The sequence below is a fragment of the Bombilactobacillus thymidiniphilus genome (assembly GCF_023380245.1).
GTDB classification, from domain to species: Bacteria; Bacillota; Bacilli; order Lactobacillales; family Lactobacillaceae; genus Bombilactobacillus; species Bombilactobacillus thymidiniphilus.
The window spans coordinates 114,302-171,972 of the sequence record NZ_CP093365.1; the positions used below are offsets into that span (position 1 = coordinate 114,302).

Consider the following 57,671-nt stretch of genomic DNA (forward strand, 5'->3'; position numbering starts at 1 on the left):
ATATAATTGATCTGATCGCGTAATTCTGCAGCTCGTTCAAATTTCAAATCGGTCGCTGCTTGCTGCATTTGCAGCGTCAATTTTCGTTTGACAGTTGCGACATTACCGTTCAAAAAACTTTTTATTTTCCTAACTTGCAAATCATATTCAGCAATAGGCACTTCTTTAAAACAAGCACCTAGACATTGTCCCATATGATAATACAAACAAGGTCGTCCCATATGTCCGCTGCAACGCCTCAAAGGGTAAACTTTTTGTAAAAAATGTAATGTTTCTTCAGCAGCATAAACATTAGGATAAGGACCATAATAATAACCATCATCTTTTTTAACTTGTCCCGTAATTAGCATCCGCGGATTGCGTTCATTAGTTATTTTAATATAGGGATAACCTGTACCCTTTTTTAATTTAATATTGAAATACGGTTGATGCTTTTGGATCAAAGTAATTTCCAGTAAAAACGCTTCTTTATCTGTAGTCGTTACAATTGTTTCAAAATCGCGAATTTGACTAACTAATTTTGCTGTTTTACCTTCATGAGTACTTTTAAAATAAGAACGGACCCGATTCTTTAAATTTTTAGCTTTACCAACATAAATAATTTTCGCGTTGATATCTTTCATCAAATAGCAACCCGGGCGGTCCGGTAATAAAGTTAGTTTGTGCTCTAGATATTCAGTAGCCATAAATTCATTCTCCTCTGATAGCTAGACCATTTTACTATTAATTGGTACAAATACCAATAATTATGCTACACCATCTTTCAACAATATTATGCTATAATAAATGAAGATTAAGTATAGAAGGTGAAACAATGGGGTTGACAGTAAAACGCGAAAATGATCTTAGTAGTCTCTTTGACAAATTTGCTTCCTTGCCTGATGATGTTAAAGACAATGTCGATAAGGTAGAAAAAGCACAACAACAAAATAAAAAGCAAGATAAAAAAACTAGTTAACACCAAGCGAATTTATGAAAATAATAAATTCGTTTTTTATTTCACTTAGTTGGCATCACCGACTACTTTAACTTTGGTCGTTTCCTGGATCATTTTTTTATTCGTTAAAGTTGCACAATCTTCTAGTGCTCGCTGTGGATTAGACCATTCACGTACTGCATTATTTTTAATCATAAATTATTGAAGTTGCATCTTATCCACAAAATAAGCAAAATTATTTTTAAATTGCTGCAACCAAATGAAAGTTGTTTCTTTTTGACAGGCTTTCATCATTGGTGTTTCCAAACCTTCAAAATAACATTTAAGATCAAATAATAAATAATCAATTCGATCATTATAATTACTATAGCGATAATTATTCATCGGCGATAATCTGTGTTTTGGCCATACAAAGTGTAAATTCAGATTACCTTTTATTAAAGCATAGTCTTGAATAAATTGATCAAAATGAGGTTGGTAGTTACATAACTGCTTCCAGCCAGAAATAATTTTCAACTAAAATTTTATGGATCATTATAAAATGATCATATTAAAAAAAGTTTAATAAATAAAAAAGCTATAAAATTTATTATTAATTTTATAGCTTCAAAATATTTTATTATTTAGTGCCTAATATTCGCCCCACCACTTTTTCATGGAAGTTTGACCAATTCCAGGGTTAAAGCTATTAGTTGGATCATTTTTCTTATAGTGTTCCACTAATGACGGTGCAGCTTTATACATATGTCCAACATTATGTTCAGCAGGATAAATTGCACCACGTTGATCCAAAATCTCTAACATTTGTTTCTTTAATTCATGACCGTCAACACCTGGTTTCAAAATATAATCTTGATGCATAACATGATCTAAGAAATGACCATAATAAATCTTATACTCAATCTTATCATCAATTTCCTTAGGTAACGTTTCGAACCAGTTATCATCATTTCGCCGTAAAGCTACATCAATTGGCAAAATATCAATTTTATCTTGCTTTAACTCTTGATAACGAATTGCCACTGATGCAGTAACATAACGGTGTAAAGCCGCTTTATTAGTTTCATCAGCATTTGCTTCAAAGTACTCACCATCTTCTTTCTTAAAGAAGTCTTGCAAATAAGCACGTGCTTCAGCAATTCCTGCACCCGCCATTTTTAATTGCAAATAATGATCAAAGCGATTTGCATAGTCTTCTAAACGTTGTGGCAATTGATTAGGGAAAACCTGACCAGCATGTTGTAAAAAGCGATCTGGAAAATAAGGCTTAAATGTCGGGATATGGCCTAAAATTCTTTCAGCAGTAGCTTTTAAGCCAAACATTGTTGGTAACAGACTGGTTCCTAATTTATCAATCACTATCAAAGAATCTTTGCCATATAATTTAGCTAATTCATACGCTTCTTTATGCATATATTCGCCAGATACTGGCAAATTTTTAAATTCAGATAAAATATGACGCCGTAATTTTTCTAAAACAGCTGGTGAATTAGTGCCAATATAAAATACTTGTGATTCACCTTCTGAAGGAAAAGTATCCAAACGAACCGCAAATGTGGCTACTGTACCTGCAGCACCTGATGCTTCATAAAGTTCTTCTGGATCAGCATTATACCGTGTTGGTTCATCAGAATCAATATTACGTACGCGTTCTTCATAATTGCGATTATGTCCAACACGTTCATCTGAATTAGGTAGATTATTGATATCAAAACGACGATTAGCTAAATTATCTAAAATTTCTTCTGGTGTATCACCTAGATCAATACCTAAATGATTAACTAATTGTAATTGATCATTTTCATCAATTCGGGCGTACAATGCTAATTCTGTATAAGCGGGGCCACGCTGAATTAAAGCACCACCAGAATTATTGTTCACACCACCAATAACTGAAGCTCCTAAAGTTGATGAACCGATTACCGAATGAGGTTCACGATTAACAGTCTTTAAAGCCTTTTCTAAATTAAATAGTGTCGTACCAGGGAAAGCTAACACTTGCTTACCTTGGTTGATTAATTGCAGATCCTTAATTCTACTACCCTTTACGATGACAGCGGGACGATCATAACCTTCTGTAGGTGTCGAACCTTCCGTCAAACTAGTGTTGGAAGCTTGCATAATGATAATCAAATTATCTCGATGCAAAACTTCAATTACTCGCCACATTTCTAATAATGTACCCGGCATCACTACAGCTACCGCTTCACCGTAGCCAGAACGATAGCCCTTACGAAAACGTAACGACTTAGCCGCATTAGTCACAATATGTTTTTTACCTACAATAGCTGTTAAATCTTCGACAGTAGACATATAATACCTCCATAAACTCGCACAATCTAATGATAAATATAACACTTTTTAGATATTTTAGACAATTTTCACAAGATAAATAATCATTATACAACGAAAAAAACCTACGAATCAATTATCTTAATTCGCAGGTAAAATATTTAATTATAAGTGCTCATTAATCCACTGCCAGACTTTCTCACGTCCGAATTTAGTTTCCGAACTAAACAATTGCAACTGATCGCGTTGATTAATTTGTAACGTTTTAGTAACCACTGCAACTGTTTTATTCCACTGATTTTTTTTAACCTTATCCATCTTAGTAGCAACTATTAGCGTTGGAATTTTATAATAACTGACAAATTGATACATCGAAACATCATCTTCACTAGGAGCATGACGACCGTCCACTAAGATAATAATGCCCTTTAATACTTTGCGCGTTGTGAGATACTCTTCAATCATTGTTCCAAACTCAGCACGTCTTTTCTTAGAAACTTTAGCATAGCCATAACCAGGTACATCAACTAGATAAAGTTTTTGATTAACTTCATAAAAATTCAAAGTCTGTGTTTTACCCGGCGTACTGGAAGTACGTGCAAAACTTTTGCGTTGAATCAAGGTATTGATTAAAGAAGATTTCCCCACATTAGACCGACCCGCTAAAGCAATTTCAGGTAATCCTTCTTTAGGATACTGTGTTGCGCTGACAGCACTGAGATCCATTTTAACATCATTTATTTGCAATTTTAACCTCTAAGCTACTTCTGCCCCATTATCATCATATAAAGCTGGATTTTGTTGTCCTGATACTGACTGGGGTGTGACCACCACTTTTTTAATATCTTCACGACTAGGAACTTCAAACATGGTATCCATTAAAGTTTCTTCCATGATGGAACGTAAGCCCCGCGCGCCAGTATTGCGTTCAATAGCCAAATCAGCCATCGCTGTTAAAGCTTCTGATGAAAAATCTAATTGAACATCGTTTAAAGCAAATAACTGTTGATATTGCTTAACTAAGGCATTCTTAGGCTGTGTCAAAATTGCCACTAAATCCTTAGAAGTTAATTTATTTAAAGTAGTCACTACAGGAATACGTCCGATAAATTCGGGGATGATTCCAAATTTCATCAAATCTTCTGGAATAACTTTTTGCATTACATTATCATGATCTTCGTAATTGATTGTTTTACTAGTACCAAAACCAATTGTTTTTTCACCCATACGATTTTTCACAATGTCTTCAATACCATCAAAAGCTCCACCAACAATAAATAAAATGTTACTAGTATCAATTTGAATTAATTCTTGCTGTGGATGTTTGCGCCCACCTTTTGGTGGAACACTAGCAACTGTGCCTTCTAAAATCTTCAAAAGCGCTTGTTGGACACCTTCACCTGAAACATCTCTTGTAATTGAGACATTCTCACTTTTCTTAGCAATTTTATCAATTTCATCAATGTAAATAATACCGTGTTGCGCCCGCTCCACATCAAAATCAGCATTTTGTAAGAGCTTCAATAAGATATTTTCAACATCTTCACCTACATAGCCTGCTTCAGTTAAAGTAGTAGCATCAGCAATCGCAAAAGGTACCTGCAAAATTTTAGCTAAAGTTTGCGCTAAATAAGTTTTACCTGAACCTGTTGGTCCAATCAAAGCAATATTACTTTTTTTCATTTCAACACTATCATCATCGCCAGTTTGCTCTTGATGATTAATCCGCAAATAATGATTATAAACAGCCACTGCCAAATTTTTCTTAGCTGCTTTTTGACCAATAACATATTGATCCAAAATTTGCATAATCTCCAAAGGTGATGGTAAATCAGCAATATTTAAATTATCTTCTTCACTGTCAGTAGCTTCATCAATAATTTGTTTACATAAATCTACACATTCATTACAAATATAAACTCCAGGTCCTGCAACAATACGCTTGACCTGATCTTGTGTTTTGCCACAAAAAGAACAAGCAATCATTTCATTATCTTGGGTACTATCGAACATATAATTTCCTCCCAATAGGGTACTACGCTGTTAATTTAGCATTAAAAAGACTAGCATATAATATATAGAAAGTAAAAAGTTATGAAACTTCTACACTTTTTAATTATACATGAAAGGAAGCAAAATGATGAATAAAGTTGGAATTATTGGCTTAGGACATGTAGGAGCAACAACAGCCTTATTGATGGCACAACGCGGAAAAGTTGGCAAAATGGTCTTAGTTGATCAAAATACCGCCAAAGTCAAATCAGAGCAATTAGATCTACAAGATCAAATTGCCCAATTAGCAACTGATACTAGTGTTGTGGTACAAGACTATGATAGTGAGCAATGGGATAAAATTACCGATTTGGACGTATTGATCTTTTGTCCAGGAAAAATTGCTGCCCTTATTGATCACGGCGGAAATCGTGATTATGAATTAAATATTACTAGTCAAATCGTCAAAGAAGTAGCGCCAAAAATTAAGGCTTCCAAATTTGCTGGCATAATTGTTACTATAACTAATCCTTGTGATGTTATTGCACGACTTTTGCAAGAACAAACTGGCTTTGATCAACAACGGATTGTTGGTACGGGAACTAGTTTAGAGACAGCTAGAATGCGACATGCAGTTGGTGCAGCCACCGGACACAATTATCACGACGTTCAAGGCTATGTTTTTGGGGAGCACGGCGATTCTATGTTTCCTGTTTGGTCTAGTGTACAAATCGCTGGCAAGCCAATTACTGATTTTGATGTAAATTTGTCTCAACTAAAACAACAAATAGTAACCGGTGGCTATACTATTATGGATGGTAAACACTATACTAATAATGGCATTGCTACACGTGCTAATCTAACTACTGAGGCCATCTTAAGTGATGCCAAAAGAGCTTTGCCTGTCAGTGCTTATGATCCTGATTTTAAACTTTATATTGGGCAATTAGCTATTGTAGGAAAAAATGGCATTGAAAAATTGGTCAAGCTATCATTAAATAAATCAGAGCAACATGAATACCAAATCGCCTCCAAAGCTATTCAGGCAAATTATGAAAAAGTAAAATAAAAAATCCTGCAACCAATGAGGAGTTTTGATAACACTTAGATATTCATCTAATTATTATCAGTCTTCTTCATGGTTAAAGGATTTTTTTATTTATTCTTGCACCGCAGAATCACTGATTAAATCAACAACTTTTTTGATGGCAATATCGTGGTCAAGCATATCAGCAGTTAAAGCATCACGTACTGCTTGTTCTTCCATACCATAATCAGCTGCTAATTCTTTTACTTCTTCAGCCCGTTCATCATCTTCAACCTTGATATCTTCTGCTTTAACAATAGCTTCCAATAATAGGTTAGTCTTAATTCGATTTTCAGCATCAGCACTAAATTGCTTCTTCAAATCATCTTCGGTTGTCCCAGTAATTTGGTAATACATTTGCGGATTAATACCTTGACGTTGCATATTACCTAAATATTGATCAACTTGACTTTGAATGTCTTGTTCAATCATAGCTTGCGGAATTTTTTCATATTCAGCATTTTCCACTGCTTGTTGCACAGCTTGCGTTTCCACAGCATCTTCAGCAGCTTGTTGCTTTTGATCACGCAATTTATTTTCTAATTTAGTTTTCAATTCAGCTAAAGTTTCAACATCCTCATCCACATCTTTAGCAAAATCATCATCTAAAGTAGGCAATTCTTTAGTTTTGATTTCATGAATAGTTGTTTGAAAATGTGCTTCTCTACCAGCTAAATCTTCGGCTTGATAATCTTCTGGGAAAGTAACCTTAACATCAACTTCGTCACCAGTTTCATGATCAACTAATTGATCTTCAAAACCAGGAATAAAGCTACCGGAACCCAATTCCAAAGAATAATTATCTGCACTGCCACCGTCAAAAGCTTCGCCATCAACAGTGCCTTTATAATCAATCACTACTGTATCACCGTTTTCAGATTTACCAGTTTCTTTCAAAACCAACTCAGCTTGTTGCTTTTGTAAGCGGTCAATTTCAGCATCTACATCATCAGAGTTAACTTCAGTATCTTGCTTGTTAACTTTTAACCCCTTGTAATCACCTAAAGTTACTTCAGGTGCCACTGCTACAGTAGCTTTAATTGACCAAGGCTTATTTTCTTCCATGCTCTCCACAGAAATCTCTGGTTGAGCCACTGGCTTGACATCAGCTTCTTCTAAGGCATTCGTATAAGCTTGTGGCAAAACTTCATTTAAAGCATCTTGATATAAAGCTGTTTCACCGTACATTTGATTAAACATTGCACGTGGAACTTTACCTTTACGAAATCCTGGTACATTCAAAGTTTTGCGTACTTTTTTAAAAGCAGCATCTAAACCTTTACTAATTGTATCTTGATCAATTTCAAAAATTAATTCTCCATCTTGATCTTTTTTCTTAGTCCATTTAGCTTTAGAAGCCATAATATCCCTCCGGTACTAATTATCTCTACATACTAAGATATCTTACCTTAAATAAAATAAGTTGTAAATGTTCTGGATTGTCATTATAACAAATTTTATGTATGGAAAAAGCCTGGCAATGCCAGACTTCTCAATTAAATTAAAAATTAATCTAAAATATCAGTAACCACACCTGCACCAACAGTACGTCCACCTTCACGGACAGTAAACTTAGTACCTTTTTCAATAGCAACTGGGGCAATCAAGTCAACTTCAAAAGTAACATTGTCACCAGGCATAACCATTTCTACACCATCTGGTAATTCAATAACACCAGTAACATCTGTTGTATGGAAGTAGAATTGTGGACGGTAATTGGAGAAGAATGGAGTATGACGTCCACCTTCCTCTTTACTTAAGATATAAACTTCACCCTTGAATTTGTTATGAGTTTGGATTGAACCTGGCTTAGCCAAAACTTGACCACGTTCGATTTGATCACGGTTAACACCACGTAAAAGCACACCAACGTTATCGCCAGCTTCACCCATATCAAGTGTCTTACGGAACATTTCCAAACCTGTAACAGTTGTATGACCAGCTTCTTCGTGCAAACCAACGATATCAACTTCGTCACCGACTTTAACTTCACCACGGTCAATACGACCAGAAGCAACAGTACCACGACCAGTGATTGTGAAGACATCTTCAACAGGCATCAAGAAAGGCTTGTCATTACTACGTTCTGGAGTTGGAACATAATCGTCAATAGTATCCATTAATTCTTCGATAACTTTAACGTTGTCAGGATCGCCTTCAAGAGCTTTCAAAGCGGAGCCTCGAACAACAGGAATATCATCCCCTGGATAATCGTATTCAGATAATAAGTCGCGAACTTCCATTTCAACCAAGTCGACTAATTCATCATCATCAACAAGGTCAGTCTTGTTCAAGAACACAACAATATAGTCAACACCAACTTGGTGAGCTAACAAAATATGTTCACGCGTTTGTGGCATAGGACCATCAGTAGCAGCAACTACTAAGATAGCACCATCCATTTGTGCAGCACCAGTGATCATGTTCTTGACGTAGTCAGCATGTCCTGGAGCATCAATATGAGCATAGTGACGCTTTTCTGTTTCGTATTCAACGTGAGCAGTATTGATTGTAATCCCACGTTCTTTTTCTTCTGGTGCTTTGTCAATATCGGAGTAATCTTCAGCTTTAGCTAAACCTTTGTCAGACAAAACTTTAGTGATTGCTGCTGTTAAAGTTGTTTTACCATGATCAACGTGACCAATTGTACCGATATTTACATGGGGCTTAGTTCTTTCATAATGTTCTTTTTCTGCCATGAAAAGAAACCTCCTGTTTGTCATACGAGTTATTAATGCAAAAAAATATAAAGAGCATTGCAAAAACAACTCTTTATGCAGAAATTATACTACTTTTGGTCAATAAAACCAAGTTCTAACTACCAAAAATATACTCTTAGTAGTATACAAATCTACTCAAAAAATGTAAACCAAATTTTGTAAACTAATTGAATAAATTTAACAAGTCCACAAATTTATCCAACCACTTATTTACTTTAACAGCTTTAGGATCTTTTTCAAGCGATTGTGCTTTATTTTCTAAATTTAATCGAGCTAAGATCAATTCTAACCATAAATTAGGATCAAGTACAATTTGATCTGTAAAAGGATATATTAATGCAGCATACAAATTAACCTCAGACAAAATCGGCTCTACTTGATCTAAAGCTAGTAATTGATCATTATTTAATAGACTTTTTTCCCATGACTGCAAGCACTTTAATTCACTGATTAAGGGACAATCAAGCGAGATAAAGGTACGTGTTTGACCATAAAAATCTATTCGAAACTCGTTTTCTAAGTGTAATTTAACTAAATCATCTACTATACCTGCTTTAATCAAGGGATGAATTTTTTTATCAAGCAACAAAAACTGTGCACAATCGACAAACTCAGCAACAGGAAATGAATGTAATTTTAAAACGATAGCTGATTGTTGTGTCGATGGTACGGTACTTAATGTGGTCAAACGCATTTTCAATTGCTGTTGTTCTAACATATGCTGTTGTTGAAATGATGCCTGATTATAATCTAAAATAGTCTGCAATTGTTGAAACGCAGTATCGTGTTCTAATTCAGAATTCATTAATAATTGTTGTGCACCAATATAATCATGTAATCCCACCAAAACATCAATTACCAAAGCCAAATTAGTAATGTTGGTCAAATAAGCAGCAATATTGGATTGCAGTAAATTAAATGCTTGTTCATCTTGTTGATTATAATGTAAGGCTTGCACCATTTTTCTTTCAAAATTAAACTGTGGACGTTCTTTATAAATCTCTTCATACAACTCGATAGCAGACTGATAATCTTGCTGCGCCATAGATTCTTGCGCTTGCCAGCTTAATTGCGCAATTTTTGCGTCATCCAATAATTTATCACCTCAGCTTAAAATAAAAAGCCCCCATTAGGACTTTACTGTATTATTATGCGCTTTACGATGTCGATTTTGGTTTACTTCCATCACCACTGGTAAAATCACGGGATGCCGCTTAGTTTTTTCCCATAAAAAGTGATTTAAATCTTCACGAATATCTTGCTTCAATTCAGACCAGTCAAAATCTTTATGATCTAAATTATTTTGCACAGCTTGCGTTATAACGTTGATACTTTCACTTAATAATTCTCGATTATCTCGTAAATAAATGAACCCGCGTGCAGTAACCTTAGGTTGTGCAACTACTTTTTTCTTTTTGCGATCAATGGTAACCACAGCAATAAAAACACCATCTTGCGATAGTAATTTACGATCACGCAAAACGATCGTTCCAATATCGCCAACGCCCATTCCATCAATCATCGTGTCACCGGCTTGAATAGCTTGTGCCAAATGGAAAGAACCTTGATCATAGCTTAAAACATCACCATTTTTTAATAAGAAAACATTATCAGCTGGCACTCCAGTTTCCACAGCAATAGTTGCATGCATATTCAAATTACGATATTCGCCTTGAACTGGCAATAAATTTTGTGGATGTAAAATATTAATCATCAATTGTAAATCACTTTTAGCGGCGTGCCCTGAAGTATATAACCCAGAATCTGTAACACTTTTAACTTCGCCACCTGCTCGAAATATTAAATCACGAGTCTTAGCCACAGTAGTTTCCATTGCATGAGAAGGTGTCGTCGTTATAAACACCAAGTCACCCTCTTCAATATGATAAAAGTGATGCTTACTAGTAGCCATTTTTTGTAAAATTTTGATAGGTTCACCCATGCGACCAGTTTCAATAATGACAACGTGATCCTTAGGCAATTTTTCAGCTTGACTAGCACTCACTAGCAAATCGTCAGCTAACTGCAAATAACCCAATTTAATAGCAGTCCGCACGATCTTAGCCGCACTTTGTCCCGTTAAAACCACTTTGCGTCCTGTCCTTTGCGCAGCATCAAAAATTTGTTGCATGCGCTGAATATTAGACGCTACCGAAGCCACAATAATCCGCCCCGTTTGATACTCAAAAGTCTCCCAAATATAATTATAAATATCTCGTTCATCTGCAGCCGGGTAAGGTGACTCCGCATTAGCTGAATCACTCAACAATGCCAACACTTTCTTACTGCCAATAGTTGCTAAACGCTGATAATCTGTTTGATACGTAGAAGGTGCTGATTGATCAAATTTAAAATCCCCAGTATAAACTATTTGCCCTTCCGGCGTGTCTACAACAATGCCCAATGAATCAGGAATTGAATGTGTCGTCTTGAAAAACGAAACACTTAACTTATCAAAGTCAATTGCCGTCTTTGCATCAACTACTTGAAAATTATTAAATTTGCGACTTCTTTTATCTTGGTTAACAATAATCTTTGCTAATTCGATGGTTAATTTAGAACCAAAAACCGGAATATCGTAATCACTTATCAAATAAGGTAAGGAACCGATTGCATCAGCATGACCATGTGTCAAAAAAATACCCACAACTTTTTCAATATTATCCTTGATATAAGTCAAGTCAGGAATGACAATATCAATTCCTAAAAGTTCATTTTCTGGATACTGTAAACCACAGTCCATAACGACAATCTCATCACCATATTCCACTGCATACATGTTTTTGCCATTCTCACGTAGCCCACTCAATGGAATAATTTTTAAATCTGTCAAATTATTCACCTTTTCTATATTAAATTACTATCAATTCAAGATTAAATTTAATGTTACTAAAGTAACGACTTGAAAGCATTTGTTATATTGTAGCATATTAGTACTGTTTTTTATAGAAAGCTGTCTACCCAATATGTAAAAAAAGCAACTCTAAAAAAGAGTTGCCCATAATTATTAACGACGTAAACCTAAACTCTTAATTAAGTCACGGTAACGATTAACATCTTTATTACGTAAATATGCCAATAAATTACGACGATGACCAATTTTCTTTAACAAACCAACGTATGAATGATGATCTTTTTTGTTAATTTTTAAATGATCATTCAAGTTGTTGATTTCAGTAGTCAAAATTGCGATTTGGACTTCTGGAGAACCAGTATCGCCCTGTGCACGACCATATTTTTGAATCAATTCTTGTTTTTGTGCTTTAGTAATTGCCATGAATATCACCTTTTCTTCTAAATTATCTATTCACCTTAACCGAGTTTGCGCCGGTGCAGCAACAAACTGAGCCAAGCTATCAACGCTTACTAATATACAACAGCCAAAACTATAAATCAACAATAAAAGATGATTGCAAAAATTTTTATTCTTTAGTATACTTTCAAGGTATTGGAATGGTTACGGAGGTGAATAATATGCCACAAATTAAATCAGCCATTAAACGGGTTAAGACATCTGCAAAAGCAAATGAACGTAATAGTGCTCAACGTAGTGCTATGCGTTCGGCGGTCAAGAAATTTGACGCTGCAGTTGCTAATGATGATGCTAACAAGCAAGAATTATATCAACAAGCAACTAGAGCTATTGATATGGCTAAATCTAAAGGCTTAATCAAGCAAAACAAAGCTGCTCGTGATAAATCTCGCTTAGCTGCTAAAATAAACAACTAATTATAAATAAAAGATATCTTTAAAATAACTCCCAAAGTTTCATGGCTTTGGGAGTTATTTTATTTGCTTTAGGCTGTTTTTTTATTTGTAATGAAGTTAATAAAGAATAATTCAAACAATCTTTCTTTATCGCCCTGCCCTGTTTTCATTTGATAATCCATTTCAATTAAATCAGAGTGCGCTTTTTTTAATTGCAACAAAGAATAATTATCAATTCTTTGTAAAGCTAACTTAATTCTATAAGGATGCACTTGCAAAAATTGTGCCAACTTTCCCTGCGTCATGCCTTCATTAGCTAAAATTTTAACTTGCAACAATAAACGAATTTGTGTCTGAGCCAAAGCAGTCAAGGCAATTGGGTCATTTTTAAGTAATAACAATTGCCGATAACAAGATTCTGCACGATGTAAATTATTTTGTAAAATGGCATCCAGCAAATCAAAAACATTATCATCTAAAGATTGTGCTACCAGTTGTTGTACTGCAACTGACGTGATTGTCTTATTTTGTACAGCAAAAATAAATAATTTATTCAATTCAGCACTAGCTGTAGAAAAATCATTATTAGTTCTAGCAATCAAATTCTCCAATGCTTGGGGCTCAATTTGATAACCTTTTTGCATAACTTGTTGCTTAATTAATTGTGTCGTCTGAGCAGCACTTAATTTATTAACTTCAATAATTTGTGATTTCTGCTGCAATAATTTGGTTATTTTTTTACGTTTATCTAATTTAGCATAAGGCGCAAAAATAACCATTGTAGTGGTACTTTGCGGATTATTTAAATATTCTGATAAAACTGTTAAATCTTGTTCGGTGCTGGTTGATTTATTACCAGTTAAAAATACAGGGTTAGTTATAAAAATCAATCGCCGATCGCCAAAAAAAGGTAGTGAATTAGCCTCTCCAACAGCCTCTATTACATTTACTTGTTCTAAATCAAATTCCGAAAAATTTATTTCTTGCTCAGGAGTAGCTAAAATATTCAAAAATAATTGCCGAACTTTATGAATTAAACGATCTTCCGTTCCCACAACTAAATAAAGTGGTTCCACTTTTTTTGCTAAAGCTATTTTTAAATCATTAATTTTCATTTAAACTTTTCCTCGAAAATACCTGCCACCAACTATTATGCCAAATATTATATTTCCACGTAATCATACCATGTTTAGCGGTACTGACAGAATCAATTTTTAATTTATTTAAGGTGCGCATTGTTTCAGGATGTGGATGCCCATAGCGGTTATGGCGTCCAGCAGATATGATTACTAATTTAGGCTTAATCTGCTTTAAAAACTTTGGATCACTAGCTGTTTTACTACCATGATGTCCCGCTTTCAAAAAATCAATATGTTGTGATTTTTTAAATAATTTCAATTCATTAGCACGATTTAGATCACCTGTAAAAAGCCATTTAAAACCATTAATTGTGATCAACAAACTCATAGAATCTTCATTGCTACCATTGGAAAGATGATCCGGCCAAACCACTTTAATATTATCTGTTTTATTAAGAATTAATTGATCATTGATCGTTAGACGATGAAAAGTAATTTTATGAGCAAACGGGCTTAATTGTCGTCTAACAGCACGGTTATTTTGCATACCATCAGCAAAATAAATATTTTTTACGGGAAAATTAGCCAATAAAACTGCTAGATCACCAATATGATCGGCATCTTGATGTGATAGGAAAACACCATCTATTTTATTGATGCCTTGATATCGCAAATAAGGAATAGTAATTTGTTCTACTCGATTACTGGGATTTTTGACCTTTTTACCAAAACGTAACTTACCCCCGGTATCAATTAAATAAGTATGCTGGTGAAAGGGTGTCGTCCACAAAATGCTATCACCTTGACCAATATCAATAAATGTAACATTACCCACTAATGGAAAATAATTAAAGCACATTATTAACATATAGTTAATTATTATAAAAAATAGATGTTTATAATTTACTTTATTCAGCAAAATTAATGTGCTGATAACTAATACAATGGTAATCATAGTATTAATATGCCCAATCGTCAGTTGTGTCCATGAAGCATTAGCTAATTTCTCAATTGGTACATAAATCAAATCAAAAACGATCTCTAAAAATTGAATTGCAAAATGTACTTTACTAAGTATTACACTAAAAATAGTTAAAGGAATAATTGCACTTTCAAATAACGGCGTTAAACAAATATTAGCAATAAACGTCAACCAACTAAAACTAAAATTATGATACACCAAGATAGGAACACTCAATAAATTGATTAACCCGGACTGCACCAGTAAAGAATTGGTATTGACCATAATTAAACCAAATGACAATAAATAGCTCAATTGACCAGCTAAAGTAAATAACAATAAAGGATCAAACAAAGTATGAATAATTAGCGTTAAAGCAAAATAATCCAATGACGTCAAAGACCAATGTAATTTCTTACCTACAATGATTAACATTTGTAAAATACATGCCCGCCAAATTCCTACACCAGAACCTGCAATAACTGCCAAAAAAGGTAACGTTATTAGTAAAAACCATTCTACTTTTTCTACCGGTATGCGTAAAAAAGAAGTAAATTTCATTAACCAAGCAATTAGTAAATAAACATGTAATCCTGATATGCTGAAAATATGGATAATTCCTAAATTAGTAAGACCTTGACGTAATGACTTCTCTGAACTATCAAATTCCCCAAGCAATAAGCTATCAGCATTGACACGAAGCCAGTGCGGTAAAGTGCGCATCTGTAACAACATTTTTTGCCGGAAAATGTGCAAATAATCTAGCACACTAGCTGCTCTATTGGTATGGATAATTCTTAAATTAGAAGCTTGACATTGATAATAAATACCCTGATAACCATAATATTTTTGTAAATTAAATTCACCTTTGTTAGTTGCCGGCGCTATTTTCTTCCACTGCAGATCACCACTCAAGCAAAATGTTTCTGTCTGCTCAGTTAAATGCTGCTGACTGATGCCACTAAAATTAATTTTAGTACCGGAAGGTAATCGTCCAGTCCCCCAGTACCAGCTACCCCTTTGCTGTACTTGATCAGGATTAACAATAATTAAATGCTCTTTTGGTTGCGACATTTGTGTGTGAGGTATTAATAACACAGCAACAAATATCATGATTATTACACTAATTATTAAATAATAACGATGATTATGCATCAAAACGCTAAATAAATATATTAAAAGAAGCAGCCACAACCATTTAGCCGGAGCTTTCAACCAAGCAATCATTAATTGGAGCGCCAATGCTAGAAAGATCAGCCACCCCGCCTCAAACAGTAAGCTGATCTTTGATAGCTGCAATTGTCTTATCGCCAATTCCTTTTACCTTACTTAAATCTTCTACTTTATTAAAACTGCCATTATCTTCGCGAAATTGAACGATTGCTTCTGCTTTTTTGGGTCCAATACCATTAATATTCTGCAATTCCTCAGCAGTTGCAGAATTAAGATTAACTGTGTGTGAAGCTTGACCAGTTTGAGTAGTACTGTCATCACTTGAATCACTTGTCGTAGTAGCCGTATTATCTGCCACATTTGGAACTATGACCTGGCTTTGATCATGTAGTTTTTGTGCTTGATTAATTCCTTTTAAATTAGCTTGTGGAGTAGCGCCCCCAGCAGCTTGGACTGCATCATAAATACGCGCATTTTTACTAAGATGGTATACTCCTGGGTGATTAATTTCTCCTTGCACATCGACCGTTATCTTAGTTTGACTAGCATCATCGGTAGTCTTAGCAACTTTATTAGTTGTTTGAGTCGTATTAGTAAAATTATCATTAACTGTAGATGGCTTTATTTTAGACCAAAATCCCACTCCAAGTATTAATAAACATAATACTATTAAAATAATTGCTATTTTTTTATTGTTCTTCAACCAATTCAATACATCTTCCATTAGTTCACCTCCCTTTATAAATACAAAAAAACACACTAATTTTTTTAGTGTGCTTCTAAATAATTAATTGCAGCTGGCAAATTTTTCACCGGAATAATTTTCATTTTAGTTTTTATTTTTTTAGCAGTTTGCTTAGCAACCGCGTAGTTACTAGGTTCAGAAGTAATATGCCTTTTACTTTTCACTTTAATATCATCTTGTGGCGCAAAGAAAATATTTGCTCCTTGCTTATCAGCAGCTACTACTTTCTTATCAATACCACCAATCGGTCCTACTTTCCCCTGATCATCAATTGTTCCTGTTCCAGCGACTATTCGACCTTTAGTCAAATCTTTTTGTGCAATTTGTTCATAAATTTGCAGACTAAACATTAATCCAGCTGAAGGACCACCTACTTCACCAGCATCAATTTTAACTGTAGGTTTACTATGAACTGTAAAGTGATCCACTAAAGTAATTCCTATTCCTGGCTTGTGTCGTTTATTTAAGCTAATCAATTTTTGCTTAGCAGTCAAAGTTTTACCATGATGCTGATAAGTTATTTGCACTTTGTCATTGACTTTTTTAGTTTTAATATAGTTAATAAAACTTTGCGAATTGTGAAAACAGTGTCGATCAATTTTGGATATTGTATCACCAACAGCTATTTTAGATTTAAAAGCTGATTTAGGTAAAATTGACATGACATAGATGCCCCGGTACTCTTTAATAGCCGATTTGTGAGCCTGTGCAAAAGCTGCCATCACCGCATCATTACCAGAATTTTCCATGAGATACTTTTGCAAACGCATATATTCCGCATCATTTTCGTTTGCTAAAATTTCTTTACGCGATACAACATCGTTAAAAGGCTGCAATTGACTTAGCAATGCTGTAAAAGAAGTCGCTGGCATTAAAGATACCGTCGTAAATAACAACTTACCTGGTCTCAAATTATCATGTTGCTTTATAGTAATAGCATCTTGAGTTGGTTGGGCAGTTCCCGGTCTCTCAATAAAATAAGGTATCGGAAAGATAAAAAAGGCTATTGCAACAATGATACTCAAAGAAATTAATAACCGTTTTTTCTTCATTGACGCTCTCCTAACTTAGCTAGTAACGCTTGCGCAACATTATTTGGTACTAACTGGTCTATTTTACCGTTCAGTTGGGCAACTTCTTTAACCATGCTAGAAGACAAATACATATACTGTGGGCTAGAAACTAAATAAATCGTTTCCAAGTCTGGTTTTTGTAACTTGTTTATTTGTTGCATTGAGATTTCATAATTAAAATCAGCTGCTGTACGTATACCTCTAACTAGCCAGTGAGCTTGTAATTCTTGGGCAACTTGAGCGACTAACTTTTCTTGTGCTGATTCTACCAAAACATTATCTACTGGCAAACTTGCTACCGCAGTCTTTAATAATTGTACTTTTTCAGTAAAATTAAATGTATAGTTTTTACTAGTATTTAACATAACGACAACATATAACTGATCAAATAAATGACTAGCTCGTTCGATGATATCTAAATGTCCATTCGTAACCGGATCAAAACTGCCCGCATAAATCCCCACTTTTTTCATTGTTAAATCCCTTCATATTGCCAAATTTCTACAAATGTTAAACCATACTGTTTACTAGCAATTGTGCTAAATCCTGGCAAGATCTGTTCGTGCAAATCATAATCAGTCTCAATTAATACTAATGCCTGCGATGTTAGTATTGGCAAGCATTCTTGTATTAATTGTAAAGTGACATGTTGAGCATATGGCGGATCTAATAATAAAAGATCCATTTTAGTTTGTGACTGCAACAAACGTTGAACAGCTTTTTGTGCAGAAATAGACCAAACGGTAAATTCATTAGTGGCATGTGTTTTAGCAATATTATCTTTAATCACATTAATAGCTTGGCGATTTTGATCCACTAAATACATTGTTTCAACACCACGAGATACTGCTTCAATTCCTAAAGCACCTGTTCCAGCAAATAAATCAACACCTTTAGTCACGTTATGTAAATAAGGTGACAACATATTAAACATGGATTCTTTGACTTTGGCACTAGTTGGTCGTGTATTACGTCCCTTGACAGTACTCAGATTTAAACCGCCAAACTTACCAGCAATTACTTTCATATTGTTCTCCTAATGATCATCACTTAAATTTTGCTGCTTACTAATTGCCAGTGATCCCATCTTTCCTTCAAAATTAGTTTCTAATTCTAAACGCGGTGATATTTCTACACTAGTAACAAAAGATAATTCTTCCAAATGCTTCATTTTTGTTGTTAATTGTGCTTTATCCAAATACATGATGACATAATTCATTTGAAAAGAAACATAAATAATTGTGCCAAATTTGCGCAATCTTTTGCTTAACCGACTATGAGATAGCCAGACAATAACTTCTTGACGCTCAGTAAATTCCAATATACAGCCTCCTAATGTAACATCCCATGCTTTTTCAAATTAATGGAAATATTTAAGATAATTCCAATACATATTGATAGAACAATCTGACTAGAACCACCATAACTAATAAATGGCAGTGTAACACCAGTAATCGGTAATATTCCTAAAACACCACCGATATTAAAAGCTGATTGTACAAATAAAATAATCGCAATACCATAGCTCAATAAAGCAATATAAGAGCTTTTAGACTTTAATCCTAAATAAACAATCCGCATAATTAATAAGCCTAGCAAAGCTAAAACTACAATCACACCGATAACTCCTAATTCTTCACTAATAATTGACAAAATAAAATCTGTATAAGGTTCTGGCAAATAGCCTAGTTTTTGAATACTGTTACCTAATCCTCGCCCCGCTAATCCGCCATTACTAATAGCATAATAAGAATTAACTAATTGCGCTCCGCCCGATTTTTCTAATTCAAACGGGTGATAAAAAGACATCAAGCGCTTCATCTTATAAGAAGATCCGCTATTTACAACCAATTGATGTTTGAACCAAAAATAGCCACAAATAAAAATAATCACTAAGACAATTATTATTCCGGCAACATATTTTAAATCAATCCCAGAACTAAAGGCTAACAAAAAAATAATAGAAGCTAAAATTGCCGCCCCACCTAAATCAGGCTGAAATAAAGTAAGTGCCGTGACTAAACCAGCCACGGCGATGGGAGGTAATAGCTCCTGCAACATAGGAACAAGCTGTTTTTGTCTAATTCTCAAAGAACGAGCACTTAAAATTTTAGCTAAATATAAAACTAAAGATAATTTAGCTAATTCTAATGGCTGAATATTAAAGGGGCCCACCTTAATCCAAGCAGAAGCACCATTAACTAACGAATTGGGATCTAAATGTTTACGAACTAATAAATAAAGCAACATAATCATTACTAAGAATAAAAAATATTCAAAAAAAACTTTACTTTTTAGTAGATCTATTTTTATCAAGTAAAATAGCAAACAGCCTAACAATCCAACTATGACGTAGATTAACTGTCGTTTGAAATAAAATAAACTATTATAGCCTTGAGTGATAGCAACGTTTGAACTGGCCGAATAAACCATAACTATTCCAATGGCTGATAGTAACAAAAATGGAATTAAAATCCAGTAATCAATATTTTTAAGCTTAGCTTTCACTTATTTTCTCCTAGTTACTTGTAAACTTCTTACATTATATCATTTTTCGAAATTTACTTAGCTAAAATAAAAAAGCCTCGCGGCTTTTTAATTTTTAACTACTTTACGCTTTTTATCAGCTTTTTTACGTTCACTAGTATTTAAAATCTTCTTTCGTAAACGAATACTTTCTGGCGTTACTTCACAATATTCATCTTCGTTAAGAAATTCAATTGATTGCTCCAAAGATAATTTCTTTGGCGTCTTAATAGCTGCTGCATGATCTTTACCAGAAGCTCGTGTGTTTGTTAAATTTTTTCCTTTAGTGACATTAACAGCAATATCTTGATCACGGCTGCTTTCACCAACAATCATACCTTCATAAACATCAACACCAGCACCCAAGAACAACTGACCACGCTCTTCTACCGATTGCAAACTATAAGTTGTAGAAGGTCCTTGATTAATAGAAACTAAAGCACCAGAACGTCGACCTGGTTCCCAGTTCTTAATAACTGGTAAATATTGTTCAAAAGTATGATTCATAATACCATAACCACCAGTTTGGGACATGAACTCAGAAGAATAACCAATCAACCCACGCGATGGTGCTAAGAAACTCAAGCGCGTCTGACCAGTGCCGGTACTTTCCATATTCTTCATTTCACCTTTGCGCTGGGCCATGGAGTCAATAATGGTTCCCACATATTCATCAGGTGTATCAATTTGCACTGCTTCGAATGGCTCACAAACTTGTCCATCAATTTCTTCGTATATAACTTCTGGACGTGACAATTGTAATTCAAATCCTTCACGCCGCATCTCTTCTACTAAGATAGATAAATGCAATTCACCACGACCAGATACAATCCAAGCACCGGCTAAACCAGCATCTTCGACTTTCAAAGATACATCAGTTTGTAATTGTTGTTCTAGACGATCTTGAATTTTACGAGCTGTAACTAAATCACCTTCACGACCAGCAAACGGTGAATCATTAGCTAAGAAAGTCATCCGCAAAGTAGGTGGATCGATCCGTAAAATAGGTAAAGCTTCTGGATGATCAACAGGAGCAACAGTTTCTCCAATAAAAATGTCATCCATACCGGACAAACCAATTAAATCGCCCGCCTTGGCTTCTTGTACTTCTTCACGCTTCAAACCAAAGAAACCAAACATCTTTGTAACGCGGAAATTTTGTTTAGAGCCATCTAGTTTTAAAACAGAAACTTGGTCACCTATTTTAATTTTACCGCGGAACACTCGACCAATACCAACCCGACCAACGTAATCGTTATAGTCTAGCATTGCAACTTGAAATTGTAATGGTTCATCACTATTATCAACGGGAGCAGGAATAGTTTTGACAATAGTGTTAAAAATAGGATCCATCGTATGCTCTTGTGCATCAGGGTCATCATCATAACTAGATGTACCATTGATAGCAGAAGCATAAAGTACTGGAAATTCTAATTGATCTTCATCGGCACCCAAATCAATAAATAATGAAAGAACTTCATCCACAACTTCAGATGGACGGGCACCAGGACGATCAATCTTATTAACAACTACAATCGGTGTTAAATGCTGTTCCAAAGCTTTTTTCAACACAAAGCGAGTTTGTGGCATGGTACCTTCATAAGCATCAACGACCAAGAGCACGCCGTCAACCATCTTCATGATCCGCTCCACTTCACCACCAAAGTCGGCATGTCCAGGAGTATCTAAAATATTAATCTTTGTTCCTTGGTATTCCACCGCAGTATTTTTGGATAGAATAGTAATTCCCCGTTCTTTTTCAATGGCATTAGAATCCATCGCACGATCGCCTAATTCCATGTGTTCAGGAAGTGTATCTGATTGTTTCAATAATTCATTAACCAAAGTTGTTTTACCATGGTCAACGTGGGCAATAATCGCAATATTTCGAATATCTTCTCTAGTTTTCAAATTTTTGCTTCCTTCCGTGCAACTTAAAAATAATATAAACGTATAAAAAAGCTGTGATTAGTTGGAATCACAGCCAGTTACTAAGATAGTAAATCCTTAGTTTCTATTGTTGCGCACTTCGTTCCTATAATTACAGTTTGTGATTTTAACATATTAATAGGTGCACCGTCAATGTTTATAGCTTGTAACCCCATCGCTTTGCCAATCGCTAAGCCCGCTGCTAAATCCCAAGGTTTAAGATTCGAAATATAGACAACTTCTTTATTTTGGAATAACCGAGTAAAAATAATCCCCGCACTGCCAAAAATCCGCAATCCGCTACTGTGATTAATAATTGACCGATAATTATTTAACTGCTCCATCAAAAGACGACTGCTAACCGTAATTAAGCCAGCGGATAATTCTTGATTTATTAAAGGAGCTAGCGGTTGTTGATTAACATAGGCTCCTAGCTCAGGTCCGCCGTAAAAAATTTGATCTTGCATAATATCGGCAATTGCACCAAAAATAGGCTGACCATCATGATAAACACCAATCATAGAAGCAAACTGATCATGGGATTTCACAAAATTAAGTGTGCCGTCAATGGGATCTACAAAAAATACTAAACCACTTAAGTCCGTCAGACAATCACCATAACCTTCTTCGCTCACAAAATAGGCTTTTGGAAAACGGTCACTTAAAAAAGCAATAATTTGTTTTTCGATTTGTTTATCACGCTCTGTCACTAAATCTGTTCTACTAGACTTTTTTTCCACGTGATTAAAATTTAAATTAGTACGCAATTGATCTTTAACAATTACCATAATTTGAAGCACTGCTTGCTGAATTTGTTCAATGTCTGTCATTGTTATCAAGCTCCAATTTTATTTGCGACATGGGATTATTTTGCGCACATTTAAAAACTTGATAGGCATCATAGCCCGAAACTGCAGCAAAATCAGCTAATAATTGACGTTGTTGCATCTTCATTGGCACTAATTGCTGAAATTGCCGATATAATTGCAGAAAAGCTTGACTTTTAATGCCTACCTCATAGGCCTCTTCCACAGCTGTATATAAATTAATCACATTCACAATGGTGTCTGCACTCCAAGTTAAATCTAATGGGTATTCGTAATTTTCTTTTTTCATATATTAATCGTAATGCAATTTCAAAAAAAAATCGACGTTTTCACGCCGATTTTTCGTTATTGACAATTTTAGATATTAGTTGGATAGCCCATCAGCATATCCGCAGCTTCTTGAATTGGCTCACCTAAAGTAGGGTGCGGATGAATTGTCAAAGCAACATCTTCTTCGTTAAGTTGACAATTAACAATAACACTTAATTCTGAAATCAAATCACTTGCATTAGGACCCACTACTTGTCCGCCCAAAACCGTACCAGTTTTTTTATCGGAAATCAATTTAACAAAACCATCAACGCTATCTAAAGAAACCGCCCGTGCATTACCTGCAAATGGGAATTTAGCCACTTTAACATCCAAGCCTTGTTCCTTAGCTTGTGTTTGCGTTAACCCCACACTAGCCATTTCCGGATCATTAAAACAAACTGATGGCACTGAAAGGTAATCATTAGCAGTTTTTTCGCCAGAAATTGCACCTGCAGCTGTTTTTCCTTGGAAGAAAGCCTTATGTGCTAAAGCTGGTCCATCAGTAATATCACCGATTGCATAAATATTGGATACATTAGTTCTGCCTTGTTCGTCAGTTTTAACTAATCCACGGTCAGTCAACTCAACATCAGTCAATTCTAAGCCAAAATTATCAGTATTAGGCTTACGTCCTACAGATACCATTACATAATCAGCACTAAGCGTTGTTGGCTTACCATCAACTTCATAAGTTACATCAACACTGTCGCCCTTATCAATAGCCTCTTTAGCCATTGCATTAGTTACAATATCAATCTTTTTGCCCTTCAAATGTTTCTCTACAATATTGACCATATCGCGCTCAAAATTAGGAATAATATTAGGTGATCCTTCCAAAATAGTTACATGTGCACCTAAATCAGCAAAAGCGCCAGCCAACTCGGTACCGATATAACCACCACCAACAACAACTAATTCCTTTGGGATCTCTGTCAAATTCAATAAACCAGTGGAACTCAACACACGATCACCAAATTTAAAGCCCTTAATTTCAATCGGACGACTTCCCGTCGCAATAATCAAATTGTCGAAATGAATTGTGTGACCACCACCATTATCCATAAATTGTCGTGGACCGACAGGCATAACTCGCAATTGATTATTATTATCTAAGAACGCCTCACCTTCAATGACTTCAACCTTATGCTTTTTCATTAGCATTTGTACGCCACTAGTCATCCGTTTGACAATCTTTTGATCTTTCCAAGCTTGGGTTTTCGTAAAATCAATAGAAACATTGTTTGTCGTGATACCGTAAACTTGCGAATCATTAGCTTCACGCAAACGATGTCCCGCTTGAATCAAGGCTTTTGAAGGCACACAACCTACATTAAGACAAACTCCACCAAAATATTCTTTTTCAATGATAGTTACTTGTTGACCTAATTCAGCAGCTCGTATGGCAGCAACATAGCCACCAGGTCCAGCCCCAATAATTACAGTTTGTTTTTGTTCTACTTCAGCCATCTTTTAATCTAACCTTCCATCAATAACATTTCCGGATCGTGTAACAAAGCTTTTAGTTTATTTAGTGCTTCTTGTGCTAAGGCACCGTCAATCAAACGATGATCGTAACTTAAAGATAATTTCAACATATTACCCACTTTAATGGAACCATCTTCTGCTACATAAGGTTCTTTAGCAATTTTGCCCATACCCAAAATAGCAACTTCTGGTTGATTAATGACCGGTGTAAACCAACCACCACCAATGGAACCTACATTACTAATAGTAATGGAACCACCACGCATTGCTTTAGCACTTAATTTATTATCATAAGCAGCTTGGGTATTTTCAGTAATTTCTTGGGCAATTTCAAACATGCCTTTCGAATCAGCATTTTTAACATTAGGAACATATAGACCATGGTCCGTATTCGTTGCAATACCAATATTGTAATAATGCTTGTAAACAATCTCATCTGTGGTGCTATCAATTGAGGCATTAAATTCTGGAAATTCCTTTAAGACAGAGACTAGAGCCTTTACCAAATATGGCAAGAAAGTTAATTTAATACCCTTGTCAGCAGCAATTTGCTTATATTTCTTGCGATTAGCCATCAAAGCAGAAACTTCAACCTCATCAAAACTAGTAACATGCGGTGTAACATGCTTACTATTAGACATAGCCTTGGCAATAGCTTTACGGGTCATGCTCATCTTTTCGCGAGTTTCCAAATCTGGTTCGTCAGATTTATAAGGTGCTACTGGTGTTGCTGATGCAGCAGGTTCCGATGCAGAAGAAGAAGTTGCAGTAGTAGCTTCTTTTGCAACACTTTGACCAGTCGAATTATCAACATCTTGTTTTGTAATTTGACCATGTTTACCGCTTGGTGTAACTGTACTCAAATCAATACCCTTATCACGCGCATATTGCCGCACAGAAGGCATTGCTAAATAATCAGCTTGAGCTTGCCCAGTAGCCGGTGCTGGGGCGGCTTTTTCTGATGTACTATCTTCTGTAGAACTATTCTCAACAGCTTCTTTAGGTGCACTATCATCAGTTTCGTCATCAGCAGAACCGTCATCAATAATCACCAACGTGTCACCGATTTCAACCGTATCGCCTTCTTTAGCTACCACTTCTTTGATAGTACCAGAAACAGGTGATGGTAACTCAGAAACTGACTTGTCATTTTGAATTTCTACGACAGTGTCATCTTCCTTAACGGTATCGCCTTCCTTGACTAACCAGTTAGCAACTTCACCTTCGGCCATTCCTTCACCTAGTTCAGGTAATTTGAATTTAAAAGCCATTTTTGCTCTCCTTTACAATATTATTAATAATTAATAATCTCGTTCACTTTAGCAACAATTTCATCTTTACGTGGAATCCAAACTTCTTCAGCTAAAGCAAACGGATAAACTGAATTAGGTGCTGCTACTCTTCCAATTGGAGCATCTAGCGATAAAATTGCCTCTTCGGAAATAGCGGAAGCTACTTGTGCACCCACACCAGCCATCTTTTGTGCTTCTTGAACAATTACCACTTTGTGCGTTTTAGCAATCGATTTAAAAATAGTTGCTGTGTCGATTGGTGAAACTGTCCGCAAGTCAATTACTTCACAAGAGATATTAGACTTAGCCAACTCTTCGGCTGCTTTTTGCGCTTCTTGCACTTGTGCACCATAAGCAACAATCGTAATATCATTTCCTTCTTGCACAATATTAGCTTGATCTAAAGGAACTGTATATTTTTCATCTGGAATATCGTCTTTCATGGAACGATACAATTTTAAGTTTTCTAAATATAGAACTGGATCATTATTTTCAATAGAGGAAATTAACAAACCTTTGGCATCATAAGGATTACTTGGCATTACAACTCGCAAACCAGGTACACCTGTAAAAATATTTTCAAGATTATCAGAATGCATTTCAGCAGTATGTGTACCACCACCATAAGGTGAACGTACTGTAATAGGACTATTTTTTTTGCCATTAAAACGAAAACGCATCCGTGACATCTGTCCCACAATTGAATCAACTGCTTCTAAAGTAAAACCGGAAAACTGAATTTCGGGTATTGGGCGCCAACCAGTCAACCCAAGGCCAATCGCCAAACCCAAAATGCCAGACTCTGCTAAAGGAGTATCAAAAACGCGATCTGCACCGTATTTTTCCTGCAAACCTTGAGTTGTCCGGAATACACCACCATTCTTACCAACATCCTCACCAAAAATTAAGGTTTTAGGATCTTCTTGCAACATAATGTCCAGGGCTTCAGTAATAGCTTGAATATAGGATTTTTTACTCATTTTAGTTTGACTCCTTTTCTTCAAATTTTGCAATTTGTGCTTGCAACTCTGGAGTTGGTACTTCAAAAGTCCGTTTTAACATATCGGATACTTTCTCTGGTTCAACAGCATCAGCTTGTTTCAAAGCATCTTTGAAGGAATCTTTATACTCTTTAATTAAAGCTTCTTCTTGTTCTTCAGTCCATAGTTTCTTATCTGTTAGAACTTTCCGTAAACGAATTAGCGGATCTTTTTCTAACCAAGGTTTTTGTTGTTCATCAGTCCGATAACGTTTTGGATCATCACCAGCAGAAGAATGAGCTCCGTAGCGATTAGTTAGCGTTTCAATCATTACTGGTCCGTTACCAGCTAACATATAATCCCGTGCAGCCTTAGCAACCGAGTAGCAAGCTAAAATATCCATGCCGTCGACTTGCACACTCGGAATACCAGCAGCGATCGCCTTTTGTGTTAATGCTGGAGCTGCTGTTTGACTTTCCCGTGGAACTGAAATGGCATAACCATTATTTTGCACAATGAACAAAGCAGGAACTTTATAGGCACCAGCAAAATTCATACCTTCATAAGAATCACCTTGTGAAGTACCACCATCACCGGTATAACTAAAAGCAATAGCATCTTCGCCATTTTTCTTCAAACCTAAAGCTACACCAGCAGTTTCTACATAAGCTGCTCCAATAATGATTTGTGGCATAAGTGCCCGTGCTTCAAATTCATTGCCTTTAACATGACCACGTGACCATAAGAAAGCTTCTGTTACAGTTGCTCCATGCTGAATCAACTGTGGGATATCACGGTATGCAGGTACTAAATAATCTTGCTTTTGCATCGCCATAACGGTTCCCATTTCACTAGCTTCCTCCCCAGCAGTTGGTGCGTAAAATCCCATACGTCCCTGTCGAGAAAAATTCATAGTTTGCTCGTGCAAAGCACGCTCCCAAACCATTTTCTTCATAAATTCAACTAATTGATCGTCGCTAAAACTGTCAAAAACAGCCTGATTAACGACTTTAGCATTTTGATCCAATACTTGAATCGGTTTAGCTAAATCCGCCAATTCATCTTTGATTTTCGAAAAATCAACAATGGAATTCTTTGACATGATTACCATCCTTTCAAAAGCTAGTATAATTGTAAGGGTTTCCAACAACAGTTTAACATTTAAAAAAATTTAAACAAGGTTTTCTGTGAAAGCCGCTTATTTAAAATCGAATCCAATATTAATACTATGAATCATCAGTTTATTAAGATATTATTAGTGTTGTCAATATATTTGTGAAAGGGATTTTTGTTTTATGTACATGATGAAAAATATAACGCGTGATGGAAACCCAGTATTACGCAAACAAGCTGCGCCGGTTAAATTTCCATTAAGCGATACAGACAAGCAGTTAGCACACGATATGATGGAATATTTAATTAATAGTCAAAATCCAGAATTTGCACAAAAGCATCACTTACGAGCTGGTGTTGGACTAGCTGCCCCCCAAGTTGGTATCTCCAAACAAATGGCAAGTGTTTTAGTGCCTAACGATCAAGATGACGACCAAGACTACCTACTTAAGATTACTTTGATTAATCCGGTAATTATCTCAAATTCTGTTCAAAATGCGCAATTGGCTGAAGGCGAAGGCTGTTTATCAGTAGACAAAGATGTGCCAGGCTATGTTCCACGTAGTGCGCGAATTACAATTCGCTATCAAGATTTTGATGGTAAGGAACAAACTTTACGTGTCAAAAACTATCCAGCAATTGTTTGTCAGCATGAGATTGATCACCTTAGAGGACATCTTTTTTATGATCGTATTAACAAAAATGAACCTTTTAAAGCTGAAAGTGGTTCTACTATTATCTCCTAATCTTTTATAAATCAATGAATAGTTGTTTATATACAACAATCTGTAGATGTGATAATATTTGTTTAACTGTTGATTATTATCAACCTTTTTGCGCGTTTAGAAATATGTAACACTAAAGGAGTAATTCACTTGATTTATAAAGTTTTGTATCAAGCTAACAATATTCAAAATCCCCGTAGAGAAACAACCGAGACGCTCTATGCTGAATCGGACTCTGCCATCAAAGTGCGAGCAGCACTAGAAGCGAAAACTGACTACAATATTGAGTCAATTGAAGAATTAACTGGCAATTATTTAAATTATGAGCAACAAAATCCTGATTTTAAGCTCACTGATCTGACGGAGCTATAGTCAATGACTTTAAAAATAAATAAAGATGAAGTGGCAGTTTTTGCTATCGGCGGTCTCGGTGAAATTGGCAAAAATATGTACGTCATCCAATATCAAAATGAAATCGTCATTATTGATGCAGGAATAAAGTTTCCTGAGGATGAGTTATTAGGTATTGACTATGTAATTTCTGATTATCAGTACTTAGCACAAAATCGTGACAAAATTAAGGGCTTATTTATCACCCACGGTCATGAAGATCATATTGGCGGTATTCCCTACTTTTTACAAAAAGTGCCTGATGTACCTATCTATGCTGGTCCTTTGGCAACTGCTTTAATCAAGGGCAAGCTGGAAGAACACGGATTATTGGAATCCACTCAAATGCATGTTTTGCAAGAAGAAGATATTGTTAATTTTGAGCATTTAGGTGTGGAATTTTTCCGCACAACACATTCTATCCCCGACACTTTAGGTATTGCTGTCCATACGCCACAAGGCATTATTATTCAGACTGGTGATTACAAGTTTGATTTAACACCTGTTGGTAACCAGCCAGCGCCTAACCTGCAAAAAATGGCTAAGCTAGGTTCTGAAGGAGTTTTGCTATTACTGTCAGACAGTACTAATGCAGAAATTCCAACTTTTTCTAAGTCGGAGCGTTTTGTCGGAAATACGATTCACCAAATTGTAGAGCGGATTGAAGGACGGATTATTTTTGCCACTTTCGCATCTAACCTTTATCGCGTTTCCCAAGCTGTTGACGCCGCCATGCAAAATGGACGTAAAGTAGCTGTTTTTGGTCGTAGTATGGAGCAAGCCATTGTTAATGGGCGAGAATTAGGGTATTTAGATATTCCTGATAGTGAGATTCTAGATGCTGCCGACATTAACAAACTACCTGCTAATAAAGTAATGTTACTTTGTACTGGATCTCAAGGAGAGCCAATGGCTGCCTTGAGTCGCATTGCGAATGGTACACATCGCCAGATCACAGTTCAACCGGGTGATACTGTAATCTTTTCTTCTAATCCAATTCCCGGTAATACCACTAGTGTCAATCACCTGATTAATGAATTAGAAGAAGCTGGCGCTGATGTTATTCATGGTAAAGTTAATAATATCCACGCTTCAGGTCATGGTGGTCAAGAAGAACAAAAACTAATGTTGCGCTTAATTGAGCCTAAATTTTTCATGCCAATTCACGGTGAATATCGTATGTTGAAAATTCACACTGAACTAGCACAATTATGTGGTGTCCCAGAAGATCATACTTTTATTTTTGAAAATGGCGATGTTTTGGCACTTACTAAGAATTCAGCTCGTAAAGCTGATCACGTGCCAGCTGGCGATGTTTACGTTGACGGCAATGGAATTGGTGATATTAGCAATGTTGTGATTCATGACCGACAAATATTGTCTGAAGAAGGATTGGTAATTGTCGTTGCTACAATTGATTATCACAAGGGATTAGTATTATCTGGACCAGATATTTTATCACGTGGCTTTGTTTACATGCGCGAATCTGGTGATTTAATCAATCAAGCTCAAAAGAGGGTTTTCCATACAATTAAAACTCATCTAGATGCATCAGATAAAGTTAATGAAGCTGTCTTAAAGCGTGATATTATTGATAATTTACAAGAGTTTCTCTTTCGAAGAACAGAAAGACACCCAGTCATTTTACCAATGATCATTTCTACACAAGTATAAAATAAAAAAATACATCTGATTTTAAATAATCAGATGTATTTTTATTCATGAGGTTGAAAGTGAGTAATAAAAACAAACAATTTATTGTTGTCGTTAACTTATTTGCAGGTGGCGGACAAGCTCGACAAACACTCAATAAAACAATTGCTTTTTTCAAAAGACAAGATATTAACTATAAAATTAACTTTACACCTAAAATGGGTGCTACCAAGTTAGTTTGTTCCTTAGTGACTAAATTAGATCCACAAAAAAGTATCCTGCTAATCATCGGTGGCGACGGAACTTTAAACCAAGCTATTAATGGCGTTCAGCAGTCTCAAAATTCTGCAATGCCTCTAGCTTATTTGCCTGCTGGTTCTGGTAATGATTTTGCCCGTGCACTACACATTAAAGCGCATCAAGAACAACAATTACTTACGAATTTACTAAAATCGTCCAAACCACAAGCCTTAAACCTAGGTAAAATAACTTCCCCTGTTCAAGCCGATCGTTTCTTTATTAATTATTTTGGTATCGGTTTAGATGCTGCAATAGTACATTATGCTAATCGCTCTAAAATAAAAAAGTACTTAAACAAATTGCATTTAAACAAACTAATTTATATAATGCATCTTTTCAAAGCTTTAAAAGAACCTGCTTTTGATGTTGAAATTACGGCAAACCAACAAGTTAAAACTTTTCAAGATGTTTTCGTGTGTATTATTGGCAATGAACCATACTGTGGAGGAGGCATCAAATTATTGCCTAACGCAAATCCAAAACAAACCGCCTTACAGATTGCCTTGGCTGATAAAGTCAATTTACCTCAATTACTCAAATTAGTTGTTCAGGTATTTTTTACTGGTAATCATCTAAATAATCCTCTAGTGCATCATACAATAACTAAAGATCTTACATTGTCTTTAGCATATGCTAATTATGGACAAGTTGATGGAGAAGAATTAGCTCACCAAGCCTATCATATAAACATTTCTTGTGCAGTACAAAATTTTTGGCTTTAATTCATAAAACTTTGCGGGGTCACATTGGCCATCCCAATCATTGGATCAATTGCCAGATGACGAATTTGCTCTAACGTTAAAATATAGCCTGCTGGGTCATCATCTTCTGTAGCCAAATTATTAATAGAGTCTGGCTTGAATAAACTCTGAATTTGATATTTCAACTTTGTCTGTCGTTGCCCTGAATTGTCAGCCACTGCATGCTCATAGGCATTTTTATCACCTAACATAATAAGTTTAGATTTGGCACGAGTGACTGCGGTATACAACAAATTACGACGCAACATTCGTGTGTTTTGGCGTACCAAAACTACAATCACCAGTTCAAATTCACTACCTTGCGCCTTATGAATCGATGTGCAATAAGCTAAAGCAATATTTTTAAAGTCAGAATGACTATAAACAATTTGCTGTCCATCAAAATCCAAATACAACAAATCTCCCTGCTTCTTATCCGGATTGTCTTTAGCTAAAGTTATTCCAGTTACTGTCCCAATTTCACCATTGAAGACATTTTTTTCAACATTATTGACTAAATGAACTACTTTATCGCCAATCCTATACTGCATATTTCCAACAATTACTTGTTTAGTAGTGGATTCTAACGGATTTAATGTGACCTGCATTGTCTGATTTAAATTGTCAATTCCCGCTATGCCACGATACATAGGCGCTAAAATCTGCACTTGATCTAAATCAAATCCTCGTTTCTGGCTTTTTAAAATAATTTGCTGCAAGACATGCGGGACTTGTGGAGCAGTACATTCAATAAAGCTTCGGTCAGGATAGTTAGTAAAGAAATCATTTCCTACTTGCCCCGTATTAATATCATGGGCTAGATCAATAATGGTTGAATCTTGATCTTGGCGATGAATTTTGGTTAGATTGACAGTTGGCAAAACTTTACTAGCAATCAAATCAGAAAATACCTGTCCTGGTCCTACTGAAGGCAATTGATCTTTATCCCCAACTAAAATGACTTGCATTCCTAATGGTATCGCCGTTATTAATAATTTAAACAATAACGTATCCACCATAGAAGTCTCGTCAATGATCAATAATTTGCCATAGATTTCACTAACATCTAATGGTTGCATATCTTCTTGCCCAGTCAATCCTAATAAACGATGAATAGTTCCCGCAGGCAATTGCGTACTAGCTGCTAAATGCTTTGCCGCCCTCCCTGTGGGTGCTGCCAAAACCACAGGAAAAGGTGTGGTTTGATAATCATCAATATCTAATGAATAATCATTCAAATATGCAAAAGCCGTTACTAAACCATTAATAATAGTCGTTTTACCGGTACCTGGCCCACCTGTTAACAGAAAAAGGGCATTCTTTAAACCTGCTTGAATTGCTGCCACTTGTTGATCGTCATAAGTAATAGCGAGCTGTTTTTCTGTATATTGAATTGCTTTTTTAATTTGCTGATCAGAATATTTATTTGCCTTAAAATGCTTTTGCAACAATTGCAATTGTTGCGCAATATCACATTCGGCTGCGTACAAATCCTTAGGAAAATAACAATCTTGATCCAAAATAATTAATTCTTGGTCAATCAAATCTGCTAAAGCATTCTGTACATCTTCATCACTAACAGTCCCTTTTTTAGTCGTATTTAACAATTTTAAAGTTGGTGCTATTAGTTCTGTCTTAGATGCATAAGTATTACCTGCAGCATTAATAACTACTTTTAAAGTTTGTAATAATCCTGCCTGAATCCGTTTGGTATTATCAATTGCTAAGCCAAAATTCAAAGCTAACTGATCAGCACGCTTAAAACCAATTCCCGGGATATCTTCAATCAATTGATAAGGATCAGTTTGCAAAGTATTTAAAGTTTGATTACCATATTTATGGTAAATTTTAAAAGCAATTTTATTACCAAAACCTAAACTATTTAATTGCAAAATAATTTCTTGTGTTTGGTATGATTCATTAACTTGATCAATAATTAATTGTCGCTTAGCTTTGCTTAATGGCAATTTTTCAACCACCGTCGCATCACTAACTAATGAACTAATCGCATTATTGCCCAAAATATCAACAATTTTATTAGCAGTTTTTCGCCCAATGCCGGGAAATTGTGCACTAGCAAAATAATCCACCAGACCTTTACGATCTGTTGGACTATCTTTTTGATAATGTAAACATTTAAATTGTTGTCCATACTTTGGATGTTGAACCACTTCGCCTTCAAAACGGTAATTTTGATTTTCTTCCAACTCATCAAAAACACCAGTAACAACAATTTCGCTATCAGCCCACGCAAAAGAAGTTTCTTGTACTTTAATTAACAAGATTTTGAAATAGTCTTCAGGCTTTTCAAAAAAAATAGCTTCTAGTGAACCAATGATATATTCTTCTGCCACTATTATTCCTCTTTTTTGTGTATCTGTAGATAACGTTCAATATCTGCTAACTGTTTTTGATGCTCACCAAAATATTTTGCATCCAACTGCTTACTTTTGGCAAAACTAGTTTTATAACGATCATCTGCCAAAACTAACTGAGTTAAAGCTAGTTTGAACCAACTAGCCGCACTTTCGTCTAATTGTAGCGCTAAATGATAATAATGTTGTGCCTGTTTAAAATCCTGTAATTGAACTAATAAATCTCCTGCCAACAAATAATTATCTACCAATTGAGGATTGTGATCAACTGCTGTCAAAACATAGGCTAGAGCTTGTGGCAACTTATTTTGTTGCTGGGCAATTTTGGCTTGTAAATAATAAATATCAGTTAATAAATCCGGATCTGTTATTTGTTGTAAATAAGTTTGTGCTTGATCAATTTTGCCTACTTGGAAATAAATTACCGCCAAATTATAATCTATCGCCGCTAAATCTGGAAACATAGTTTTAGCCTGCAATAACAATGCTTCCGCATCTGGCAATTGATCCGTATCTACCAAATAACTAGCCAGCTGCAAAATCCAATCAGGATGATCTAAATCTTGTTGCAACTTTTTGGCTAAATAAGCAATAGCCTCTTCTTTATCATTATTTTGATACAAATTGGCTGCGTGTTGTTCCACAATTATCCTCCATTTTTAGACTGTATCCGTTGAATTCAAGTCTCGCTTTAAATAACTGGTATCATTCCATTTAACTAATTCAAAATTTTCTCCTTGATCTTTAGTTATTAAAGTCGTTAGACCGGTATTTGCCATGCCTCCATCTTTTCTTAAGTCACCCAAAGAAATACCTAAGAGCGACTTAATCATCGCCACTAACGCTGCGCCGTGGCTAACAATAACAAAATTTTGTTGGTGTGTAAGATCATTTTGAGCTAGATCTTTAATAAAATTAGTAGTACGTTCAATGACTTGAGCAAAACTTTCACCCTTTATAGGAGTTGGATCATATTTACTAGGATCATGACGAAATGACCAAATTAGCTGTGGATACTGTCTTTCCGCATCCACAAATTTTTGACCTTCTAAAATACCCAAATTAAATTCCTTGAGCATGACAGTCCTAGTGATCGGGATCGTGCCACCCAAATAATTATCCAAAGTTTTTGCCGTTATGTAGGCACGCTGAAGTGGACTAGTATAAATGTGATCAATATGGATAGGTTTTAAATGTTGAGCCAACAATTCAATATCATGGTAGCTAGCAGGCAATAAAGGAGAATCTCCTTGTGCACCCTGATAGCGGCCTTCTGAATTCCATTGCGTTTTACCATGTCTTACAAAATAAAATGTTGTCATCCTTTATACTCTCCTACCGCAGATATTAACATTATCGTTGATAATGTCCAATTATTCAACACAGCACTGCAAATAAGTACAAAAAAACTAGAACAAAAATTTCGTTCTAGTTAATTATTTAGACATATTGTAATTGCTTAGTTTTGCTATACGCACGATCAATAGTGGCTCCACCTAGACATTCTTCACCCTGATAAAAAACAACTTCTTGTCCTGGAGTAATAGCGCGCACTGGTTCATCAAATTCTACATGAACATCATCATTATCACCTAAAATTACTGTTACACCAGTATCTTGCTGCCGATAACGGAACTTAGCAGTGCAATGAAATTTTGTTGTTATAATTGTTGCTGGTGCTATCAAAGACAAATCTGTTGCATCTAAACTATCAGCATATAACAAAGGATTATCATAACCTTGATCGACATAAAGAATATTGTGTTCTAAATCTTTGCCGACCACAAACCAAGGAGCATTGGACTTACCATTACCACCAATACCCAATCCTGAACGCTGACCAATAGTATAGTACATAAGACCAGCATGCATCCCCATTTTTTCACCTGTCGGCGTTAACATTTCGCCGGCTTGAGCTGGCAAAAATTCACTCAAGAATTTCTTGAAATTACGCTCACCAATAAAACAAACACCAGTGGAATCTTTCTTTTTAGCCGTAGCCAAACCAGCCTCTTGGGCAATTTGGCGTACTTGTGATTTTTGCAAATTACCAATGGGAAAAAGCGCATTCTGCAATTGATCTTGTGCCACAGCACTTAAAAAATACGTTTGATCTTTATTAGCATCAGCTCCCCGCAACATATGCACTATTCCAGAATCATCACGGATCAACTGTGCATAATGCCCCATAGCAATATAATCAGCATCTAATTTTAAAGCATAATCTAAAAAAGACTTAAATTTAATCTCTTTATTACACATGACATCTGGATTGGGTGTTCGGCCCTTTTTGTATTCAGCTAAAAAATACTCAAAAACACGCTCCCAATATTCTTTTTCAAAATTTACAGAATAATAAGGAATCCCAATTTGATTAGCAACTTTTGCCACATCTTCATAATCTTCGGTAGCTGTACAAACACCACTATCATCAGCATCATCCCAATTCTTCATAAAAACGCCGATAACATCATAACCTTGTTGCTTTAATAAAAGAGCAGATACAGAGGAATCCACACCGCCGCTCATGCCCACAACAACTCTTTTTTTGGACAAAATTACTTCACCTTTTCTTAAAATTGTTATTCTACAATTTTTAAAATATCACGTTGCAGCAAAGTATCAAGCGCATAATGCAATTGTTCAATTACAGTTTCATTATGTGGCAATTTAAAAATATTTATTTGATGCAAACCACTTTGATCGGTGACCGCCATTTTTAAATTTTTTAAATCTTGCATGACCTTAACTTTCAACAAATAACTAGCATCATAGGGAGAATAATCACTTAATGGTTGTTCCCAATTGAAATTTCCCTGTTTCGATTTAGTAAAACCAACATCAATCAATGAATAAACCTTGATCTCAGGATTAATTTGATATCTTGTTAAATCCCCGTTAATTTGAACAGTTGTTGGCATTTGATCACCCCTTTTTAGCTCTGACAATTTTTATCAGAGCATCAGCAAGCTTGATTATATCATTTTCTACGGTCATTTTGTTGAAACTTACTCGGATTGATTGTTCTACTCGTGGATTTTGTGCACCAAACATCGCCCTCAAAACATGCGACGGTTCTAAACTACCAGCTGTACAGGCAGATCCACCTGAAACAACTATACCCGCCAAATCTAATTTTATTTGTAAAATCGAAGTCGCAAATCCTTTAATCCACAAATTCAAAATATTTGGTGTAGTTTGAGCAATATCTGGTCCGTTGACGACATACTCAACATCAGCTTGATCCAATAAAGTTAATAAGAGCTGTTTATAAGATTGCAGACGTTGGCGTATTTCAGAACGCTCCTTTGATGAATTAAGCTGTACCGCAGTGGCAAAACCAGCTATCGCTGGAACATTTTCAGTACCCGCACGGCGTTTTAATTCTTGTTGTCCACCTTTAATCAGCGGTGGCAGTGTTAAATCTGCTCGCTCATACATAAAGCCTAACATCTTAGGGCCGTTAATTTTATGCGCGGATGTGGTTAATAAATCCACGTTAAGTGCTCGTACATCAATATCTTGTAACCCATAAGATTGCACAGCATCAGTATGAAAAATGGCCGGATGATCTTGTAATAATTGACCGATTTCTTTAATAGGATTTAACACACCGATTTCATTATTAACCATCATAATAGAAACCAAAATAGTATCTGGGCGTAAAGCATTCTGTACTTGATCTACATTAATTTGACCAGCTTGATTAACTGGTAAATATGTGACTTCAAAACCTAGTGTTTCTAAATATTTCATAGATTGCAAAACTGCTTCATGTTCGATACTAGTGGTAATGATATGTTTGCCTTGTTCTTGGTGCGTCAAAGCTGTCATAATGATTGCAGTATTATCGCCTTCACTACCACCACTATTAAAAACGATTTCTCCCGGTTGAGCATTGATACTCTTGGCAATAACTGCTCTTGCTTCATCTAAAATAGCACGAGCTTTTCGACCATAATAATTGGGTGTTGAAGCATTGCCAAATGTTTGCTGCATTACTTCATTCATACGAGCTATCACTTGGGGAGCTAAAGGTGTAGTAGCAGCATTATCTAAATAAACAGGTTCCACAAAAACATACTCCTCTAATTATTATCCATAAAATTCAATAACATTTGCACCGAACGAATACCAGCATCTTGGACAAATTCATCAAAAGAAACATTGGCTTCTTCATCACCTACGTCACTCATTGCTCGAATCACAACAAACGGAACTTTAAATTGTGTAGCTACTTGTCCTACAGCTGCACCTTCCATCTCACAAGTAATTGCTGCAGGAAAATCATGTAAAATTTGTGCAATTTGTGCTTTACTGTTAATAAATTGGTCGCCCGAAACAATAAGGCCGACATGACTATTTTGTCCCATATCTTTTCCAGCAGTAACTATTTTTTTGACTAAATTAGCACTACTCTCAAAATAAAGCGGTTGATCAGGAACTTGTCCTTTCTGGTAGCCTGACGGTGTGACATCAACATCATGGTAGGCAACTTGGGAAGAAACCACCACATCGCCCACTTTTAAATCAGCACCAATCCCCGCTGCCGATCCTGTATTAATAATAATATCTGGTTGGTAATTATTACATAAAATTGTTGTTACCATCGCTGCTTGCACTTTACCAATGCCACTTTGTGCAACTACTAATTGATGATTGCCATAGCAGCCAACACTAATTTGCACACCTGCAATATTTTCTTCAGATAAGTTATTCAAAGAATTCTTTAGCAAGCCAATTTCTTCTTGCATTGGTACAATAACTGCAATTTTCATAAATAATTTCTCCTATATAAAAAATAAAATCAAATAAACTATAACAATCAAAACAACAACTATTAAAATAGCGCTATCTAGGCGTCGACGCAAGCGCTGTGAGTGAAATTGTGTTTGAGCTTGCTTTACCTCAGGATCAGAACGCCTGTAATGAGGAGTTTGATCTTGTTCAAGTTGTTCAGGTTCTGTTCTAGTCGCTGTCAATTGTTTTCTCCTCGAATTTGTTGCCAAATAAAAATTGCTAATAAAGTTTTGGCGTCACAAATAATACCTTGTTGAATTTGCTCTTGTACCTGCGCAAAAGTTAATAATTCTATCTCCACAAACTCATCACTATCTAGTGCCAGTCGCTTTTGAGCTGGTTTAATCCCCGTTGCTTGAAAAATAGTTAAATATTCATCACTAAAACCCGGTGTGGAATAAAATCCGGCTACTTTAGTTAACTTTTGAACTTGATAGCCAGTTTCTTCGTTTAATTCTCTTAGAGCTTCCATTTGTAGATCTTGCTTACCAGGATCAATTTTACCAGCTGGAATCTCCAGAGTAATCTGTTGCATTGGTTCACGCCATTGCCTAACTAATAACAGCTTGTCAGCAATAACAGCCAAAACTGCCACCGCACCATGATGATGTACTACTTCACGTTCAGCAGTTGCACCATTAGGTAAGCGAACAGTTTCCAAATCCAAATTTAAAATCTGACCTGTAAAAATTCGTTTAGTAGTCAATTTTTGTTCTTTTAAACTCACAAAACCACCCTTTTCTGAATTAATAGGCACATTAGCCATTAAGGCACCAATAATAATGTTATAATTTCCTCAATTTTAGTAGACTTGGGGAGATTTCTATGACTAATTTTTACACTTACCAATATTTAACACATCAACCAAATCGTATAAATTCAGTGATTTTTGTCATCAATATTTTATTAGTAATTGCTTTAATTATCTTTTTGTTCCTATTTTTAAGACATCGGGACAACGGTAAATACCACGGACTAACGATTATTGCCATTTTAGGTTTGCTACTAACGTTGACCATTCAATACGATAATTGGACTAAAGATCAAAGTAATCTTACTGGTAATGGTCAAGTTGCCGGTATAATTAAGCAAGTTGCCACAAACAAAAAAACTTCACCAAATAATGTTTATTCTAATTCTACCAGTTTAACCGATGGAATGATCTTGAAAATCAGAAATAGTTTTTTTGAGGTTAAATTTAACACGGATAATTCTAGCTATCACTTAGAAAAAACGCAGTTAGTTGATCCTAAAATAAATATTATCAAAAATTAGGAGGACACCATGACATTTTACTGGCAGACTTTTTTAAAATTATTAATGGGCTTTTTGGCAATGATTATTCAGATTAATTTATTAGGCAAATCCAATTTAGCACCTAGTAACGTTATAGACCAAATGCAAAATTTTGTATTAGGCGGAATCATTGGCGGTGTTTTATACAATTCAGAGATTACCTTACTACAATTTTTTATCGTCTTAATTATTTGGACATTAGTTGTTTTTACAACTAAATTTTTGACAAATCATAGTCACTGGATCAAAAAATTTATTGATGGTGAACCGACAGTAATCATTTCTAAAGGTAACATTTTACCGGAAAGAACTACCAAAGCAGGCATTTCTGCACATGATCTAGCTTTCAAATTGCGACAGGCTGGTGTTAATGATTTAGCAGAGATTGATCAGGCAGTCTGGGAGCAAAATGGACAACTAACATTTACTGTCAAAAAAGATATGAAATATCAATTCCCGGTCATCATGGATGGGCGAATTGACCAATTAGGTTTAGATTATACGCACCATGATAAAAATTGGGTGCTACAAAAAATTAAGCAACAAGGTTATCAGATTCATGATATTTATTTAGCTATTGTTGACCATGACGGTTTGCGCATTTTTCCTTATAAGAGTAAAAGTAAAAACTCCAAATAACTTGTTAAATCAAGCTATTTGGAGTTTTATTAAGCAACTACTACTGGACGTACGTTGACTGCCTGAAGTCCCTTAAAGCCTTGAGCAATCTCAAACTTAACTTTTTGCCCTGCATTCAGAGTTTTGAAACCTTCACCTTGAATTGCTGTAAAGTAAACAAATATTTTTTCATCAGTTGGCGTTAATAATTCGCCAATACCTTTTTTTTCATCAAACCAATCTACCGTACCTGTAATCATTTCTCTAATCCTTCTGCCAATACTTGTGGGAAATTTTGTCGAACAATAGTTGCACATCTTTGACACATCATCGGCAATTGTTCATCAACACCTACATCTGCTTTAATCATACGACAACGTGCACAAACTTGTCCTGTAGCGGGCGTTACTTGAATTTGTACTTCATCATATTGATCAGCATCTGTTAATGGCTGATCAACAATTTCAAATTGAGAAACAATTAACAATTGTCCGACATTAGCATTTAGTTTATTTAACAGTTGACGCAATTGTTGACTAGGATAAATAGTCACAGCCGCTTCCATAGATTTACCAATCAGTTTTTGTTCTCGAGCAGCTTCCAATGACTTCAAAACATGATCTCGGAAATTCATGAATTCATGCCAATCAGCTAAAATATCAGCAGAAGTTACCAATTCTTGTGCCTTAGGCATTTGTGCTAATTGTACATAATCTTCTGGCTCTTTTAATTCTTGCCAAATTTGTTCCATGGTATGCGGCAAAATTGGTGTCAATAATTTAGTCAAAGCCACGGCTACATCGTAGATTACGGTTTGCATTTGGCGTCGCCTTAAAGCATCAGCAGCATCAATATACAAAATATCTTTAGCAAAGTCTAAATAAAAAGCCGACATTTCGTTAGCAATAAAAGAAGTAATTACCTTGCTGACCTCTGCAAAATCAAAATCATCATAGGCTTTTAAAACTTTAGCGATCAACTTATTTAACTTAACAACAATAAATTGATCTACAGTGCCCAAATCATTATAGGCTATCTGATCAATTTTAGGGTCATAATCAGCTGTATTAGCTAACATAAAGCGCAAAGTATTTCTGATTTTTCGATAAGTTTCAGAAGTTTGCTTAAACGCATCCACAGACACAGGAACATCAGAACTAGTATCAACGGAAGCCACCCATAAGCGAATAATTTCAGCACCAAATTGCCTTTCAATATCGCTAGGAACAATCACATTGCCTAACGACTTACTCATCTTATGACCCTTTGCATCTAAAGTGAAGCCTTGTGATAGAATCTTTTTGTATGGAGCTTGACCAGTCACTGACACAGCCGTAATCAAACTAGAATTAAACCAGCCGCGATATTGATCAGAACCTTCTAAATATAAGTCAGCTGGAAATGTTAATTCCGGACGTGCTGCCAAAACGGCTTGGTGACTAGATCCTGAATCAAACCAAACATCCATAATATCAGTTTCTTTAGTAAATTTACCATTAGGACTGCCCTCATGCGTAAAACCATCTGGTAATAGTTCTTTTGCTGATTTTTCAAACCAAATATCTGAACCATATTTACCAAATAATTCAGCTACATGATTGATTGTTTCTGCAGTCATAATTGGCTCACCATTTTCAGCATAAAAAATTGGTAGCGGAACACCCCAAACACGTTGGCGAGAAATTACCCAATCACCACGATCTTTGATCATATTGTATAAACGTCCTTGACCCCAAGCTGGATCAAATTCCACATGTTTAATTTGCTGCAAAATATCCGCACGAATCGGATCAATAGAAGCAAACCATTGTGGTGTGGAGCGATAGATAACAGGTTTTTTAGTACGCCAATCATGTGGATAACTGTGTGTGAAAAAGTCTAATTTTAGTAATAAACCCTTTTCTTGCAATAAATCAGTAACCATTTTATTAGCATCGTCGTAAAAAATACCCTCAAATCCTGGTGCTTCTGCAGTCAAACGTCCTTGATTATCCACAGGTGATAAGACATCCAAATTATATTTAATACCGACATTAAAATCATCATTACCTAAACCTGGTGCGGTATGCACCAAACCAGTACCATCATCTAAAGTGACGTGATCACCTAAAATCACTAAAGAATCACGATCATAAAACGGATGTTTAGCTACCACGTATTCTAAATCTTGCCCTTTAATATCTTGGAGAACTTCCCATTCACTCCAGCCAAAGGCTTCCGCTAAATATTCAATTCGTTCCTTTGCTACCACGTATTTTTTGCCATCTGGTGCCAAAACGACACTATAATCAAAGCGAGGATTCACACAAACAGCTTCATTAGCAGGTAATGTCCAAGGCGTCGTTGTCCAAATTGCCAACAAAGTATCCTCATCAAGTACACCTTTACCGTCTTTCACTGGGAAAGCTACATATAAAGACGGGGATTTAATGTCATGGTACTCAACTTCAGCTTCTGCAAGCGTTGATTCTGATGAAGGTGACCAGTAAACAGGCTTTTGTCCACGATAAATCAGACCACGCTCCACCATCTTAGCGAAAACTTTAATCTCTTGTTCTTCATATTCTGGTTGCAAAGTAATATAAGGATTATCCCAATCTGCAGCCACACCTAAACGTTTGAAGTCTGTGCGTTGTTTATCAATTTCCCCTAAAGCAAAGTCACGACACATTTGGCGATATTCTACTATATTCATCTCTTTGTGGTGAATACCCTTCTTAGCCAATTGCTGTTCGATAGGCAAGCCGTGCGTATCCCATCCAGGTACGAAAGGAGCACGATAGCCGTTCATTGACTTAGAGCGCAAAACGATATCTTTACTAATTTTATTCATCGCATGTCCCATATGAATATTTCCATTAGCAAACGGTGGCCCATCATGCAAAATAAAAGTTGGTAGCCCAGCATTCAACTTTTGTCTTCTTTGATAAATATCGTTTTCTTCCCAATCTTTTTGCCATTCCGGTTCCATTTTAGGCAAATTTCCACGCATTGGGAAATTAGTTTTACCTAAATTAAGTGTATCTTTAATCCGCATCTTGACCTCCAGTAATAAAAAAAGCATCCTAAATAAGGACGCTTTCAGCGCTATACCACCTATATATTAGCAATGCTTATAAAAAAATAATCTTAAAAGTGATACTCAATCTTGAGAGCTTTGCTTGGCTCACACCTACACCCAAACTCGCTGTAAAGATCAAAATCAAGCTAATCTTTTAATCAATTTAATCTTGATTATCAACATTTTGCGTTGCTTTGTCAACTGACTGTGTCACTGATTCATGTTCAACTACCAAATCTTCATTATCAGCTTTCACATCCTGTGCTAGTTGATCTAACTTCTGCAAATAAGCTTGTGATTGTTGCTGAATATTATCTGCTAATTGACCAGAACCATTTGTAATCAATTGTTTCCATGTATCAGAATCCAACAATTGTCGCTGATCCGCCACAACATGCTGCAATGAATCATAGTGATTTTGAATTTGCCCTTGCAACTGTTTTGTCTGTTCAATCAATTCCTGAGCCTGGCGTTGCGCATCTTGAATGATTTGACGACCTTGCTGAATAGCTTCATCTACCATATTTTCTGTATTAACACGCGTTTGTGCCATCATTGCCTGCACTTTATTATCAGCCTGTGTTTTAACTTGGTCAGCAGCATTTTGCGCCACAATAATGGACTCATTGACAGTATTTTGCAAATTATTAAAATACTCAATCTTAGCTTGGGCATCTTTCAACTCATACTCTAGTCGATGATTTTCCGCCATTTGTTCACTATAAGCATCAGCTACTTGCTCTAAATATTGATTAACTTGTTCTTTTTCATAGCCCCGTAATTGGGTATGAAAATCTTTCATTTGAATATCATTAGGTGTTAAAACCATGAATTCTAACCTCACTTTTAGCGACGATATATTTTAACATATAATTTGAACTTTTGCCGTGACTGACCTAACAAATCCATTACAGCTACTCTGCCGAATCCACGAACACTTATTGTGTCGCCCAACATAACCAAATAATCTAGATTATCCTGACGTAACCAATTCACACTAACTTGTCCATGCTTAATCAAATCTTTAACCTGTTGACGCGACATTCCAAAAACATTACTGATCACATTATCTAGCCTTAATGAACTGCTTAAAATATTCTTATTCACAAAGTCATCACGTACTAATAAAAGTTTCTCTAAAGGAATCTGCGATACTTTAACTCTTTGATGACCGATACGTGTTACTTCTCGTTCCAACAAATCACTAAATTCTTGCATAGCGAAAAACTGCCAATGAATTCCATCAGTCACAATATCGCCAAAACAATCCCGATCTAATCCTAAATTCAACAATGTACCCATAATTTGACTATGATCTAATTTGACAAATTTTGAATTAAAATTAATTTGCAATAAACTTACAGCAAAATCATCATCTTGAACTTTGTCATATTCCGGACACAACAAGATACGTTTGCGCTGAGCTTGTGGATAGCCACCACTCGTCTGTAATTGTAAATCCGATCGCACTAGCAATAATTTTGTTGTTTGCTGCAATTCATAGGGATTCAGAAAATGACTAACTTGCTTAGTATAATAACGATCAACTGCAGTGATCAACGACTTAATTTTAAAATTAGTTTCTGAATTTTTTATCGTCATGACTTAAAAAACCATGAGCACTAGTTTTTTAATTAAGCCAATTAGCAAGAAAGCAAAAATAGGTGAAAAACTAATTCCAAAAATAGGTGGAATAAATCGATCAAAAAATGATAACAATGGATTAACCAATTTACCTAGCCATAAGCCCAATTTAGATTGACTGGCACCAGGTAACCAAGTTAGCAATGCCCAAATAACTATTATCCATTCATAAATATTTAGTAAGTCAATTAATACAATTGGCAAACCAGCCATTACATTGGTCACTAATAAACATCCTCAACTTAATCCATTAATTCTGAAGCAATTTCACTGTCGATTGCAAAATTAGACGGTGTAAATAAAATAACGTATTGATCAACCTGCTTCATGTCACCTTTTATAGCATACAAGGTTCCACTTAAAAAATCAGAAATCCGACACATCTGATCACTATTGACACTCTTGAAATTGACTAAAACAGCTTTTTGCTCCAACAAGTCCTTAGCAATTTCTTTTGCATCACTATAATGGCGCGGTTCAACAATTCTAATGGCACTGTGACTTTCTTGTGTCTGTGCTTTCAAAGCCACTACATTATTCTTGTTAACACCTTGACTATTGGCTTCATCTTGCATCATACCATCATAATTCAGTTCATCATCATTGTCATCTAATCCAAAAAAACTAGCTAATTTATTAAAGCCCATTATTCCACCTCAACTTTAATCATGCAGATGATGTTTCAAAAAAGGAGGCATTGAATCATCATCATCGTCATCACCATCATTCAATACGTTAGATTGATTAAAAATATCGAAACTACTAGTTGTCGTATCATCTGAGTTTATTTCGGATGCATTAGTATTCCCACCAATCCCCCATGGATCAACCTTTTGTTCCCCACTAGTCTCTTTTTTCTCAACTTTAGGCGCCCGTTTTGTTAAAACAGCAGCATTCTTGGAACTTTGACGTTCATCGTCAATTCCCGTGGCAATTACTGTTACTTTAACACCGTCACCCAAAGTATCATCAATCGACGTTCCAAAAATAATATTAACATTTTCGGTAGCTGCTTCAGCAACAATATTAGCAGCTTCTTGAGCTTCGAATAAGGACAAATCTGGTCCACCAGTAATATTAAGTAACACTTGTTTAGCACCATCAATAGACACTTCTAGTAAAGGTGAAGAAATAGCTTTTTTAGTAGCATCAATAATCCGATTTTCACCATTGGCAGTGCCGATACCCATCAAAGCAGATCCTTGATCAGACATAACCGTCTTAACATCAGCAAAATCCAAATTGACAAAACCTGGTGAAGTAATTAAATCAGAAATTCCTTGTACACCTTGGCGTAAAACATCATCAGCTACATGTAGAGCTTCACCCATCGGTGTCTTTTTATCCACAATTTCCAACAAACGATTGTTAGCAATAATCACTAAAGTATCAACATGCTGTTTTAATTCTTCAATACCCTTGTCCGCAAACTTCGCGCGCTTTGGTCCTTCAAACATGAAGGGACGAGTCACAACACCAACAGTCAAAGCACCAGAATCTTTAGCGATACGAGCAATTACCGGCGCAGCTCCCGTACCAGTACCACCGCCCATTCCTGCAGTAATGAAAATCATATCTGAATCCTTTAGTAAGTCAGAAATTACATCTTCACTTTCTTCGGCAGCTTTTTGTCCAACCTCAGGATTAGACCCAGCACCTAATCCACGTGTCAACTTCGGTCCTAATTGCAAACGCGTATTAGCTTGTGATAAATCTAGAGCTTGCATATCGGTATTGGCAGTAATGAAGTCAACACCCTTGATATTTTCTTCGACCATGCGATTAACGGCATTGCCACCAGCACCACCAACGCCAACCACTTTAATCCGCGCCGAAGTTTCTTCTCTTGAATCCATTGAACTATCCATAAATAATCAATTCCTCCTGCTTTTAGCTAGCAATGCTTTAATCAAAAAATTTACCCCAAAAATTTTTAATCTTATCACTTGTAGAAATAATTTTTTCAGATTTAATTTTCTTTTTGGATGAACCTGTAGCTTTAGTACTCATTTTATGAGCAGACTCTTGCTTTATTTCTGGTTGAACATCAGATTGATGAATAATGTCATAAGCCAACATATCCAAATCATTCAATCCTTGTGCATATAATACCAAACCCAGTCCCTCAGTAAAAGCAGGATGACGCAATCCCATTTGATTTGGTATAAAAATCTTAACTTTAGTATTTAATAGCTTTTTAGCTAATTGATCAATACCCGGCATTGCCGCTAAACCACCGGTTAAAACCACACCACCAGGTAGATCAATTGCTTCGACACTATTTAATTTGCTTCGTAAACGTTCAAAAATTTGTTGCAACCGAGCCTCAATAATCTCCGCCAAATATTTACTAGAAACATTTTTAGGATCTTCTTGACCAACAATTTCCACCGGAAATTCCTCTCCCGCAACTGCCAAACTCACTTCAGCATTACCATAATAGCGTTGTAGCTTGTTAGCACTGTCTAAAGTCGTATTCAAAACCGTTGAAACATCACTGGCTACCAAATTGCCACCTTCAGGATCAACAGCAGCAAACTTAAGCTGATTTTCATGAATAATAGCAGCAGTCGTTTGACCACCACCCAAATCAATTATCGTGGTTCCAAAATCACGTTCTCCCTTGTCTAAAGCAACTTCACCAATTGCGACAGGCGCTAAAACTTCATAAACAACGTTCAATCCTGCACGCTGTACAGCTTTCAAGGAATTATGTATGATCGACTTAGGCAAAGCATACAAAACCCCTGTAAATTCTAGTCGGTTCCCAATCATGCCCCGAGGGTCTTTAATGTTCTTGAAGCCATCCACACCAAAACTACCAGGAATCAGTGCCACAAATTCCAAGTCAGGTGCCAAAGTCTTACCTAATGATGCTTTGATAACTCTTTTAACATCTTCATCATCAATTTCTTTAGATTGTTCATTTAAAGCAATCAAACTTTGAGTTTTAAACATTTGAAGTCCATTAGCGGGTAAGCCAATAATGACATCATTGATCTCTGTATTTGACTGTGAAGCGGCCTTTTTAACAGCTTGGCTGATAGCTGCAGATGCCTTGTCAATATCAACAATTACTCCGCGACTCATCCCTTGAGAATGGGCACTACCAACCCCCACAATACTAGCTCGCCCTTTCACAATATTAGCTACAACCACTTTCATGGAAGTAGTCCCAATATCTAAACTTACAATGATCCGCGAATCATCCATTGAGTGACCCTCCTATAATTTTCACCATAATTAACCTAATTAAAATCATACCACAAATTATAAGCCACCAAAACAAAACAAGACTATTCTTTTTTGCTAGGATATGGCTTAGAATAAGCGCCGATTTCTAAATTCACAATACCCTTATCAGACATTTGTTTAGTAATGGCCGGATAATACTTTAACTTAGCAGCCAAAGTTCTAATATCGCCAATCACCATATTGCCATCATTCATATAGATTGTTAAACGATATGGATGATTTTTAATATCCTTAGACCCGTGAACTTCTGAAATATCACTTTTTAAAGCATGTGGTACTGCTAAATAAAACTTTACAATTTCACTTAACGAAGTTTTTGCACCAAAAGTTTGATAAACCGGAAAATTACCAATCGGCTGGCGCAACTTTGGCTGAATTATTTTTTTATTTTCCAACACACGATAATAACCATTATTTTGTACCACAAAACCAACTGTTTGATATTCTCTTACTTTAATTTTTAATTTATTATAACCGTCATAATGGTAATCAACATCTTTAATCAAAGGAACACGATTTTTGATTTGTTTTTTAATAGTTGGTTTTTGAATGATTGTCTGCAACACCAAAGAATTATGACTAATTTTTGAAGCATCAATTACTTGTTGAGCCCCTAAGTAATTAGTACCACTGACCATTATTTGTTGAACATGCCCGATAGGAGACACTAAATAAGAAATAAATATTACTAAAGTCACTAACAAAACCACTAAATAACTAATGGGTGAAATTTTGTTCCACCAATGAACTTTTTTAGGTTGTTGTTCCTTAGGTTGGTAGTCATTATCAAAGCTGATTAATTTATCCTTTTTTTGTCGTAACATTAACTCACTTCTTTGGTTTAACCAAGTCCAATAATACAGCAATCAAACGATCACTAGCATCGCTAACGCCCAATTTCAACGAATTAACACGCATTTTCTGCATCATGTTGGGATTTTGTAGTAACTCATTTATTTCTGTAAATAACTTTGTGGCAGTTAATTGATCTTCCGTTAACATCCTAGCAGCCTCTTGTTGAACTAATGCTTGCGCATTCTTAGTTTGGTGATCGTGAGTAACATACGGACTAGGAACAAAAATAGCCGGAATAGCTAACGCCGTTAATTCAGCAATAGAAGTCGCCCCACTACGTCCTACAATTAACGAAATATCTGGCAAAATACTGGGCATATCGTCAATATAAGCTACAACCCTTACATTGTCAGGAATGGTCAACTCCTGTGCTTTTATTTGATCCAAAACACCTTGATAGTGAACTTTTCCAGTTACAAACAAGACTTGATAATCGACAGTTGCAAACTCAGGTAAGCAAGCAATTGCCGCTTTATTAATTGGTGCTGCCCCGCGACTTCCGCCAAAAATCATGACCGTTTCTTTGTCTGGGTCTAAATCAAAAGCTGCCAAGCGTTGATTTGGTTTCAAACCAGCCACTTCTTGCGCACGTGGGTTGCCTGTAAAAACTAATTTATCAGTATCTTGAAATTGTTCTTTAACAGCTGCAAAAACATAAGCAATTTTATCAACAAAATACCCCAAAAATTTATTAGTTAAACCAGCTACTGAATTTTGCTCGTGGATGACAGTTGGAACTTTGCAACGATGAGCAGCATAGACAATGGCACTAGACACATAACCGCCCGTACCTAAAACCACATCAGGCTTAAAATCACGAATTATTTTTTTAGCTTGGTAAACACTGCGAACAAACAAAGCCAAAGTTTTGAAATTTTTTAAAGACAGGCTACGTTTAAAACCTTTAATATTTAGCTCCGCAAAGGGAATATTTGCTGCGTGCACAATCTTTTTTTCTAAACCCTGAGCAGTACCAACATATAAAACTTCATCGATTAATTTTCTTTCTTGCATCCGCTTAATCAAAGCCATAGCCGGATAAATGTGACCGCCAGTCCCACCACCAGATACTATTATACGCATATCTTGAGTCCACCTAAATTTGATTTAATTGCTTAATATCAGCCATAAAACGCTTGCCGCGTTCTTCAAAAGTCTTGAATTGATCCCAACTAGCAGCTGCAGGTGATAATAAAATAACATCACCTGGTACAGACAACTGATAAGCTAAAGGAACTGCTTGATCTAAGTTAGATACTATTTTGATAGTTGGGATCTTTGCTTTTTGTGCGGCTTGCTTTAACAAATCCTTTGTTTCGCCATAAAAGACAGCTGCTTTCACATTTTTTAACGCAGGAACTAAATTTTCAAAAGTAAAACCACGATCCAAGCCGCCAGCAATCCAAACAGTAGGCTCTTGAAAAGCCTGTAAAGCCACTGTAGTAGCTTCAATATTGGTTGCTTTAGAATCATTATAAATTTTGCGCCCAGCTAAGTTTTGCACGAATTGAATACGATGCTCGACACCGCTAAAGGTTGTTAACACGTGCCTGATATCAGCGTTTGACTTACCTTTTAGCTTAGCTACAGCTATAGCAGCCAAACAATTTTCGATATTATGAGCACCTGGCAGAGCAATTTCTGCAACTTTAATAATTGCTTCATCTCTAAAATAAAGGGTGCCATTTTCCTGATATGCGCCTGCTTTGCTGTAACCGAGACGTGAAAAAGGAACAACTTGTGCCTTAGAAGTTAGACTTAGTCTTCGCCATTCTTCTTGATCAAAATTGACTACAAAATAATCATCAGTTTGCTGATTTTTGGTGATTTCCATTTTAGCAGCTACATAATTCGCCCGACTATGGTGATAATCTAGATGAGCTTCATAAATATTTGTCAAAACTGCAATATGTGGATGCATCGTTTTAACGCCCAGTAATTGGAAACTCGAAAGTTCCACTACTAAATCGTCGTCTGCTGTTGCTTCTTGTACTACTTGAGAAACTGGGATGCCAATATTACCAGCTTTATAAGCTTGACCTTTGGAACGATTTTGCGCCAAAATAAGTTGAATTAAAGTTGTAACTGTCGTCTTACCATTAGTTCCCGTAACTCCAATAAAAGGTGTTTGTGATACTTGAGCAGCCAATTCTGGTTCAGTAATAATTGGTAAATCTTGATCTATAGCAGCTTTAACAAGTGGATTATCGTAACTAATTCCCGGACTTTTAACTAATAATTTATAACCATCAGCTAATAAAACAGTAGGATCTTCCAAAATAGCTACTTGTGCACCCAGTTGTTGTAATTCTTGACTTTGTTTACTAGACTTTTGATCCGTAACTGTCACTTTAGCTCCAAGTTTTAATAATAATTTAGCTGCATTAAAACCACTCAATGCCAGTCCGAATACTAAAACTTTTTTATTTTGATATTCCGTTATTTTTTTCAATGATATATTCCTTTACATTACAAAAATAATCAAATAACTGATTGCCGCTACTAAACCAACCAGCCAAAAAACACTAACCACTTTCCACTCTGACCAACCAGACATCTCAAAATGATGATGAATCGGTGACATCTTGAAGAGCCTGCGTCCCGTAGTTTTAAAAACGGCTACTTGTAAAATAACACTTAAAGTTTCAATAACAAAGACAATGCCGATCCACAGCAAAGACCATGGACTCCCCAGTAAAATAGCGATTACTGCTAAGCCAGCTCCTAAAGCTAACGAACCAACATCACCCATAAAAATCTTGGCTGGTTTATGGTTGAAGACCAAAAAACCAAGCAAGCCACCAACTACGCTCAAGCAAACCAGCATAATCGACCAATCCTGTTGGTAAAATGCCATGTAAGCATAAGTTGCATAGGCAATAATTGCTAAACCAGAAACTAAGCCATCCAAACCGTCAGTTAAATTCACAGCATTAGAAAAGCCCACCAGCCAAAACAAAATAAAAAGAACAAAGATAACGTTAGAATGAATAATATAATTGCCAATTGCTAGGTCAGTTGGCAATTGATAATAGAAATACAAAAAACAAAAAACTAAAGCAAATGCAATTTGTAAAGTGGATTTTTGCCAAGCTAATAATCCCAAATTTCGTTTATTTTTTAGCTTTAAAAAATCATCCAAAAAACCAATTAACCCAAATAATAATAAAATTAAACTACATAATAAAATATCTGTAGAAAAAGCTGATTGCCAAGCACTGATCCATATATTAGTTACAACAATTGCAATCAAAAAGACTACTCCACCCATGGTCGGTGTTCCAGCTTTATATTCTTGCCAACTAGGACCATCTTCTCTAATTTGCTGTCCTTCCTGATTGCTCACCATCATTTTAATAAATAATGGTAGAACAAGCAATACGAGCACTAAGCTACTGAGTACAGCTACTATTAAATTAATATGATTCATTCTTAAGTCCCTCACTAAATTATTGTTTTAGATGAATTACAATTTGCTTAACGTTATTTAAAACCGCATTTGGAGACACGCTTTGTGACTTAGCATAACCTTTACCTTTAAAAATAACTTTTTTACCAGTAATTTCTGATAATTTTAAAATATCATTTTTGGACCAACCAGTAACATCAGGCATTGTCATTGCTCCGTTAGTCAATAAAATAACTCTTTGACCAGACAAAAGTTTCGTTCCCTTCAGCGGCAATTGTTGTACAACCGTCGATCCAGTACCCACAATTCCATAAGTTAATTTTTGTTGATCCAATTTTTGCTGTACCGTAGACAACGACTGATTGGTAACATCTGACATTTCTACATCAGTATTTGCTGAAGTAATATTTTCTATTTTACCTGTTCCTAGCAAACGTTGCATCATTGGATTAAAAACTTCTGATAACATTTTTTCTGGTGCTTCGGTGTTAATCTGAGGTTTTTTCATCGTGATGTAAACCAAATATTTCGGATTGCTGGCCGGTGCCAACCCAGCTACTGAATAAAGATAATCATTACTGCCTGCTAAATAACTCCCATTATTACCCGCGATTTGTGCAGTTCCAGTTTTCACAGCAATATCTTGATCAGCAATTTTATAAGCTGATCCTGTCCCATAATCTTGCTGAACAACATCACGCATAGCATCAAGAACTTCTTTACTAGTGGTTGAAGAAACTGGTTTACCAACTTTTTGTGGTGCTATTTTTTTTACTTGATGATTGTTTGGATTTTCAATTCTAGAAATTAGACGCGGTTTCATCATAGTACCTTTGTTGCCAATCGCACCCACTGCTTGAACCATTTGCATCGCAGTTACATCCACACTTTGCCCAAAAGCCGTAATTGCCTGGTCGGAAGCATGCTGAAAATTAATATTTCCGGTTACTTCATCTGGTAAAGCTACACCTGTTTTTTGCCCAATATGGAATTTCTTTAAGTAATTTAGCCATGTATTAGCACCCATTTGTTGCTCTAAATAAACCATCCCCACATTACTGGACCGTGGAAAAGCTTGACTCAGCGGGATATCACCCCAACCTGATGTGTTCCAATCTTTAATTGTTCGACCACCAACTTTAATTGATCCCGAATGATAATATTGATTACCATTATAATGTTTCGATTCAATTGCCGCAGCCAAAGTCAAAATTTTAAAAACAGAACCAGGCTCATATTGGTCTTGTATATTGAAGTTACTCCAAGCATCACTCAAACCTTCTTTAGTATCCGGATTAAAAGTGGGGCGCTGCGTTATTGCTAAAATATCCCCTGTTTTAGGATCTGTAATAATCGCTTGCATAGATTCAGGACGATATTTGCGGTCTACATTACTCATTAACTGTTCCAAATAATGCTGATAATTAACATTAATAGTTGTATAAATATTATCGCCCTGTTTTGGCTCTTTAACTTTGTCATGCGTTTGCGGCAAAGTATAGCCATTTGGGTCAATGTAACGCGTATCTAGGCCATTAGTACCATGCAAAAGATCATTATAATTACTTTCAATTCCCATAATCCCCTTAAAATGAGTGCTTGTATCTTTAGCATGTCCTTGGATCAAACCAATTGTATTAGAGGCAAAAATACCATTCGGATAAGCTCTTTGTGGTAAATTATTAAAATAAATCCCCTGCAGTTTATGCTTATCAATCGCTTCTTTAACACTTAAACTAATATTATTGCCAGCATTGCCAAACTCAACTTGAAAAGCTTTTTTATCATGAGTATTTAAAATATCATAAATTTTATCTTCATCCAAGGGAATATATTGACTAAGAATATGTGCTGTTTTTTTCTTATTTACTACATAAAGTGGCTTATTATTTAAGCCATGATACTTTTTATTGACCACAGCATAGATCTGATATGATTCATCACTGTAAGCAATTTTAGAACCATCTTCTGCTAAAATACTACCTCGTTGTGCTGGCAAAACTTGCTGATCACGATATTTATCTTTAGTACGTTGTGACAAATTAACGCTACCAACATGTCCACTTACAGCAATATAAGTAAAACGACCAATACAAAGTACAAAAAAGAAGGCAATAACGATTAAAAAGAATCTACCAATGATTCTTCGATCACGTCTTGCCTTATTAATTTCTTGAAGTTGCTTCTTTTGATCATTATTGCTTCGATTCATTTCGAAATATTCCTTATATTATTGTCCTGCAATTTAAAACCACGCTTTTGTGCAATCTGTAACAACCGGCCAGAATTACTTAGCTCATTAATTTCTTGCTGTAATTTGGAATTTTTATTAGTTACTTTAGTAGTTTTAGTAGCAAAATCTTGAATATCTCTTTGTGACTGTGCATTACTTGTCCGAATAAAGATCAATGCTATCATCATTGTCAAAATGCACAAACCGATTGCCACAACCAAGAACCTCTCCATTTTAGAAAAAGGTACCGAATTACTATTAACCTGAATGGCACTTTTGATAGTATTATCAACCACTGGCGAAGAGTCATTAGCAGTATGCTGATGGTCAGTTAGCTGACGTAATGCATTTTGTGACATAATAACATCTCTATTCTTTTATATAAGTTAATTAATTTTTTTGAGCGATTCGCAATCGAGCACTGTGCGAACGACGATTATGTTCTAGCTCCAGTGCTGACGGCAATATCGGTTTTTTGGTAAGTAATTTAAGTTCTGGTTGCAATTGCTTTGGCACTACCGGCAAATCACGTGGCGCTTTATCCATGCTGCGTTGACGAAAAATTTGCTTGACAATTTTATCTTCCAGTGATTGAAATGTAATTACACTAATAATCCCTTGAGGTTTTAATAAACTGATCGCAGCTTCTAAAGAATCGTGCACAGCTGATAATTCATCATTGACAGCAATTCGAATGGCTTGAAATGTTTTTTTGGAAGGATTTTTTTTCATCTTACGGCGCGCAGCTGCCGGAATAGAATTATTAACTATTTCAGATAATTGCAATGTTGTCAAAATAGGTCGATTAGATCTTTGCTGTATAATATTATTAGCGATTCTTTGTGCGAATTTTTCATCACCATAACGATGTAAAATTTGTATCAATTGCTGTGCAGTCCAAGTATTAACTATTTGATATGCATCTAGATCCTGCGTTTGATCCATGCGCATATCCAAACGCGCGTCATAACGATAACTAAAACCACGTTTTGGATCATCAAACTGTGGTGAGGAAACACCCAAGTCATACAAGATTCCATCAATCAAGTGGTTATCTAAGGCACTAGCCAAATCGGTGAAATTAGCCTTAATTAATTCCAAATGGTTGCTAGTTTTTTTATTGGTTTGCTCTAGTAATTTTTGACCGGCATCAATTGCACTTTGATCACGATCAAAAGCAAAAACTTGCAAATTTTGTCCCTGCGCTAATAAATAACGCGTATGACCACCACGCCCAAAAGTCGCATCGACATAAGTACCACCATCATGAACATGCAAGGCATCTACAGTTTGTTGCAACAAAACAGTTTCGTGCTGAAACATTAATCTTAATTCTCCTACCTATAAATCAAAGTCAACCAAATCATGCATTTCTTCTGAAAGTAAATCAAAACTTTGCGCAGTTTGCTCACTAATCTGAGCCCATTTATACGCATTCCAAATCTCAAAACGTTCAGAAACACCAGCAATGACACAATCTTTTTTTAGTTCTGCATATTCAATTAAAACTGGATCAATATTTACCCGCCCTTGCAAATCCAATTGATATTGACCAGCTGAAGCGTAAAAAAAGCGAACAAAGAATCGAACTTTCTTCTTAGTCAATGGTAATTGTTGTAATTGCTGTTCTAACTTTTGCCACTGCTGCAATGGATACCCAAAAATGCAGCCATCCATACCTCGCGTTAAAATAAAGCCTTGTTCTAATTCCGCGCGAAACTTTGCGGGTACAATAAGACGACCTTTAGCATCAATATTATGATGAAATTCACCCATAAACATAATCAATACCTCATATCCATAGTTGAATGGTACCACAATCCACCACTTATCACCACATTTAAATAAACTATCACAAATTACCATTTGCTTTTTAACATTATTTTGCTTAATATTGTTAAATGAGTATAGGATATTATAGTTAGGTGGATTCACTTGAAGAAAAAGAAAAGTACTTTTGCACGTATTACTCAATTTTTTATTTGGTTCATGTTGATTGTGATTGTGGCCGGTGTTATCTTCCAAGCAGTTGTATCTTTTATGTAATCTAATAAAAATTGTTCTAAAACATCCATCAGTTTTGCTG

61 protein-coding genes (1 of these 61 cut by a window edge) are annotated in these 57,671 nt (G+C 35.7%); 10 read left to right on the plus strand and 51 right to left on the minus strand.

Annotated elements, in window-relative coordinates:
• A protein-coding gene (gene uvrC, locus MOO47_RS00630) for an excinuclease ABC subunit UvrC (protein WP_249512926.1) crosses the window boundary here: on the minus strand, window positions 1–686 show its 5' end (the start). 1,096 nt of this gene lie to the left of the window's left edge; only the first 686 of its 1,782 coding nucleotides appear in the window; its start codon is at window positions 684–686; its stop codon lies beyond the left edge, outside the window.
• A gap of 128 nt (window positions 687–814) precedes the next feature.
• On the opposite strand from uvrC, the gene MOO47_RS00635 reads away from it, so the two are divergent.
• Entirely contained in the window at window positions 815–958 is a 144-nt protein-coding gene (locus tag MOO47_RS00635; RefSeq protein ID WP_249512927.1) for an SPJ_0845 family protein, read from the plus strand.
• A gap of 45 nt (window positions 959–1,003) precedes the next feature.
• Here MOO47_RS00635 and MOO47_RS07645 read toward each other — a convergent pair whose 3' ends face one another.
• From MOO47_RS07645 to clpX, 5 genes are all read right to left on the minus strand, one after another.
• A complete protein-coding gene (locus MOO47_RS07645) occupies window positions 1,004–1,132 on the minus strand; it encodes a hypothetical protein (protein ID WP_260523909.1) in 129 nt (42 codons plus the stop codon).
• 3 nt (window positions 1,133–1,135) lie between these two features.
• Window positions 1,136–1,453, minus strand: a complete 318-nt coding sequence (locus MOO47_RS00640) for a hypothetical protein (protein WP_249512928.1) — start codon at window positions 1,451–1,453, stop codon at window positions 1,136–1,138.
• A gap of 114 nt (window positions 1,454–1,567) precedes the next feature.
• The gene (dld, locus tag MOO47_RS00645; protein WP_249512929.1) at window positions 1,568–3,250 is read right to left on the minus strand and encodes a D-lactate dehydrogenase; all 1,683 of its coding nucleotides are present in this window, start codon (window positions 3,248–3,250) and stop codon (window positions 1,568–1,570) included.
• A gap of 144 nt (window positions 3,251–3,394) precedes the next feature.
• Complete coding sequence (gene yihA, locus MOO47_RS00650) at window positions 3,395–3,955, minus strand: ribosome biogenesis GTP-binding protein YihA/YsxC (protein WP_396022058.1); 561 nt, start codon at window positions 3,953–3,955, stop codon at window positions 3,395–3,397.
• 30 nt (window positions 3,956–3,985) lie between these two features.
• Complete coding sequence (clpX, locus tag MOO47_RS00655) at window positions 3,986–5,242, minus strand: ATP-dependent Clp protease ATP-binding subunit ClpX (protein WP_249512931.1); 1,257 nt, start codon at window positions 5,240–5,242, stop codon at window positions 3,986–3,988.
• A gap of 124 nt (window positions 5,243–5,366) precedes the next feature.
• Here clpX and MOO47_RS00660 point away from each other — a divergent pair, with 124 nt between their 5' ends.
• Window positions 5,367–6,290 (plus strand): lactate/malate family dehydrogenase, encoded by a 924-nt coding sequence (locus MOO47_RS00660; protein WP_249512932.1) that lies wholly within the window; start codon window positions 5,367–5,369, stop codon window positions 6,288–6,290.
• A gap of 90 nt (window positions 6,291–6,380) precedes the next feature.
• Here MOO47_RS00660 and tig read toward each other — a convergent pair whose 3' ends face one another.
• The 5 genes from tig to rpsO all read right to left on the minus strand — a co-directional run bounded on the left by tig (window position 6,381) and on the right by rpsO (window position 12,305).
• Window positions 6,381–7,670 carry a trigger factor gene (tig, locus tag MOO47_RS00665; RefSeq protein WP_249512933.1) on the minus strand — a complete coding sequence of 430 codons (1,290 nt, stop codon included), beginning with the start codon at window positions 7,668–7,670 and terminating at the stop codon, window positions 6,381–6,383.
• Between the two features lie 146 nt (window positions 7,671–7,816).
• Complete coding sequence (tuf, locus tag MOO47_RS00670; RefSeq protein WP_249512934.1) at window positions 7,817–9,007, minus strand: elongation factor Tu; 1,191 nt, start codon at window positions 9,005–9,007, stop codon at window positions 7,817–7,819.
• Between the two features lie 184 nt (window positions 9,008–9,191).
• Window positions 9,192–10,121: a hypothetical protein gene (locus tag MOO47_RS00675; protein ID WP_249512935.1), complete on the minus strand. Its 930-nt coding sequence runs from the start codon at window positions 10,119–10,121 to the stop codon at window positions 9,192–9,194.
• A 36-nt stretch (window positions 10,122–10,157) separates the two neighbouring features.
• A complete protein-coding gene (locus tag MOO47_RS00680) occupies window positions 10,158–11,861 on the minus strand; it encodes a ribonuclease J (protein ID WP_249512936.1) in 1,704 nt (567 codons plus the stop codon).
• Between the two features lie 174 nt (window positions 11,862–12,035).
• Window positions 12,036–12,305, minus strand: a complete 270-nt coding sequence (gene rpsO, locus MOO47_RS00685; RefSeq protein ID WP_249512937.1) for a 30S ribosomal protein S15 — start codon at window positions 12,303–12,305, stop codon at window positions 12,036–12,038.
• Between the two features lie 197 nt (window positions 12,306–12,502).
• Between rpsO and rpsT the strand changes: the two genes are divergently transcribed.
• Entirely contained in the window at window positions 12,503–12,757 is a 255-nt protein-coding gene (gene rpsT / locus MOO47_RS00690; protein ID WP_249512938.1) for a 30S ribosomal protein S20, read from the plus strand.
• Window positions 12,758–12,825: 68 nt separating this feature from the next.
• On the opposite strand, the gene holA is transcribed toward rpsT, so the two are convergent.
• From holA to MOO47_RS00765, 15 genes are all read right to left on the minus strand, one after another.
• Window positions 12,826–13,851 (minus strand): DNA polymerase III subunit delta, encoded by a 1,026-nt coding sequence (gene holA, locus MOO47_RS00695; protein ID WP_249512939.1) that lies wholly within the window; start codon window positions 13,849–13,851, stop codon window positions 12,826–12,828.
• On the minus strand, window positions 13,841–15,850 hold the full coding sequence (locus MOO47_RS00700) for a DNA internalization-related competence protein ComEC/Rec2 (RefSeq protein WP_249512940.1): 2,010 nt from the start codon (window positions 15,848–15,850) through the stop codon (window positions 13,841–13,843). The genes holA and MOO47_RS00700 overlap by 11 nt, the downstream gene beginning before the upstream one ends.
• Window positions 15,851–16,043: 193 nt before the next feature.
• The gene (locus tag MOO47_RS00705) at window positions 16,044–16,673 is read right to left on the minus strand and encodes a helix-hairpin-helix domain-containing protein (protein ID WP_249512941.1); all 630 of its coding nucleotides are present in this window, start codon (window positions 16,671–16,673) and stop codon (window positions 16,044–16,046) included.
• A gap of 44 nt (window positions 16,674–16,717) precedes the next feature.
• The gene (locus tag MOO47_RS00710; protein ID WP_249512942.1) at window positions 16,718–17,746 is read right to left on the minus strand and encodes a SepM family pheromone-processing serine protease; all 1,029 of its coding nucleotides are present in this window, start codon (window positions 17,744–17,746) and stop codon (window positions 16,718–16,720) included.
• Window positions 17,743–18,240: a pantetheine-phosphate adenylyltransferase gene (coaD, locus tag MOO47_RS00715; RefSeq protein WP_249512943.1), complete on the minus strand. Its 498-nt coding sequence runs from the start codon at window positions 18,238–18,240 to the stop codon at window positions 17,743–17,745. The genes MOO47_RS00710 and coaD overlap by 4 nt, the downstream gene beginning before the upstream one ends.
• A gap of 2 nt (window positions 18,241–18,242) precedes the next feature.
• Window positions 18,243–18,794, minus strand: a complete 552-nt coding sequence (rsmD, locus tag MOO47_RS00720) for a 16S rRNA (guanine(966)-N(2))-methyltransferase RsmD (protein ID WP_249512944.1) — start codon at window positions 18,792–18,794, stop codon at window positions 18,243–18,245.
• Window positions 18,795–18,803: 9 nt separating this feature from the next.
• Window positions 18,804–19,088: a YlbG family protein gene (locus MOO47_RS00725; protein ID WP_249512945.1), complete on the minus strand. Its 285-nt coding sequence runs from the start codon at window positions 19,086–19,088 to the stop codon at window positions 18,804–18,806.
• A gap of 11 nt (window positions 19,089–19,099) precedes the next feature.
• Window positions 19,100–20,275: an FtsW/RodA/SpoVE family cell cycle protein gene (locus MOO47_RS00730; protein ID WP_249512946.1), complete on the minus strand. Its 1,176-nt coding sequence runs from the start codon at window positions 20,273–20,275 to the stop codon at window positions 19,100–19,102.
• 87 nt (window positions 20,276–20,362) lie between these two features.
• Window positions 20,363–22,204, minus strand: coding sequence for a translational GTPase TypA (typA, locus tag MOO47_RS00735; protein ID WP_249512947.1), 1,842 nt, complete (start codon window positions 22,202–22,204; stop codon window positions 20,363–20,365).
• Window positions 22,205–22,284: 80 nt separating this feature from the next.
• Complete coding sequence (locus MOO47_RS00740; protein WP_249512948.1) at window positions 22,285–23,052, minus strand: inositol monophosphatase family protein; 768 nt, start codon at window positions 23,050–23,052, stop codon at window positions 22,285–22,287.
• Window positions 23,039–23,338 carry a UPF0223 family protein gene (locus MOO47_RS00745; protein WP_249512949.1) on the minus strand — a complete coding sequence of 100 codons (300 nt, stop codon included), beginning with the start codon at window positions 23,336–23,338 and terminating at the stop codon, window positions 23,039–23,041. The genes MOO47_RS00740 and MOO47_RS00745 overlap by 14 nt, the downstream gene beginning before the upstream one ends.
• A 68-nt stretch (window positions 23,339–23,406) precedes the next feature.
• On the minus strand, window positions 23,407–24,828 hold the full coding sequence (gene lpdA, locus MOO47_RS00750) for a dihydrolipoyl dehydrogenase (protein WP_249512950.1): 1,422 nt from the start codon (window positions 24,826–24,828) through the stop codon (window positions 23,407–23,409).
• An 8-nt stretch (window positions 24,829–24,836) separates the two neighbouring features.
• The gene (locus tag MOO47_RS00755) at window positions 24,837–26,117 is read right to left on the minus strand and encodes a 2-oxo acid dehydrogenase subunit E2 (RefSeq protein WP_249512951.1); all 1,281 of its coding nucleotides are present in this window, start codon (window positions 26,115–26,117) and stop codon (window positions 24,837–24,839) included.
• A 23-nt stretch (window positions 26,118–26,140) separates the two neighbouring features.
• Window positions 26,141–27,118 (minus strand): alpha-ketoacid dehydrogenase subunit beta, encoded by a 978-nt coding sequence (locus MOO47_RS00760; RefSeq protein WP_249512952.1) that lies wholly within the window; start codon window positions 27,116–27,118, stop codon window positions 26,141–26,143.
• A gap of 1 nt (window position 27,119) precedes the next feature.
• The gene (locus MOO47_RS00765; RefSeq protein WP_249512953.1) at window positions 27,120–28,229 is read right to left on the minus strand and encodes a thiamine pyrophosphate-dependent dehydrogenase E1 component subunit alpha; all 1,110 of its coding nucleotides are present in this window, start codon (window positions 28,227–28,229) and stop codon (window positions 27,120–27,122) included.
• A gap of 184 nt (window positions 28,230–28,413) precedes the next feature.
• Here MOO47_RS00765 and def point away from each other — a divergent pair, with 184 nt between their 5' ends.
• From def to MOO47_RS00785, 4 genes are all read left to right on the plus strand, one after another.
• Window positions 28,414–28,977: a peptide deformylase gene (gene def, locus MOO47_RS00770; protein ID WP_249512954.1), complete on the plus strand. Its 564-nt coding sequence runs from the start codon at window positions 28,414–28,416 to the stop codon at window positions 28,975–28,977.
• A gap of 129 nt (window positions 28,978–29,106) precedes the next feature.
• Entirely contained in the window at window positions 29,107–29,328 is a 222-nt protein-coding gene (locus tag MOO47_RS00775) for a DNA-dependent RNA polymerase subunit epsilon (RefSeq protein WP_249512955.1), read from the plus strand.
• 3 nt (window positions 29,329–29,331) lie between these two features.
• Window positions 29,332–31,020, plus strand: a complete 1,689-nt coding sequence (rnjA, locus tag MOO47_RS00780) for a ribonuclease J1 (RefSeq protein ID WP_249512956.1) — start codon at window positions 29,332–29,334, stop codon at window positions 31,018–31,020.
• Between the two features lie 59 nt (window positions 31,021–31,079).
• Window positions 31,080–32,021: a diacylglycerol/lipid kinase family protein gene (locus tag MOO47_RS00785; protein ID WP_249512957.1), complete on the plus strand. Its 942-nt coding sequence runs from the start codon at window positions 31,080–31,082 to the stop codon at window positions 32,019–32,021.
• Here the strand turns inward: MOO47_RS00785 and recD2 are convergent.
• The 9 genes from recD2 to MOO47_RS00830 all read right to left on the minus strand — a co-directional run bounded on the left by recD2 (window position 32,018) and on the right by MOO47_RS00830 (window position 39,980).
• Complete coding sequence (gene recD2, locus MOO47_RS00790; RefSeq protein ID WP_249512958.1) at window positions 32,018–34,393, minus strand: SF1B family DNA helicase RecD2; 2,376 nt, start codon at window positions 34,391–34,393, stop codon at window positions 32,018–32,020. The genes MOO47_RS00785 and recD2 overlap by 4 nt on opposite strands.
• A gap of 2 nt (window positions 34,394–34,395) precedes the next feature.
• The gene (locus MOO47_RS00795; protein ID WP_249512959.1) at window positions 34,396–35,058 is read right to left on the minus strand and encodes a tetratricopeptide repeat protein; all 663 of its coding nucleotides are present in this window, start codon (window positions 35,056–35,058) and stop codon (window positions 34,396–34,398) included.
• Between the two features lie 15 nt (window positions 35,059–35,073).
• The gene (locus MOO47_RS00800; RefSeq protein WP_249512960.1) at window positions 35,074–35,736 is read right to left on the minus strand and encodes a histidine phosphatase family protein; all 663 of its coding nucleotides are present in this window, start codon (window positions 35,734–35,736) and stop codon (window positions 35,074–35,076) included.
• A gap of 118 nt (window positions 35,737–35,854) precedes the next feature.
• Entirely contained in the window at window positions 35,855–36,970 is a 1,116-nt protein-coding gene (gene mnmA, locus MOO47_RS00805) for a tRNA 2-thiouridine(34) synthase MnmA (RefSeq protein WP_396022043.1), read from the minus strand.
• Window positions 36,971–36,996: 26 nt separating this feature from the next.
• A complete protein-coding gene (locus MOO47_RS00810) occupies window positions 36,997–37,335 on the minus strand; it encodes a DUF1831 domain-containing protein (protein WP_249512961.1) in 339 nt (112 codons plus the stop codon).
• Between the two features lie 4 nt (window positions 37,336–37,339).
• A complete protein-coding gene (locus MOO47_RS00815; protein WP_249512962.1) occupies window positions 37,340–38,488 on the minus strand; it encodes a cysteine desulfurase family protein in 1,149 nt (382 codons plus the stop codon).
• Window positions 38,489–38,502: 14 nt separating this feature from the next.
• Window positions 38,503–39,192 (minus strand): 5'-methylthioadenosine/adenosylhomocysteine nucleosidase, encoded by a 690-nt coding sequence (locus MOO47_RS00820; RefSeq protein ID WP_249512963.1) that lies wholly within the window; start codon window positions 39,190–39,192, stop codon window positions 38,503–38,505.
• Window positions 39,193–39,204: 12 nt separating this feature from the next.
• Window positions 39,205–39,396: a hypothetical protein gene (locus MOO47_RS00825; protein ID WP_249512964.1), complete on the minus strand. Its 192-nt coding sequence runs from the start codon at window positions 39,394–39,396 to the stop codon at window positions 39,205–39,207.
• On the minus strand, window positions 39,393–39,980 hold the full coding sequence (locus tag MOO47_RS00830) for an NUDIX hydrolase (RefSeq protein ID WP_249512965.1): 588 nt from the start codon (window positions 39,978–39,980) through the stop codon (window positions 39,393–39,395). Before MOO47_RS00830 ends, MOO47_RS00825 begins: the two co-directional genes overlap by 4 nt.
• Before the next feature lie 59 nt (window positions 39,981–40,039).
• Here MOO47_RS00830 and MOO47_RS00835 point away from each other — a divergent pair, with 59 nt between their 5' ends.
• Both MOO47_RS00835 and MOO47_RS00840 read left to right on the plus strand, forming a co-directional pair.
• Window positions 40,040–40,489: a DUF3290 family protein gene (locus tag MOO47_RS00835; RefSeq protein WP_249512966.1), complete on the plus strand. Its 450-nt coding sequence runs from the start codon at window positions 40,040–40,042 to the stop codon at window positions 40,487–40,489.
• Between the two features lie 9 nt (window positions 40,490–40,498).
• Window positions 40,499–41,149 (plus strand): DUF421 domain-containing protein, encoded by a 651-nt coding sequence (locus tag MOO47_RS00840; protein ID WP_249512967.1) that lies wholly within the window; start codon window positions 40,499–40,501, stop codon window positions 41,147–41,149.
• Between the two features lie 29 nt (window positions 41,150–41,178).
• Here MOO47_RS00840 and MOO47_RS00845 read toward each other — a convergent pair whose 3' ends face one another.
• The 16 genes from MOO47_RS00845 to mraZ all read right to left on the minus strand — a co-directional run bounded on the left by MOO47_RS00845 (window position 41,179) and on the right by mraZ (window position 57,367).
• Complete coding sequence (locus MOO47_RS00845) at window positions 41,179–41,388, minus strand: cold-shock protein (protein WP_249512968.1); 210 nt, start codon at window positions 41,386–41,388, stop codon at window positions 41,179–41,181.
• Window positions 41,385–44,165, minus strand: a complete 2,781-nt coding sequence (gene ileS / locus MOO47_RS00850) for an isoleucine--tRNA ligase (protein WP_249512969.1) — start codon at window positions 44,163–44,165, stop codon at window positions 41,385–41,387. The genes MOO47_RS00845 and ileS overlap by 4 nt, the downstream gene beginning before the upstream one ends.
• A gap of 187 nt (window positions 44,166–44,352) precedes the next feature.
• Window positions 44,353–45,018: a DivIVA domain-containing protein gene (locus tag MOO47_RS00855; protein WP_249512970.1), complete on the minus strand. Its 666-nt coding sequence runs from the start codon at window positions 45,016–45,018 to the stop codon at window positions 44,353–44,355.
• 17 nt (window positions 45,019–45,035) lie between these two features.
• A complete protein-coding gene (locus MOO47_RS00860) occupies window positions 45,036–45,791 on the minus strand; it encodes a YlmH family RNA-binding protein (RefSeq protein ID WP_249512971.1) in 756 nt (251 codons plus the stop codon).
• Window positions 45,792–45,794: 3 nt separating this feature from the next.
• Complete coding sequence (locus MOO47_RS00865; RefSeq protein WP_249512972.1) at window positions 45,795–46,058, minus strand: YggT family protein; 264 nt, start codon at window positions 46,056–46,058, stop codon at window positions 45,795–45,797.
• Window positions 46,059–46,075: 17 nt separating this feature from the next.
• A complete protein-coding gene (locus MOO47_RS00870; RefSeq protein ID WP_249512973.1) occupies window positions 46,076–46,480 on the minus strand; it encodes a cell division protein SepF in 405 nt (134 codons plus the stop codon).
• 15 nt (window positions 46,481–46,495) lie between these two features.
• A complete protein-coding gene (gene ftsZ, locus MOO47_RS00875) occupies window positions 46,496–47,701 on the minus strand; it encodes a cell division protein FtsZ (RefSeq protein WP_249512974.1) in 1,206 nt (401 codons plus the stop codon).
• Between the two features lie 37 nt (window positions 47,702–47,738).
• Entirely contained in the window at window positions 47,739–49,046 is a 1,308-nt protein-coding gene (gene ftsA, locus MOO47_RS00880; protein ID WP_249512975.1) for a cell division protein FtsA, read from the minus strand.
• A gap of 83 nt (window positions 49,047–49,129) precedes the next feature.
• Window positions 49,130–49,912 (minus strand): cell division protein FtsQ/DivIB, encoded by a 783-nt coding sequence (locus tag MOO47_RS00885; RefSeq protein WP_249512976.1) that lies wholly within the window; start codon window positions 49,910–49,912, stop codon window positions 49,130–49,132.
• 4 nt (window positions 49,913–49,916) lie between these two features.
• Window positions 49,917–51,026, minus strand: coding sequence for an undecaprenyldiphospho-muramoylpentapeptide beta-N-acetylglucosaminyltransferase (gene murG / locus MOO47_RS00890; RefSeq protein ID WP_249512977.1), 1,110 nt, complete (start codon window positions 51,024–51,026; stop codon window positions 49,917–49,919).
• A 13-nt stretch (window positions 51,027–51,039) separates the two neighbouring features.
• Window positions 51,040–52,395, minus strand: coding sequence for a UDP-N-acetylmuramoyl-L-alanine--D-glutamate ligase (murD, locus tag MOO47_RS00895; protein ID WP_249512978.1), 1,356 nt, complete (start codon window positions 52,393–52,395; stop codon window positions 51,040–51,042).
• A gap of 12 nt (window positions 52,396–52,407) precedes the next feature.
• Window positions 52,408–53,373 carry a phospho-N-acetylmuramoyl-pentapeptide-transferase gene (gene mraY, locus MOO47_RS00900; protein ID WP_249512979.1) on the minus strand — a complete coding sequence of 322 codons (966 nt, stop codon included), beginning with the start codon at window positions 53,371–53,373 and terminating at the stop codon, window positions 52,408–52,410.
• Between the two features lie 19 nt (window positions 53,374–53,392).
• Complete coding sequence (locus MOO47_RS00905; protein WP_249512980.1) at window positions 53,393–55,564, minus strand: penicillin-binding transpeptidase domain-containing protein; 2,172 nt, start codon at window positions 55,562–55,564, stop codon at window positions 53,393–53,395.
• Window positions 55,561–55,944 (minus strand): cell division protein FtsL, encoded by a 384-nt coding sequence (gene ftsL, locus MOO47_RS00910; RefSeq protein ID WP_249512981.1) that lies wholly within the window; start codon window positions 55,942–55,944, stop codon window positions 55,561–55,563. Before ftsL ends, MOO47_RS00905 begins: the two co-directional genes overlap by 4 nt.
• A 31-nt stretch (window positions 55,945–55,975) precedes the next feature.
• Window positions 55,976–56,908, minus strand: a complete 933-nt coding sequence (gene rsmH / locus MOO47_RS00915; protein ID WP_249512982.1) for a 16S rRNA (cytosine(1402)-N(4))-methyltransferase RsmH — start codon at window positions 56,906–56,908, stop codon at window positions 55,976–55,978.
• 18 nt (window positions 56,909–56,926) lie between these two features.
• Window positions 56,927–57,367: a division/cell wall cluster transcriptional repressor MraZ gene (gene mraZ / locus MOO47_RS00920; RefSeq protein ID WP_249513504.1), complete on the minus strand. Its 441-nt coding sequence runs from the start codon at window positions 57,365–57,367 to the stop codon at window positions 56,927–56,929.
• A gap of 153 nt (window positions 57,368–57,520) precedes the next feature.
• Here mraZ and MOO47_RS00925 point away from each other — a divergent pair, with 153 nt between their 5' ends.
• A complete protein-coding gene (locus MOO47_RS00925; protein ID WP_249512983.1) occupies window positions 57,521–57,631 on the plus strand; it encodes a DUF4044 domain-containing protein in 111 nt (36 codons plus the stop codon).
• Window positions 57,632–57,671: the final 40 nt, after the last annotated feature.

What these genes read in the sequence shown, in the direction of transcription:
- MOO47_RS00860 (WP_249512971.1), bottom strand. Translation starts at nt 45,791, where the DNA reads ATGACGATAAAAAATTCAGAAACTAATTTTAAAATTAAGTCGTTGATC.
- rnjA (WP_249512956.1), top strand. Translation starts at nt 29,332, where the DNA reads ATGACTTTAAAAATAAATAAAGATGAAGTGGCAGTTTTTGCTATCGGC.
- ftsZ (WP_249512974.1), bottom strand. Translation starts at nt 47,701, where the DNA reads ATGGATAGTTCAATGGATTCAAGAGAAGAAACTTCGGCGCGGATTAAA.
- murG (WP_249512977.1), bottom strand. Translation starts at nt 51,026, where the DNA reads ATGCGTATAATAGTATCTGGTGGTGGGACTGGCGGTCACATTTATCCG.
- MOO47_RS00845 (WP_249512968.1), bottom strand. Translation starts at nt 41,388, where the DNA reads ATGATTACAGGTACGGTAGATTGGTTTGATGAAAAAAAAGGTATTGGC.
- MOO47_RS00855 (WP_249512970.1), bottom strand. Translation starts at nt 45,018, where the DNA reads ATGGTTTTAACACCTAATGATATTCAAATGAAAGATTTTCATACCCAA.
- MOO47_RS00745 (WP_249512949.1), bottom strand. Translation starts at nt 23,338, where the DNA reads ATGAAAAAAGAAAATTACGAATACCCATTAGATTTAACTTGGAGTGCA.
- rsmD (WP_249512944.1), bottom strand. Translation starts at nt 18,794, where the DNA reads ATGAAAGTAATTGCTGGTAAGTTTGGCGGTTTAAATCTGAGTACTGTC.
- MOO47_RS00870 (WP_249512973.1), bottom strand. Translation starts at nt 46,480, where the DNA reads ATGGGCTTTAATAAATTAGCTAGTTTTTTTGGATTAGATGACAATGAT.
- holA (WP_249512939.1), bottom strand. Translation starts at nt 13,851, where the DNA reads ATGAAAATTAATGATTTAAAAATAGCTTTAGCAAAAAAAGTGGAACCA.
- ftsA (WP_249512975.1), bottom strand. Translation starts at nt 49,046, where the DNA reads ATGGATGATTCGCGGATCATTGTAAGTTTAGATATTGGGACTACTTCC.
- MOO47_RS00840 (WP_249512967.1), top strand. Translation starts at nt 40,499, where the DNA reads ATGACATTTTACTGGCAGACTTTTTTAAAATTATTAATGGGCTTTTTG.
- lpdA (WP_249512950.1), bottom strand. Translation starts at nt 24,828, where the DNA reads ATGGCTGAAGTAGAACAAAAACAAACTGTAATTATTGGGGCTGGACCT.
- MOO47_RS00800 (WP_249512960.1), bottom strand. Translation starts at nt 35,736, where the DNA reads ATGACAACATTTTATTTTGTAAGACATGGTAAAACGCAATGGAATTCA.
- MOO47_RS00820 (WP_249512963.1), bottom strand. Translation starts at nt 39,192, where the DNA reads ATGAAAATTGCAGTTATTGTACCAATGCAAGAAGAAATTGGCTTGCTA.
- MOO47_RS00760 (WP_249512952.1), bottom strand. Translation starts at nt 27,118, where the DNA reads ATGAGTAAAAAATCCTATATTCAAGCTATTACTGAAGCCCTGGACATT.
- mraZ (WP_249513504.1), bottom strand. Translation starts at nt 57,367, where the DNA reads ATGTTTATGGGTGAATTTCATCATAATATTGATGCTAAAGGTCGTCTT.
- MOO47_RS00710 (WP_249512942.1), bottom strand. Translation starts at nt 17,746, where the DNA reads ATGAAGAAAAAACGGTTATTAATTTCTTTGAGTATCATTGTTGCAATA.
- yihA (WP_396022058.1), bottom strand. Translation starts at nt 3,955, where the DNA reads ATGGATCTCAGTGCTGTCAGCGCAACACAGTATCCTAAAGAAGGATTA.
- MOO47_RS07645 (WP_260523909.1), bottom strand. Translation starts at nt 1,132, where the DNA reads ATGATTAAAAATAATGCAGTACGTGAATGGTCTAATCCACAGCGAGCA.
- MOO47_RS00765 (WP_249512953.1), bottom strand. Translation starts at nt 28,229, where the DNA reads ATGGTAATCATGTCAAAGAATTCCATTGTTGATTTTTCGAAAATCAAA.
- dld (WP_249512929.1), bottom strand. Translation starts at nt 3,250, where the DNA reads ATGTCTACTGTCGAAGATTTAACAGCTATTGTAGGTAAAAAACATATT.
- MOO47_RS00755 (WP_249512951.1), bottom strand. Translation starts at nt 26,117, where the DNA reads ATGGCTTTTAAATTCAAATTACCTGAACTAGGTGAAGGAATGGCCGAA.
- MOO47_RS00905 (WP_249512980.1), bottom strand. Translation starts at nt 55,564, where the DNA reads ATGAATCGAAGCAATAATGATCAAAAGAAGCAACTTCAAGAAATTAAT.
- MOO47_RS00835 (WP_249512966.1), top strand. Translation starts at nt 40,040, where the DNA reads ATGACTAATTTTTACACTTACCAATATTTAACACATCAACCAAATCGT.
- MOO47_RS00740 (WP_249512948.1), bottom strand. Translation starts at nt 23,052, where the DNA reads ATGACAGACATTGAACAAATTCAGCAAGCAGTGCTTCAAATTATGGTA.
- MOO47_RS00635 (WP_249512927.1), top strand. Translation starts at nt 815, where the DNA reads ATGGGGTTGACAGTAAAACGCGAAAATGATCTTAGTAGTCTCTTTGAC.
- MOO47_RS00705 (WP_249512941.1), bottom strand. Translation starts at nt 16,673, where the DNA reads ATGGAAGATGTATTGAATTGGTTGAAGAACAATAAAAAAATAGCAATT.
- def (WP_249512954.1), top strand. Translation starts at nt 28,414, where the DNA reads ATGTACATGATGAAAAATATAACGCGTGATGGAAACCCAGTATTACGC.
- MOO47_RS00810 (WP_249512961.1), bottom strand. Translation starts at nt 37,335, where the DNA reads ATGCCAACAACTGTTCAAATTAACGGGGATTTAACAAGATATCAAATT.
- MOO47_RS00700 (WP_249512940.1), bottom strand. Translation starts at nt 15,850, where the DNA reads ATGTCGCAACCAAAAGAGCATTTAATTATTGTTAATCCTGATCAAGTA.
- coaD (WP_249512943.1), bottom strand. Translation starts at nt 18,240, where the DNA reads ATGAAAAAAGTGGGGATTTATGCGGGCAGTTTTGATCCGGTTACGAAT.
- rpsO (WP_249512937.1), bottom strand. Translation starts at nt 12,305, where the DNA reads ATGGCAATTACTAAAGCACAAAAACAAGAATTGATTCAAAAATATGGT.
- tuf (WP_249512934.1), bottom strand. Translation starts at nt 9,007, where the DNA reads ATGGCAGAAAAAGAACATTATGAAAGAACTAAGCCCCATGTAAATATC.
- MOO47_RS00660 (WP_249512932.1), top strand. Translation starts at nt 5,367, where the DNA reads ATGATGAATAAAGTTGGAATTATTGGCTTAGGACATGTAGGAGCAACA.
- MOO47_RS00885 (WP_249512976.1), bottom strand. Translation starts at nt 49,912, where the DNA reads ATGTTACGACAAAAAAAGGATAAATTAATCAGCTTTGATAATGACTAC.
- rsmH (WP_249512982.1), bottom strand. Translation starts at nt 56,908, where the DNA reads ATGTTTCAGCACGAAACTGTTTTGTTGCAACAAACTGTAGATGCCTTG.
- ileS (WP_249512969.1), bottom strand. Translation starts at nt 44,165, where the DNA reads ATGCGGATTAAAGATACACTTAATTTAGGTAAAACTAATTTCCCAATG.
- clpX (WP_249512931.1), bottom strand. Translation starts at nt 5,242, where the DNA reads ATGTTCGATAGTACCCAAGATAATGAAATGATTGCTTGTTCTTTTTGT.
- tig (WP_249512933.1), bottom strand. Translation starts at nt 7,670, where the DNA reads ATGGCTTCTAAAGCTAAATGGACTAAGAAAAAAGATCAAGATGGAGAA.
- rpsT (WP_249512938.1), top strand. Translation starts at nt 12,503, where the DNA reads ATGCCACAAATTAAATCAGCCATTAAACGGGTTAAGACATCTGCAAAA.
- mraY (WP_249512979.1), bottom strand. Translation starts at nt 53,373, where the DNA reads ATGAATCATATTAATTTAATAGTAGCTGTACTCAGTAGCTTAGTGCTC.
- MOO47_RS00830 (WP_249512965.1), bottom strand. Translation starts at nt 39,980, where the DNA reads ATGGCTAATGTGCCTATTAATTCAGAAAAGGGTGGTTTTGTGAGTTTA.
- ftsL (WP_249512981.1), bottom strand. Translation starts at nt 55,944, where the DNA reads ATGTCACAAAATGCATTACGTCAGCTAACTGACCATCAGCATACTGCT.